Source organism: Paraburkholderia fungorum, from assembly GCF_003610895.1.
GTDB lineage: Bacteria > Pseudomonadota > Gammaproteobacteria > Burkholderiales > Burkholderiaceae > Paraburkholderia > Paraburkholderia fungorum_B.
Genome location: NZ_MCAS01000047.1, coordinates 1 through 41,909, shown reverse-complemented (window position 1 = coordinate 41,909; position 41,909 = coordinate 1). Strand labels below are relative to the sequence as shown.

The following is a 41,909-nucleotide window of genomic DNA, read 5'->3' as shown; positions in this document are numbered from 1 at the left end:
GCAACCTCGGCCCTTGGGTTGGTCGCCCTCGGCGCGCACGCTCAGAGCAGCGTGACGTTGTACGGCGTCGTCGATACGGGGATCGGCTATCAGAGCAGCCAGACGTCGCTGGGTTCGACGTCGGGGGGCCGTTCGGTGATCAAGATGGTGAACGGCATCTGGGCGGGCAGCCGCTTCGGCCTGAAGGGCGGTGAAGATCTGGGCGGCGGCACGAAGGCGATCTTCCAGTTGGAAGAGGGCTTCAACAGCGCAACCGGCGCGCAATCCGTTTCCGGTCTGGCGTTCAACCGTCAGGCGTACGTCGGCGTGACCAATGCCACCTACGGTTCGCTGACCGCAGGGCGCCAGTACACGTCGTACTACACGCTGCTGTCGCCCTATAGCCCGACTACGTGGCTGACGGGCGCTTACGGCGCACACCCGGGCGATATCGATTCGCTGGATACGCTGTACCGCGCGAATAACTCGCTGGTGTACACGTCGCCGAGCATGCATGGCCTGACGGTGAGCGGTTCGTACTCGCTGGGCGGCGTGGCGGGCAGCACCAATGCCGGTTCGACGTACAGCGCGGCGGTTCAGTACCTGAACGGCCCGTTCGGGATCGCGGCAGGCTACCAGCGCATCAATAACGCGGCGGTGGGCGGCGGTGCGTGGGATCCTAACTCCACGACCTCGAATGGCGGTGCGCAGACGGCGGTGTCGGGCATCAACAACGGCTATCAGACGGCGCAGGCGCAGCAGCGCGTTGCCGTGACGGGCGGCTATGCGTTCAGCTCGCAATGGGACATCTCGTTCTCGTATTCGAACGTGCAATACATCCCGGGCGTGAACTCGGCGTTCCACAACGAGGCGATCTTCAACACGGCTGGCGCAGTGCTGCACTACAAGCCGCTGACGGCACTGGATCTGGCTGCCGGCTACAGCTACACGCGTGCGACGCAGGCGAACGGCATTACGAGCGCGGCGAGCTATCAGCAGTTCAATCTCTCGCAGTACTACAGTCTGTCCAAGCGGACCGGCCTGTATGCGCTGGAGGCTTACCAGCGTGCGGGTGGCCAGACTCTCGCGCCGAACAAGGCCGGCACGGCCACGAGCATCATCAATGCAACGGCCGATATCGGCGACGGTCAGAACGGCGCGCCGTCTTCGTCACGCAGCCAGTTCGCGGCAGGCGTGGGCATTATTCACCGCTTCTAGGAGCATGGCGTGGCGGCGCAGCGTTGCTCCGCCACGGCAATATCTTCCGATACGTCTTGGTCCGACGGCAATGCGCGTTGCCGGGACATCGGATGAATGGGACATATCACGGCGCCGTACTCGAGCAAGGCTTCAACGCAAGGCCTGGTCGGACTGTCGCTATCGCAGTCGGTGGCGACACTTGGTAGTCTTAAAGAAACATGTCGAAATTGCCGTTAGACGCGCAGATAGTTATCAAATTGGGGCGTTCGCATGAAGTTGTCCACAAAGTTGCTGATCCTGGTTGCCGCCGCCTTGTTCGGCGTTGTACTCGTTGCCGCAACCGCTGTTCAGACCGTGCGCAGCTCGCTTGTGGACAGTCGGAGGGAGGAGATCGTCATTCTTCTGACGAAGGCCGAGCATCTTGTCGATCACTACCGCGATCTGCAGTCGCGTGGCGTGCTGACGCGCGACCAGGCTCAACAGGCAGCTAAAGACGCACTCTCCCAACTTAACGCGAACACGAAAAGCTATTACTGGGTCACCACGGCCGATGGCGTGAATCTGGTCCACCCGATTGCCCGGTTCATCGGCACGAGAGCCAAGGGCAATAAAACCACCACAGGATTGACCGACAGCGAGGCCTATCGTGCGGGCATGGCGGCCTCGCATTTTGCGCTTGTCGACGTGCTCGTAAAGCGCACTCCTGATGCAACCCCGGAGCCGAAGTTGCAAGGCGTGGTTGCGATACCCGATTGGGACTGGTGGATCGGTACCGGTTTCTTCTATGACGATATCAACGCAGCGTTCATGAAGCTCGTCATCGTTCTCGGTTCCATTGCAGCCGGCATCTTCGTTGCGATCGGCGCGATCGCATGGGCCGCGATACGCAGCGTGAACAGGGCGCTCGGCGGGGACCCGGCTTATGCGACCCATATCGCCACGCAAATTGCAGGCGGCAATCTGGCCATCGACGTCGAAGTGGGAAGGGCGCCGCCGGGCAGCCTGCTGTACGTGCTGAACGACATGAAGTCAAAGCTCGCGGCCATCGTGTCCGAGATCCAGTCAGTGAGTCATTCGATCGCAACGGGCTCAGGCGAAATCGCCCAAGGCAACCTGGATCTGTCCCAACGCACCGAGAAGCAGGCGGCGTCATTGCAGGAAACGGCCGCCAGCATGGAGCAGATTACGGCGAACGTTAAGCAGAATGCGGACAGCGCGCGACAGGCGAGTGGGCTTGCCAACGCGGCGACAGAGACCACGGCGCGCGGGGGTTCCGCGGTGCAGGAAGTAGTCGGGACGATGAAGCAGATCGAGAGCGAGTCGAAAAAAATCGCGGAGATCACCTCGGTTATCGAAGGGATTGCCTTCCAGACCAACATCCTTGCGCTCAATGCCGCTGTCGAGGCGGCGCGGGCGGGCGAGGAGGGGCGCGGTTTCGCTGTCGTAGCAGGCGAAGTTCGCGCCCTTGCACAACGCAGCGCCTCGGCTGCGAAAGACATCAAGAGCCTGATCCAGGCGTCAGTGGCTAATGTCAGCGGCGGCACCCGGCTGGTCGAGGTAGCCGGCAGTCGGATGGCCGAGATCGAACAGTCGATTCACCGGGTAACCGGCATCATGAGCGAGATTACCTCCGCGTCGGAGGAGCAGAGCACGGGCATTGACCAGGTCAGCCGTGCGGTGTCGCTGATGGATGAAGTGACGCAGCAGAATGCTGCACTGGTGGAGCAGGCGGCCGCAGCTGCGGCGTCGCTCGACGAACAGGTAGGGCGACTGCGTTCTGTGGTGGCGGTATTTCGGGTAGTCGCGACACCTCCCGCGCGGTCTTAGTCGGCGTTGACGTGCCCATGTTTCGTCGCGGGGCGCGCCCGGTTGTTGTTCAGCAATCGCCCGTCTCCTTCATCGGGATTGCACATAACCTCACGAGGAAATCAGGAAATCCTGATAGACGACGGCTGTCATCGTGGCCAAGCTACATTGCGCAGAAGTGAGCTCGCCCGCGTGATGCACATCTCGTGTGCAATACATCGGAGCGTTCCTATACCTGGCCTCAATATTGCCGAGAAAACGGCATGGGCATCACGCACAGCGCGGCTTCTTTGGACGGACAACATTTGGGTGGCGATCATCGGACGCACGGCACCGGTGCGACCGTCGTTCGCTGATCCGGTCTGCACAGGCAATCTGTGCTCGCGCTGGCCGTCTGGAGCGTCATGGATATGGAAGCGGTAAGAACTGCATTCGGGACGAGGCCATGGCGGCGTCCCTGAGGTCGAGCTTCGCGAGATCGGATTTTTCGTTCCCACGGCGAAGCGTAAACTTGAGTTCCAAATCGTTATTTCGTTATGCAAAACATGGTCACCTGCGTTGCTTGAAGAAAATCAGATTTCTTCCTAAAGCCTTCTATTGCACGAGCCGTTATTAAGGCTGCACGTCTTTTCTCCCAGTTACCTCGGCCGAAGAGCAAACGTTTGCGCCGGCACATCACCTCATACACTATTTGAACCGAAGGAGAGCATTTTTGGCCAATACCCAGAAGAGCGGACCAGGCGCCGGGCACGATGACGGGAGCACGGCCATTTCACGGCGTACGTTTCTGTACAGCCTCGGCGCGCTAGCGCTATCGGCATGCGGTGGAGAGGGTTCGATCGCTTCAGCAGGAGAGAGCACGGGCGCGGCGCGAGCCTTGGCCATGGCAGCGAACGACACGCTCGTTCGAACCGCGACTGGCGAGACCGCCGTCTCCACAAGCGCGGCCTTCGTGCATCCTGGCCTACTGCATCTGCAGTCGGACTTCGACCGGATGGCGGCCAAGGTCGGCGCGCAGGCTGCACCGTGGTACGACGGCTGGCAGGCGCTGACCACAAACGGGCATTCGAACACGAATCAGACACTCCTCGCACAGTCCGTGATCACGCGCACCGCGACGGGCGGCAGTTATCCGCATCTGATGCAGAACATCGCGGCCGCCTATGCCAATGCGGTGTACTGGAAGGTGACTGGCAGTAAGACACACGCTGACACAGCCGTGAAGATCATGAACGGATGGTCTTCGACGTTGCAGCAGGTCACGGGCGACACGAACCAGGATCTTGCCGCGGGCATCTACGGCTACGAGTTTGCGATCGTCGGCGAAATCATGCGAAGTTACTCCGGCCTGTCGGCAGCGGACCTCGCCGCATTCCAGTCGATGATGAAGAACGTCTTCTATCCGATCAACAACGACTTCCTGAATCGCCATAACGGGACAGACATCACGCATTACTGGGCCAACTGGGATCTTTGCAACATCGCTTCGATCATGGCAATCGGCGTGCTGTGCGACGACCATGCGCTGTTCGACCAGGCGGTCAATTACTTCCTCTACGGTCCCGGCAACGGCGCGATCAGACAGGCCGTCTATTACCTGCATCCGGGCTACCTTGGACAATGGCAGGAGACCGGCCGCGACCAGGGGCACACCACGCTTGGCATCGCGCTCGGCGGCGCGATCTGCGAGATGGCCTGGAACCAGGGCATCGATCTGTACGGCTACGACAACAATCGCTTCCTCGCCGGCGCGGAGTATGTCGCGAAGTCCAATCTGTATGAGCCGGACGGCACGACGATCTACACGGTTCCTTACCTGACCTACACCAACAAGGACGTCTCGCAGACACAGCTTTCGACGGCCTCGCAACCGACCCTTCGCTCGTGTTGGGCGCTCGTGTACAACCACTACGTCAATCGGAAAGGGTTGGCGGCGCCCTGGGCGCAGAAGATGGCTGCGCAAGTCCAGCCGGAAGGCGGCCCAACCGGTGGCGCGAGCGGGGCATTCGATCAGTTGGGGTACGGCACGTTGACTTTTACCCGCGACCCCGTTGCGCCGGCCGTCGCACCGAGCGGGCTGACCGCACGGCCGGGCGCGGGACAGGTTGTGCTGTCGTGGTGGGGCGTTGCCAACGGCACGAGCTACAACGTGAAGCGCGCGGCAAACTCCGGCGGCCCGTACGCGACGATCGCTCGCGGCGTCACCGATTCCCTGATGTACACCGACAGTCCGTCGCCGGGCACCTGGTACTACGTCGTGAGCGCTCAGACGCCGTCGGGCGAGAGCGCGAACTCGGCCGAAGCCATCGCTGTCAACGGGGTGCAGTTGCATACCTGGTTGAAGTTCGACGAAACCAGCGGCACCGCCGCCGATTCGAGTGGCAACGGTCATGCAGGCACACTCGTCGGTGGGGTCACGCATGCGGCCGGAAAATCCAATGGCGCAGTTTCGTTCGACGGTTCGAGCGGTTACGTGAGCTTGCCCAACGACCTCGTCGCTGATGTGGCGGATTTCACGGTCGCGGCATGGGTGTGCTGGAACGGCGGCGCAGCGTGGCAGCGCGTGTTCGATTTCGGCGCCGGCACGGGACGCTATTTATACTTGTCGCCCAAGGGCGGCCCGGATAATCGTGTGCGCTTTGCGATCACGACCAACGGGGCCTACGGCGAATATCGGCTCGACGGCACTGCGGCATTGCCGGCAGGCCAATGGACGCACGTGGCGGTTACGCTGTCAGGCACGACACTAACGCTCTACATAAACGGCGCGGCAGTGAACAGCTTGAGCAACGTTCCGTTTGCGCCGTGGCGCCTCGGTCCGACAGCGCAGAACTGGATCGGACGTTCGCAGTATTCAACGGATCCGTATTTCAACGGCCTCGTCGACGAGTTCCGGATCTATCGCGGCGCGCTTTCGGTCAGTCAGGTTACGGCACTTGCGCAGGGCATGTCTTCCGTTTGAACGGTTACGCTGACCGCACGGGCCGGGCGTCGCGCACGCCGCGCCCGGCCGGGCGTTGTCAGGTTGTGAAGTTGGCTGCGTAAGATGACGCGATGAAAGAATCGAAATCGCGCCGTCACGCTCATCGTTTCTCAGCCGGCGCCATCAGTTGCGCAGCTCGGCAGTATTTCCCCCAGTTGAGCTTGCGCGGCACCGAAGAGTTGTTCTTCGAGCGCGGCGCGATTCGGCGCGCCTCACAAAATCACCGAAGTCACCCGAACTCCATCCTGCGTTTTCTGAGGGACGACCTCTCCCGCGCCCTTTCAGCCTCCGTCTCGACAAGTTGACAACGCCCGCGCGAGCTTTCGGTTTGCTTGCGCAACATTCAACTGTTTGTAGGCTTCTTCATGAGGCGATTCAATTTATTCGCGAACCGTATCAAGACTGCATTTAGGGGTCTGCACAGCCAGGCCAGATCGGTTAAAGTCCGGGATCGCGTCATGAGGGGGCGAGGCGGAAGCTCTCTTCCTGCAATCCAGCTCGCAAGCGGCGATAAGACAGGATCTAATTTCACATAATATTCCGCTTTACTAACTATTTCATGGTATGACCGCGCCAAAAGCACACAAAAAAGAGCCGGGAATGGCCGCATCCGTTTCACATCGCCTTGTTGATCGTTGTCTGCGCGGATCAGGCGCGCTCATCGTGATGCTATGTCTGGCTGTACTGCCCCGGCAAGCGAGTGCTGTCGACAAGGCGTGCACGGTCGACGGAGGCCCGGCCAATCGGCAATCGATTGGCCTCGTGCTCTCGGGTGGCGGCGCGCGCGGCTACGCGCACCTGGGCGTGCTGAAGGTGCTCGAAGACAACCACATTCCGGTCGACTGTATCGCCGCCACGAGCATGGGTTCGGTGGTGGGTGGCCTGTACGCGAGCGGCATGACTGCGCAGGAAATGGAAACGCGTCTCGCGCAGATCAATCTGGCCGATATCGCCTTCGACGTGACCGAGCGCGCGGATCTGCCGCAATCGCAACGCGAAGACGAGCGGCTCTACGCCGGCAGCCTCTCGTTAGGCTTCGACCACAAGGGCTTCAAGCTGCCGGCAGGACTCGTGCAAGGTAACCGTTTGCAGGCCTTGCTGCAGGATTGGACCGCAGCGAGTTCAGGGATTGCCTCGTTCAACCAGTTGCCGATCCCGTTTCGGGCGATTGCCACGGACCTGCAGACCGGCCAGAAGGTCGTGCTCGAGAACGGCTCGTTGCCGCAAGCCATCCGCGCCAGTATCGCGCTGCCGGGTTTGTTCGCGCCCGCCGAGGTAGACGGCCGGACACTGGTCGACGGCGGCCTCGTCAGCAACCTGCCCATCGAAACCGCTCGTGACATGGGCGCGCAAGTGGTGATTGCGGTCGATATCGGTTCGCCGCTACGCCCGCTCGACGCACTCGCCTCTCCCGCGGACGTGCTGCAGCAGATGATCGGCATCCTGATTCACCAGAACGTTGCGCGCCAGCGTGAACAGCTCGATGCCAATGACGTGCTGATCGAACCGTCGCTTGGTTCGTTGAGCTTTACCGACTTCGCTAATGCCCCGCAGGCAATTGCGGCAGGGGAGGCCGCGGCGCGCGCAGCATTGCCCAGACTGCAGCATCTCGCGTTGTCGCCGGAACAGTACGCGGCATGGCGCGCCGCGCACACGACGCCTGCCGCCAAGCCCGTACGGGTTACCCGCATCGCGGTGAAGTCGCACGGCGCGGTGTCCGAGCGGCGCATCCTCGAAGCGCTGCACGTGCACCCGGGCGACGTCTACGATCCGAAGTCGCTCAACAAGGATCTGCTTGCGCTCACCACGGCAGGCGACTTCGAAAGCGTCACGCAGCAACTGGTCAACGACGGCGACAATCACACGCTCGTCGTCGATGCCCGCGACAAACCGTGGGGACCGAATTTCCTGCTGTTCGGTGTCGGCCTGTCGGCCAGTTCCTCGGACGAAGGGGGTTTCCGCCTGCATCTGGGCTATCGCCGGCCGTGGTTGACACCCTCCGGGCTCGAAGGGCTCGTGGATGCCACGGTGGGCAGCGACCTGTTGTTCTTTCATGGCGAATTACGCCAGCCGCTCTCGGATTCGTATGGCTACTACGTCGCGCCCTATCTGGAGTTCCGGCGCAGCTATGCGAATGTCTTCCAGGACGATCCGTATATCAAACTCACTCAATATCAGCAGCAGACCGAACGCGCCGGCCTGGATTTTGGTCTGCCGCTCTCCAACCTGGGTGACTTCCGGATAGGTGTTGCGTATGCGCATGGTTTCGCGTCGCCGCAATACAACTTTGAGAATACCGATGACAATGGCAACGACGCTGGCCTGTTCTTTCCCGACATCTACGGGCGCGAGTTCACGGCACGCGCACGCCTTGTCATTGACCAGCTGGACGATTCGCGCTTTGCACGCAAGGGCTACTACTTCGAAGCGCGCGCGGAACGCTCACTTTTCGCGCAGCCCCAGAACACCTTCACCGAGCTCTATGGCAAAGCGCTGGTGGCGGCGAGCTACGGGCGTCAAAGCATCAATGCCAGTATTGAAGCTGGCAAGGACTTCCAGAACACCAACCCGGTCGATCCATTCGGCTTCACGCTCGGCGGCTTCCAGCATCTGTCCGCCTATGCAGCCGATCAACTGGCGGGCAATTCGATGCTCTACGGCCAGGTGACGTACATGAACGAGCTGATGACGTTTGCCGCGTCGCCCTTCCATGCGCTTTTCGCCGGTCTGAGCCTCGAAGCCGGCAACGTGTGGGACGGTCCCGTTCAATACGGCGGCGGACCGCTCAAGCGCAGCATCACGTTCTTCACCAGTGTGACCAGTTCGTTCGGGCCGATCTATTTCGGTGTCGCGTTTGCGCCGGGCGGTCGCAGCAACCTCTACTTCCAGTTGGGACACACCTATTGAGCGATGGGTGGCTACGCCGGCTACACTTGCTCAACGTTGCCGCTCGCAGCCCGAGCTGAAACGCGAGCGCTTTCACTCTGCATAAAGATCGGGCTGCGATTCCCTTACGTGTGGTTCAACGTAGGCCTTCGCTTTATTGTTCAAACAGGTGGCGGATAGTTCCGCTCCGAGTTCGCGGAATGGTCGTGCGCATTCGTGGATGATTGAATGCTCGTTCGCAATGCCAACAATCAACACCTTCGGCTCCGCGAAAGTCAGGACAGAAAGCGTGTCCACGCTTAACTCTCCAACCGGTGCAGCGCGTGCCTCGCGATCATCAGCTCTTCGTTGGTCGGAATAACCCAGACGTCGACGGCGCTTTGCGGATCGCTGATGCGCGGTCCGTGCTGCGCATTCGCCTGCGTATCGAGTGAGACACCCAGCCATGCGGCCGCGCGACACACGCGTTCGCGCACGGGCGCCGCATATTCGCCGATACCGGCCGTGAAGACGATGGCGTCGATCCCGCCGAGTGCGGCGGCGAGCGAACCGAGTTCGCGCGAGATCCGGTAGCAGAGGAGGTCGATGGCTTCGGCGGCCGCGGGTGCGTCGCTGGTGAGCAGGGTGCGCATGTCGCTCGAAATACCGGAGACGCCCAGCAAGCCCGAGCGCTTGTAGAGCATGGTTTCTATCGCATGCGCATCCATGTGCGCCTCCTCCATCATCCACAGCACCACGCCGGGATCCAGGCTTCCCGAGCGTGTGCCCATGACCAGCCCTTCGACTGCGGTGAAGCCCATCGTACTGGCGATACTCCTGCCGTGATGCAGTGCCGTCATGCTTGCGCCGTTGCCGAGATGCAGCACGACTGTCTTGCCGTACGCAGCGCGTTCGTCGTATTGCGGCAGAACGCTCGCGATGTACTCATACGAGAGACCGTGAAACCCATAACGCCGCACGCCGCGCTGTGTGATTTCGGGCGGTAGCGCAAAGCGGGTCGCCACGGCGGGCTGGGTATGGTGGAACGCGGTGTCGAAGCAGGCGATTTGCGGCACCTGCGGATCACGCGCCGCGATCGAGCGGATCGCCGCCAGGTTGTGAGGCTGATGCAGCGGCGCAAGCGGAATGAGCGCCTCGAGTTCGGCGAGCACATTCGCGTCGATACGCACGGGCGCTGAGTAACGTTCGCCGCCATGCACGACGCGGTGGCCGACGGCGACGAGGCGCGCGTCGCCTGCGTGCGCGCGAAGCCATTCCAGCAGGAATGCGATCGCATTGTCATGGCCAAGACGTTCACCTGCTGGCCAGCGCTTGTCTTCGACGATCTCGCCGTCTTGCCGTTTGACCTGAAAGTGCGGGTTGGTGTAGATCTCTTCGATCTTGCCGCCGGCGATGGGGTCGAGTTTGCCGTCGCGTGCGGAGAACGCGTGAAACTTGATGCTGGAAGACCCCGCATTGATGACCAGAATGACGTCCATGCGTGAGCCCCTTTTCAGACGATGGCGGCGGCAGACTTCTCGCGCCGCGCGAGCGCGACGAGCGACGCGACTGCGCATGACGCAAGCCGTGTGATCACCGAATCGGCGCGGCTGGTGAGGATGATGGGCACCTTCGCGCCCAGCACGATGCCGGCGGCATCCGCACCGGCGAGAAACGACAGGCTCTTGGCGAGCAGATTGCCGGATTCGAGGTCCGGTACGACCAGCACGTTGGCATGGCCGGCCACAGGCGACGAGATGCCTTTGATTTTCGCGGCCTCTTCACTGATTGCGTTGTCGAGAGCGAGCGGGCCGTCGAGAATACCGCCCGTAATCTGCTGGCGGTCAGCCATTTTGCATAGCGCGGCGGCGTCGAGCGTCGACGGCACTTTGGAGTTCACGGTTTCCATCGCGGAGAGGATCGCCACTCTCGCGGCCGGAAAACGCAATGCGTGGGCGAGGTCGATCGCGTTCTGCACGATATCGCGTTTTTCGTCGAGTGTCGGCGAGATGTTCACCGCCGCGTCGGTGATGATCAGGGCATCCGCGCGGCCGGGCACGTCCATCACGAAGCAATGGCTGACGCGCCGCTCGGTGCGTAACCCTGTGCCTCGCGCGACCACCGCGGCCATCAGTTCGTCCGTGTGCAGCGAGCCTTTCATCAGCGCTTCTGCCTTGCCTTCATGCACGAGTTGCACGGCGATTTCTGCTGCCGCATGACTGTGCGGCACGTCGACGATGGGCAGATCGCCGAGGTCAAGCTTGCCTTCTCGCGCGGCCGCTTCGAGCTTGGCGCGCGGCGCCACGAGTATCGGCGCAATCAGACCAAGGCGGGCGGCTTCGATCACGGAGGACAAGGAATCGTGATCGCATGGGTGCGCGACGGCGGTTGGCAATGGCGGCAGCGTCGTGGCGAAAGCGACCAGCCGCTCGTATTTCTCGCGTTTATGTTCCATCTTCTGCGCCTCCGATTAGCTGGGTTGCGGGTGTTGACGGCGAAATGACATTGCGGCACAAGCATCTGGTGACCTCGCGCGGCAGAAAAATCATTGATTGAGCATTGTTATGCTCTGTGCCGCACTGCATCACCCCGGTGCAGTTTAGGCGGTGATGATGGGTCTGGCAATTGGAATCGGAATGAGCCCGGTCACGCAGCAACAATCGATGCTGTCGAGCCTGGCGCGCTATCTTGCACCACGCCAACAGGTGAAATTTTCTTTGCAATGAAGAGGTCAACGACATGAGGAGTACGATGCATATCGATGCCATCGTGGCATCGTCAGGTCGATATGACGCAAGCCTTGTTTCGCGTGCGACCTCATCGACACGTCGCCAGTAACGACAGCGAATTTCCCCGCGAGGTTTATGCCCCGGATCATGATCCGAATCCGCGAATGGCATCGCTCAGGTTATCCACAGAAAATGTTCATATCCTTGTGGACAAGTCCAGGCCAACGTCGCCAAGTGATTGAACGCAGGGTGATTTCTGCGGAATTGCGGCGAGCATGCCGATCAAGGCAAAACCAGGCAGAACCAGGCAAACTCAGGAAAACCGCTGCTCATTCCACCGGAGAGGCCAGCAGCGACACCGGTACGCCATGGCAACTCACTCTGGCCACGAGCGACGCGGCGAGGCCGGCGCTCGTTTTTGCGTGAGCATCGAATGACGACACTTCTTTGTCGACCCGCAGGATGTTGATCGGCCACGATGCCCGGGAGAGCCGCTCGTGCGCGAAAGCGCCGACCCACAGCGGAGCGCTCGACGCACCGTTATCCACGGTATAGCCGCTCGGCCAGAAGCGCAGGACGTCGCGCTCGTCGCGCGCGCTGCCAGGACGCATGAAGACCAGCGACGAGGGCACGCCATTGTTCAGCTTCGGCAAAACCGGCAGCGATACCGCCGCCACATTCGGCGAGGCGAGCGAGAGCAGGCTATGCGCGGACAGATCGGTGCCTTCGATCCATCCCTGCGCGCGCAGTTGTCCCCGGATTGAATCGAGGTTCGACACCCATTGCAACGTGAGCGGCTCCTTGCGATCGCCGCCCATATCGGAGCGATAGCAGGGTAATGTCTTCGAAACCGACTCGGTCCACTGCGCCTGCGTCACCATCACGGGCGGTGGGCGCAGCGCGTTGTCCGGCGGCGGCACGGGTGGATTCACGCTCAGTTGCACGCCCACGCTCACCAGCATCACCACCAGAACCAGGACCGGCATGAAGCCGCGTGAGGGCGGCACCTCCGGATGCCGCAACATGGCCGTGAGCGCGACGATGGCCACCCAGATGTATGCAAGCGCGGCGCCGCCGATCGCGTCGGAGAGCCAGTATCGGCCGAAGTAAAGTCCCGCCAGCGCGATCACGAACACGACGACCGTACTCGCGGTCGCCACGAACAAGCCTTCCAGCATGCCGACCCGCCGTGCGAGCAGGAATGCGAGGAACCCGTAGACGATCACCGTCGCGGCGACGTGGTTGCTCGGAAACACGTAGGCGTCGGACAGCAGTTCATTGGGCGGCGCGCGGTGCATGGCGAACTGCAAGGCGAGGATCAGTAGTTGTGAAAACACCACCGCGGCGAGCCAGTAACCGATAGTGCGCCAACGCCGTTCCACCAGCATCCACACCACCACCGTCGCGACCAGCGCAGTCAGCGTGAAGACGCTGCCGAGCGTGGCGAGCCCCGCAAGAACGGTGTCGCTCCAGGGCGTGCGCACCGACTGAAGGAAGTGATAGACGGAAAGATCGACGCCGACCAGCGGGTCGCCGCTGATGACGTCTTCGAGAACGCCGAAGAAGAGCGCGCCCGACACCAGCACGATCAGCGACGTCACGATGACGCTGCTGGCATCCGGCTGTTCGGGGTCCAGCAACCTCCGCGCGAGCCGGCCGAACGGGCCGGGATGGCGGCAGGCCCAGCTTCCCAGATAGCGGCCCGCCGCGCTCGACCACGCGCTGGCATGCGAGAGCAGGAACCCCATCGCGCGAAAACTCAGCCAGACGATGCCCACCAGCAACGCGATGACGACAACGAGGCGGAACGACACCGCGCCGGCGAGCAAAATCGAGGCGCCGAATACCACCCCCGGCAGGATATGTGCGGGCGCCCACAGCAGCGCCGACAGCACGTTCATCGCGTAGAAGCGCGCCGGCGTCATGCCCAGCATGCCCGCCACCACCGGCACGATCGCCCGCAATGGTCCGATGAAGCGGGCAAACACGACGCTTTTGGCGCCGTGTTTCTGAAAGTAGCGGTGACCGGCTTCGAGGACCTGGGGATGGGTGCGAAACGGCCAGAGCTGCACGATTCTGGCCTTATAGCGCGTGCCGATCCAGAAGCTCATGCCGTCCCCGGCGATGGCGCCGGCGATTGCCGACAGGAATACCCAGCCGAGGCTCAGCGAGCCGGTGCCGACCAGCGCACCCGCGAGAAACATGGCCGTGCTGCCCGGGACGAAGGTGCCGATGACAGCGATAGCTTCCAGGAAGGCCGCAAGGAAGATGACCGTGAGTGTCCACGCCGGATGACCGGCAAGCAGATGCAAAAGGTGGATGTAGGCGTGCTCCATCGTGCGCGATCAGCCGTTCTGGACTAACGGTTGATCATAACGCGCACGACGTTTCCCCACATTCTCGCAGACAGGCAGCCGGTGAAATACCGGCCGCGGACCTCACGAAGCCGTCAGCGAATCGCCGGATACGCGAACCCGCTCGCCGATCTGGACGTCCGGCTGAGTCGGGTAATTGAAGTTGCGATAGCTGCCGTCCTGCATGCGGACCTGGACCTGATAGCTGGTCTGCTTGCGCACGGCGTGCTCGATGCCGTTGCCGGCGAGGCCCCCGCCCACAACCCCCGCGATGGTGGTGAGAATCTTGCCGCGTCCGCCGCCGATCTGGTTGCCGACGAGCCCGCCCGCGACCGCGCCGCCCAGTGCGCCGAGGCCGGTGGTCGGCTCAGGCGCCTCAACCGTATTGATGGCGACGACTTCGCCCGCATAAGGGTCGGCGACCGGTCGTGCCGGCGCGGCTTGATACGGTGCCTGGTAGCCCTGATTGTTTGCGTACCTCGGCGCTTCCGCGGCGGGCGTGCTGTGCGGGTGATGGACGCGCGGACGTACGGGTGCGGCCTGCTGGACGGTTTGCTGAGCCGGTTGCTGAGACTGGGGCAATTGGGCCGGCGCAACCGGAGCACTCGCGACCTGCGCCGCGATCGCGCTGACTGGCTGCGCGGGCTCCGTTACGGCGTGCGAGGTGGGCAGAAGGCCGGTCATCGCCGCGATGCCGGTGGCGCTCGCAAGAATGACGGCCACGGCCGCGCCGGCGATCAGCGGGTGAATGCGATTGCGTTGCGGGTTGCTGGGTGTGAGGTTGGTGTTCATTGCGGGCTCCGCGGGTAGATGCCTGCAATAACGCCGCAGCAGCGCCGCCGGTGTACGCCGATCGCATGCTGCTTTGTAAGCATTTGTACAACTTGCCGACGACAATCGCTTCGCTCAGATCTCGTCGGTAAATTCGTCGAGGAAACGCTGCAGACGGTCATGGCGAATCTTGGCGAGGCGCGCGCCGGTCGTCGTCTGGAAACCGGATGCCAGTTTCAACAGCTTGGTGTGGAAATGGTCGAGCGTGTACGCCGTGTCGTCCAAAGGACGCGCTGTTGCGTGCGGGTCGGCTGGGTCGTACAGGGCACGTCCCATCCGGCCGGCCACGTAAAAGCAGCGCGCGACCCCCAGCATGCCGATCGCGTCGAGCCGGTCGGCATCCTGCAGCGTTTTTGCCTCCAGCGTGGTCGGCGCGACGCCCGCCGAAAAGCTATGCGCCTCGACCGCGTGAGCTGCAGCCTGAACTTTTGCGTCCGACCAGCCGAGCGACGCGAGGACGCGCGCCGCCTTTTCTGCTGACAGGCGCGAAGCCTGTGCGCGCAGCGGCGAATTCTTCTCTACCGCGACGCAATCGTGCAGCAGCGTCGAGGCGAACAGTACCTGTGCGTCGCCGCCTTCTTCTGACTGGATGGCCGCGGCGTTCTTCCAGACGCGCTGCAGATGCGAGGTGTCATGCGAGCCGTCGCCGTTATCGTCGTACGCATGGGGCAACAGGATCGAAGCCAATTCCTGGAAGGGGGCGAAGGCGGGTTTTGTCATGGTGTCGGCGAGAAAAAAGAGCCGTGGATTATCGCCGATCACCGGTCAATGCCTGCGTTTCGGCGATGAACAAACGTGCCCGGCGGCTGGTCTTACTGTTTGACCGGTTTCCTTTCCGAGCGTGGCTGGTCGGTGTGAGGCGTTCGGCCGGGCAATTCGACGGCATCACGGAGTGGACTATGAAAATCGCGACAAAGGGTGTTTTAACGACGGTGTTGGCGATGGGGCTGATGAGCGTGGCCTATGCCCAGTCGGCCAACCTCGGGGCCAATGGGGCGGGCGGTTTGCAGGCCGGGGGCGCCAATGGCGCGGGGCAGGCTATGAGTTCGGGGACCGGCACGCCAGGCACGAACCCAACGCCGGGTCTCGGTACGGTGGGCAGTTCACCTGCGCTTGGCGGGACCGGCAACGTGGGGTCGGGTCCGGTGCTCAACAACATGCGGGCGAACGGGACCAGCCTGAATATGAGCCCGGATCCGCGAGCGCCCAATGTGACGGGAAGAGCATTCGGACAGTAATCGTCACTCAGCTCGAACCAGTTGCAAAACGATACGCTTGGCCGACGCCAGATGTTCCACCGTCATCGATCGCGCAAGGCGGGCGTTACCGCTCTCGCATGCTTCGAGAATCCTGAGATGCTCGTCCTGGAAGGCCAGGGTGTCGGCAAGCAAGGTGCTTTGCAAACGTTCGTAGCGCTCCACTTGGGCGCGCAATTCACGGATCGCTTTCAACTGCCGGCCGTTGGGGCAGGGGCGGTACAGCAGCTCATGAAACTCGCGATTCAATTCGCCCTGTCGTTGCGCGGTATCGGCGTCTCCCAGAAGCCGGTGAACGAGTTCGGCGCGCGATAACGTCTCGCTGTCCATGCGTTTGACCGCGTGGAAGACGGCGTCCCCCTCGAGCAACATGCGCAGGCCGTAGATCTCGTCCAGGTCGGACTCTGTCAGGGTCCGCACGACGGCGCCGCGATTGCGCATCAACTCGACCAGACCTTCGCCTTCGAGTTTCTGTATGGCCTCCCTCATCGGTACCCGGCTCACCCCGAATCGATCGGCGAGTTCGCGCTCGACCAGCCGTGCGCCGTCCTCCAGTTCGCCGGTCGCGATGAGTTCGCGCAGCGAGACGGCGATGGCGTCGGCCGTCGAATCCAGTTTGTGTTCCATGTGCGGTGAGTCCTTGTCATTTGGAATAATGGTATACCAAATTGGATGTGCACATATAGAATGCCTGTGGTGCGAATTCAGTTTCGGGTCAACAACAAGGAGAGTGACATGGCGTACGGCGAGCACAAATACGCGGTATCGGTGCGGTGGACGGGCAACCGCGGCAGCGGCACCTCGGGATACCGTGAATATGGGCGGGACCACATCATCTCTGCGGGGAGCAAGCCTGACATTCCCGGATCATCAGACGCGGCGTTTCTCGGCGACGCGAAGCGGTGGAATCCGGAAGATCTGCTGGTCGCCTCGGCGTCTGCCTGCCACAAGCTCTGGTATCTGCATCTTTGCTCGGATGCGGGCATCGTCGTTCTGAGCTATCGCGACAATGCCGAAGGCACGATGCTCGATAGTCCGGAGCAGGGGCGTTTTTCGCAGATCGTTTTGCGCCCGCAGGTCGTTATTCAGGCAGGTGGCGATCTCGAACTCGCAGGGCATTTGCATCATGTGGCGCATGAGAAGTGCTATGTCGCGAACTCGGTCAACTTTCCGATTCTGTGTGAGCCGGAAATCACGAGAGATGAAGCGTGACCGACAGCGGAGTCGTGAGCGGCATCTGAAAGAGGGCGAGGGAGGCGCAACGCACTGATCGGCAAGGCAGTGCGGGGCGCGTACGAATTTGCGGGAGTCCACGCCCAGCGCATCGATACGCAACTAACGGTCAGGTCCGGTTCGCCACTCCGAATGACGCGATGGCCGCTTCGATGCAACTGAAGACCGCCATCGCTCGCGTACTACGCCGCAGCTACGCAGTGAATGGAGCAGCTATGCCACTCAGCGATTGCCGTCAAGCAGATCGCCGAGCAATTCGTCGAATGCGGCCTGGGCGTCTTCAAGTTCCTGCAATGCGGCGTCGAACGTTTGCAGCGCGAACTGCGAAGGCTGGCCGCTGCCGGCCGGCGGGAATTGCGATTGCAGCGACGCGAAGGCCGACTGCACCCGTTTGGTTGCGGTCAAGACGCGCTCCATCGCGGCAGTTTCTTCGGCTCTCGCCTTTTCGTGATCCATGAGAACTCCGTACTCGTCTGGTCGGCTCGCGCCGTATCAAATGCGTGACTATGCCATGTCCGCGTTCAGGACAGCGGCAACCCGCCGTTAGCCTTGACTTCCCGCAGCGACAAGGCCGATTCCACCGACGTCACGCCCGGCAGGCTGCGCATCTCGTCGCGCATGAAGGTGCCGTAGTCGTCGAGGTCGCGCGCCACCACCTGCAGAATGTAATCGGCGCTGCCCGACACGTTGTGGCAGGCCAGAATTCGCGGCATGGCCTGCACCTCGCGTTCGAAACGGGTAGCCACCGCGCGGTCGTGCACGGCAAAACGCACGTAGACGAACGCGACCACGCCGAGGCCGAGTGCGGAGCGCGACAGCATTGCGCGGTACTGGTCGATATAGCCTTCGTTTTCGAGGCGCTTGAGGCGGCGGGCGCAAGGCGTCTCGCTCAGGCCGACCATCTCGGCGAGCCGTGCATTCGACATGCGGCCGTCGTTCTGCAGCGCGGCGAGGATCGCGCGGTCCGTCTTGTCGAGGTCAGTTGTCATGGCTTTGGGACATTTACCGTGTGTTGGCGGAAAACCTGATGCGGGAGGGGAATATTAGCGTATTCCTCCAAAATTGAACCCCGTTCTCCTGTATTTCGCCAGCAAACCCTCCTTCGACGGTAGCAAGATAGAGCCCTTAAAAACAAGAGGCTTCCATGATTTCCGCACACCTTCTGATCGTCTATATCGCTGCGTTGTTTGTGGTCTACGCGGTGCCTGGGCCCGACATGGCACTGATTCTGCAGACCAGTATCGGACGTGGCGCGCGCAGCGGCTTCGCGGCGGCCGGTGGTCTCGGGTTGGCGAGGGCAACACACGTCACGCTGTCGGCATGCGGGGTAGCGGCGCTGTTACGCAGTGCGCCCTGGTTGTATGACGTGGTGCGCTACGGCGGCGCGGTTTATCTCGCGTGGGTCGGCGTCCAGATCTTCCGCTCACCCGTATTCGCGTTGCCTGAAGGCGGCACGGCCGGTGGCGAATCGCAGCCGCTGCGTGCCGCTTTCGTGAAGGGCCTGCTGACCAACCTGTTGAACCCGAAAGCGCTGCTGTTCTGCTCGGTGCTCCTGCCGCAGTTCGTGCGTCCCGAGGCCGGACCGGTGGCGCTGCAGATGATCGAGCTGGGTCTGGTGTTGCTCGCGATCGGCGCGTGTTTCGACGCCATGTACGCGATTGGCGCGGCGCGCATTGCCAGCTGGATGCGGGCTCATCCTCTCGCGCAAACACTGCAGCGCTGGACTTTCTCGGCAGCGTTGATCGGCTTTGCGTTGCGGCTTTCTCTGGATTGACTGCCGCACGTGCCAGACACCGGTACAGGGCGGCGCGAAGTTCATGACGGGTAGCGAATGGGGGCTTGATGCGGCGGCTGTGACACGTGCAATCCCGCATGCAAAGTGGTTGTGTTAATAAAACCGATAAACTGCCGCGCACAGTCTCGCGTCAACACAACTACTTGCTTCAACCTGTCGATGAAAACGTTTCTGCTTTATGCCGTGACCGCCATTGCCGAAATCGTCGGGTGCTATTTGCCCTGGCGCTGGCTGAAGGAGGGGAGCTCCATCTGGCTGCTGGTGCCCGGCGCGCTGAGTCTCGCCTTGTTCGCCTGGCTGCTGACGCTGCACGGCACCGCCGCAGGCCGCGTGTATGCGGCTTACGGCGGTGTGTACGTGGCGGTGGCGATCGCGTGGCTATGGTGCGTCGACAAGGTGCGCCCCACGCTGTGGGACGCGGCCGGTGTGGCATTCACACTGGCCGGCATGGCGATCATTGCATTCCAGCCGCGCGTTTGACGCGTTTCCTGCGAAGTTCACACCCGGGCATGTCGAGCCCACGTGTGTGCACGTGCTGCTTATGTGGCAATCGCGTGCCTGCACGTGTTATTTGATGCCGCCCAGATAATCGAGCTTGCCGAGTTCGACACCGTTGTGACGCAGAATGTCATACGCCGTCGTGACGTGAAAAAAGAAGTTCGGCAACACGAAACCGAGCAGATATGACAAGCCCGTGAACTCGATCGGGCCGCTGCGCATTTTCAGTGTGATCGGCCGTTCTTCCGATCCGTCGATCTGCTGCGCATTGAATTCCTTCAGGTAATCAATCGTCTTTTGAAGGCGGGCATCGAGTTCGTCGAACGTCTGCTCGACGTCGTCGTACTTCGGCGCTTCGACGCCGGCCAGACGGGCGGCGCAACCCTTCGCCGTGTCGCTGACGATATAGACCTGGCGCACCAGCGGCAGCATGTCCGGTGCGAGCCGTGCGCTCGTAAACACAGACGGGTCGATCTGTTTCTCGGCAGCGTGCGCCTCGGCTTTGCCGAGGATGACTTGCAGGTTGGTCATGCCGCGCACCAGCACGGGCAGTGACGCTTGATACATTGAAATTGACATGGGGTTCCTCTGATTCTTCGATCGTGCGCGCGGGTGGCGCGCGAGGCGTTGCGACGGCTGGATTGCCGCTTCAGCATCATAGCGCGGGTATTGCGCGATGCGCATTGATCCCCCCGGCGTTAGCCATTCGGACAACTGCCGCAGATACCGGAACTGTGTTCGAATGCATCGGTCGGATGGTTTGGCGAAGTTCTTGAAACATCAAGCCGCCGGGCGCGAGGCGGCGAGTTCGTGCAGGCGCGTGCCGTGCGTGGGGTCAACCCCGCGGCCCGTGCCGTCACGCTAACAGGAGAATCGACACCATGGTCAATAGACAACCGCTGCCGGGAAGCGAGCGAACGGCAGTGCAAGGTTCGACGGTCGTTGGGCAATGCGATCCGGCTGAACGGATCGAGGTTTTCGTGATACTGCGCCGTCAGCGGCAGGCGCAGTTCGACGCGCTGATGAGCAAGATCGAGGCAGGCGATCCAGGCGTCAAGCCTTTGTCGCGCGAGGCGTTTGCAAAAGAATACGGCGCCGCGCCGGAAGACATCGCGAAGGTCAAAGCCTTTGCCGTCGCACACGGCTTGACGGTGGTGCGGGAAGATCCGGCCGCGCGCCAGGTGCTGCTGGGCGGCACGATCGCGCAGTTCCAGACCGCGTTCGGCGTCAAACTCGAGCATTACCAGCATCACACGGCGGGTCAGTTCCGCGGCCGCACGGGCACGATCAGCGTGCCGGACGATCTGCACGGCATCGTGCAAGCCGTGCTCGGGCTCGATAACCGGCCGCAGGCGCGCCCGCACTTTCGCATCCGGCCGCCGTTTCAGCCGGCTAAAGGACATCAGGTTTCCTTCGCGCCACCGCAACTCGCTTCGCTGTATCAGTTTCCGCGGGGCGACGGCAGCGGCGAATGTGTCGGCATCATCGAGCTTGGGGGCGGCTACAACACGTCCGACCTCAAGACTTACTTTGCGAGCCTTGGCGTCGCTTCACCGAAAGTGACAGCGGTCGGCGTCGACGAGGGGAGCAATCAGCCGAGCGGCGACCCGAACGGGCCCGATGGCGAAGTCACGCTCGACATCGAAATCGTCGGCGCGATTGTGCCAGGCGCGACGATCGCGGTGTATTTCACGCAGAACAGCGACGCCGGTTTCATCGACGCGGTGAGCACCGCGGTGCATGACACGACCAACAAACCCACGGTCATCTCGATCAGTTGGGGCGGCCCGGAGTCGAACTGGACCAGCCAGTCGCTGCAGGCGTTCAACAACCTGCTGCAAACGGCGGCAGCCTTGGGTGTGACGGTTTGCGCGGCATCGGGCGACAGCGGTTCGAGCGACGGTTCGGGCAGTGATCAGGTCGATTTTCCGGCATCGAGTCCTTACGTGCTGGCATGCGGCGGCACGAGCCTGACGGCGTCGGGCACCTCGATCTCGCATGAGGTGGTGTGGAACGACGGCGCGCAAGGCGGCGCGAGCGGCGGCGGCGTGAGCCGGGCCTTTCCGGTTCCCGTGTGGCAACAAGGCTTGTCGGTTACGTCATCAAGCGGCGCAAAAAAGGCGCTCAGCGGGCGGGGCGTGCCGGACGTGGCCGGCGATGCATCGCCTGTTACCGGCTATAGCGTGTTGATCGACGGCACGCAGACGGTGGTCGGCGGCACCAGCGCGGTTGCGCCGCTGTGGGCGGCCTTGATTGCGCGGATCAACGCGGCGAAAGGGCAACCGGCTGGTTTTATCAATCCGAAACTGTATAAGGCGCCGGGCGCGTTTAACGACATTACCCAAGGCAACAACGGCAGCTTCGCCGCGTCGCCGGGCTGGGATGCGTGCACGGGGCTTGGCAGCCCCAATGGTCAGAAGGTGGCGGCCGCACTATAGTCTGAAGACTCGCGGATTGTTTCGGGTGGCGCCTCGCGCCTCGCGGATTGCCGGCCCAGGCGCCACCGGCTGTCCGCGTCGACCCCGCGGTGCGCCGCGTTCAGGTCGCGGGCGGTGCGGCGTGCGGTTTCAGGAGACGCTGGCAACGCAGGACACACAAGAGACATCAGGGTAACCAGGACGCATTGAGATACACCCAGGCACATCGAGACACACCAAGACAGATCAAGACGTTAACGAACCCATGGAGCGATCATGACGAACACCGAGTCAGCTTCCGTTAGTCCGCAGTCGTCACACAACACACATGCTTCGCCCGCCACGGCCGCCGGGGCGTCGCACAAAACAGGCGATCAGCCGTTCTTCGATCCGGTTGCTTATGGTAACGGGCCGGACGACTCCGTCACCGACACTACTGAAGCCGCTGCGATTACGCATCATTCGACTACGATCGGCGGCCAGAAAATCAATTACACGGCGACAGTGGGCCACCTCGTGATCGTCGATCCGAGCAGCTCGCAGCCTGAAGCCAAAATGTTCTACGTCGCGTTCACGCAGGACAACCAGAAGGAGGAAACGCGCCCGGTAACGTTCTTCTACAACGGCGGCCCGGGTTCGTCTTCGGTGTTCGTGCTGCTGGGCTCGTTCGCGCCGCGCCGTATCAAGACCTCGATGCCGGGCTTCACGCCGCCCGCACCGTACTCGATGGAAGACAACCCGGACAGTCTGCTCGACAAGAGCGACCTCGTTTTCATCAATCCGGTCGGCACGGGCTACTCGGCGGCCATTGCGCCGAAGACGAACCGCGCCTTCTGGGGTGTCGACCAGGACGCGGACTCGATCAAACAGTTCATCAAACGCTTTCTCACCAAGAACAATCGCTGGAATTCGCCGAAGTACCTGTATGGCGAGTCTTATGGCACGGCACGCAGTTGCGTGCTGGCGTACCGGCTGCATGAAGACGGCGTCGATCTGAACGGCATCACGCTGCAATCGTCGATTCTCGACTACACGCAGGCCGGCAACCCGGTCGGCGCGCTGCCCACGGCCTCAGCGGATGCGTGGTATCACAAGAAACTCGGCATCGCGCCGCGGCCCACCGACCTCGGCACGTTTGCCGAAGAGGTCGCGCAATTCGCGCGCACCGACTATCTGGCGGCGCTGCGCAAATTTCCGACGACGGATTCAGCCACTGTCGAAAAACTCAGCGAGTACACCGGGATCGACAAAACTACCTTGCTCGCCTGGAGCATCGACATCGCGTCGTACGACAGCCGCGGCAATTCGCTGTTCTTGACCACGCTGCTGAAAGCGCAGGGTCTCGCGCTTGGCGAGTACGACGGCCGCGTGACGGCGATCAACACTGGCATTGCGGGCAAGATCGACCCGAATTCGGGCGGCAACGATCCGACCATGACCGCGGTGACGGGCGTCTATACGACGATGTGGAACGTGTATCTGAATGAGCAGTTGAAGTACACGTCGAATTCGGCGTTCACGGACCTCAACGATCAGGCATTCCAGTATTGGGACTTCAGCCACATCGATCCGACCGGCGCGCAGAAGGGGCTCGACGCCAAGGGCAACGTCATTCTGTACACCGCCGGCGATCTTGCCGCCGTGATGGCGCTCAACCCCGACCTGAAGGTTTTGTCGGCGAACGGTTTCTTCGATTACGTCACGCCGTTCTATCAGACCGTGATCGATCTGCAGCAAATGCCGCTTGTTAGTCAGCAGGTCCGGCAGAATCTGTCGGCGCGTTTTTATCCGTCGGGACATATGGTGTATCTCGACGGCGGCTCGCGCACCGCGCTCAAAGCGGATCTGTCCAAGATGTATGACGCAACCGTGTCCAATACTCAGGCGCTCGGGCGTATTCGTGCCTTGCAGGCTCGGGTGGCGAAACCCGGTTGAGGTGGCCTGCCGCCGGCGCTTTGGGTGGCCGGCATGCAGGCAGCGGCGTTGTCTTTGCCCTGCGATCCGGCGCTGTCTTGCATCGCGCATTCACGCCGGGCAAGACAGCGCCGGCAACCCTTTGTGAGCGCATCGAGGTGCATCCTCGCCCGATTGCGCATGTACGCCTTTTCACACACGAATATTGAATGTGTTTTAATTGACCTGCGAATTGAACTATTGCGCGCCGTTACCGGCGCGCCGACGAATGAACGCAGGCATTGCAGACAGGCGTTGCATCACCCATTGCAGCGACGCAACCAGCAGGGCATATCAGGCAATCCAGTCGACGCTCACGCGCCGGTGCGGCGCCGCGCGTCCTGCGCGCAAGATGCGTTTCGCGATTCTGTTCGGCTGCACTGTCGTACTCGCATTGCGCGTCGGTCAAGTCTGGGCTCAGGATGCGGCGATGCTCGATGAGCGCGTCACGCAGGAGTCAATCGGCGAAACGATTTGCCGACCCGGCTATGCGGACACGGTCGCTCCACCGTTCGATCAACTGATGGCTCACAAGGACCGCATGCTGGCCGCGCGCGGCATCGATGCCGACAACGGTCCGGCTTTCGCACTGGACAGGCGCGTGCCCGTTGTACTCGGCGGCTCGCCAAACGCTGCCTCCAATCTCGATCTTCTGCCGTGGGCAGGCCCGCAGGGTGAGCGTCGCAAGGCGCGCGCCGCGGTCATGCTCAAACGCTGCGTTTGTGAAGGGAAGCTGAGCCTCGCTGAGGCGCAAGCGGCGATTGTCGGCAACTGGTCGGTGGTCTACTCGGGATTCAGCCAGGCGTCTTGCGATGTGAGCCGTCTCGACGTCGCGACTGGCGACAGCAACGGCCGGGGCGATGGTCGCGACAGCGCGCCATGAGGCCGCCTGCCTCCGCCCATGTTGGCCTGGTTGTTCATTCGCGTGTATTCAGTCGTGCCGCCAGCAGTGCGCTGCTTCAACTTACTCCCGGAGAATCACCATGACCCACTCACGCCTTGCCACACTGGCGCTTACTTGCGGCTGTCTGTTCGGCAGCGCCACAGTGCTTGCCGCCGAACCCGCGCGCTGCGGCAGCGCCGAGCCGCTGCTGATTCGCGGCGACGTGCCCGCGGCAATCAGTTTCGACGTGTACCGGCAACTGCGACCGCTGAGCGCGCAGCGCGTCGCGCTGTTCCAGGCGGCCGGCGAGGTGAAGCACCTGCCGGACGGCTTGCCGGTGTGTGAAATCGCCGACGATGGCGTCGACGATCCGTCCGCCGTACTGGTGCATGTCCCGCAGGGCAAGAATGCATGGTGGGTGAGCGCGGCCAACGTGCAAAAAGCGGACTGATCCGTGCGATCAGTCCGCCTTTTGCGTACGTCCCCCGCAGGATGCCGGCGACGATGCGTATCACGGCCCGGTTCGCGGCCCGGTTTTTGCGCCCAGCGTCCGCGTCTGGCGCGTGTGCCGTGACTGCGTCACTGAATGAACATGTGTTTTGCTGTTTTTACCGCTGCTTATTCAGGTACAGTGCGCAGGTACAGTGCATTAACGGAAGTTTTAAAGTCCGTCTTTTATGACATTGTGTCGCATCGCTTTTGTTGTCGATTGTGGCTATCCTGAAAACAGGACGAAATTCGAAGGGGAGATTTAAATGATTGCCTTCTATCTGTCATTGGCTGCTTTGGCTGCGGCCGGCGCTGCATTGATCCGCCAACTCGCGGCGGCTCAGGCGAAACAGCGCGCTGCGTTGCGCCCGGTGCGGGTGCATGCCGCGGATCGTAGCGGGCGTCGAGGGTAGGCGGCATGAACCTGATCGTGCGCAATATCGCGGAATCGTGCAGCGCGCAGGAAGTGCGGGAATTCCTCAAACGTGAGCTCGGGCATTATGCGAAAAACGTCGAGGTGGTCGACGCCGGCAAACCTGGCGCTTATGCCACCGTCGAACTGGACGCGAACGTGCCCTATGTGGGCGAAGTGATTGCGCGGCAGATTCAGGGCAAGCATTTAGGCGGTCTGGCGCTCGAGGCGAGCGCCGATCTGTTCAGCGACGACACGTCGCCGCCCGCGCACTGAGCGCCTCCCAATTCACCGCGTTTGCTGAACACTTAAGCTGGGAAGAATGCACTGCGTGCGGCGCATTTGTCATGCGCATCCTCCCCGCGCTTAAGGGTCTTTACAGCGTGTCTTTACGGCGTGTCTTTACATCGCTTCTTTCATGCCCCGCCTGTCTTCACCGGACAATCGAACGGCGTGTAGGGCAACGCCCGTTTGTGCCGCGTGACATCGTAGAAACGCAGGATCGTCTCGCGCGCGGCGGCGCTCACCGGCTTGCCTTCCAGAAAATCGTCGATGTCGTCGTACGGGATGCCGTATGCGTCCTCGTCCGGCCGCAGTGGGCGCAGCATTTCGAGGTCGGCGGTCGGCACCTTGTGCGCTAGCGCTTCGGGTGCGCCCAAGGCTTTGGATAGTGCACGCACACGACGCTTGTTCAGGCCGGTGAGCGGCAACACATCGGCGCCACCATCGCCGAATTTCGTGAAAAATCCCATCACCGACTCGGCCGCATGGTCTGTGCCGATCACCACGCCCGCGCGCGCGCCGGCTACCGCGTATTGCGCGATCATGCGCTGCCGCGCCTTGATATTGCCGTGGATGAAATCCTGCTGTGCGTCGTCGTTGAATCGCACGCCGCTATTACCCAGCGCGGCGAGCATTGCGTCGGCGGCGGGTTGGATGTCGATGGTGAGATTTTCGTCCGCGCGAATGAAGTTCAGGGCCTGCTGCGCGTCGGCCTCATCTTTTTGCACGCCGTACGGCAAACGGATCGCGACGAAACGCGCGTCGTAATGTTCGGCGCGCAGCCGTTCCACCGCGAGTTGTGCAAGCCGCCCGGCAGTAGTCGAATCGACGCCGCCGCTAATGCCGAGAACATAGGTTTTCAGGCCGCTAGCGCGCAGATAATTCGCCAGAAAAGCGACCCGCCGCTCGATTTCCTGTGCGGCGTCGAACTCGGCGGCGATGTGCATTTCCGCCACAATGCTTGCCTGGCGTGCGCTTGAGTCTTGTTGCGTCATGTTCCTCTTTTCTCCATATGCGGTGGCGCGAGTGTCGGCGATGAACGCTCACGCGGATGGCACGAGTGGCGCCCGCGAACGGCGTGGTTCCGCGGGCATGATGTGACAAATCGGTCTCGCGGTTTTATTGCAAATATCGACGTTAAATTTACTTTGAGCAGCTTTTAAACTGCTGCGCGGATTGCTGGATATTGACGGTCAATACAGTGATATGGGTGAACTGGCCGATTCTTCATCGACAGGGGCCAGTGTGCTTAGTAACATCCTGGTTCCAGGCGCCGCATGAGCCGGCGAGCAATCAATAATAATCAGGTTTGCTCAAATACGCGATGAACTACCTCAATTGGCCTCGCCAGGCTGCACCGGACCGTAGCACTTCCGCATCGGTAGATCGTCTAACTCAAATGGTGTGTATGTCGGATTTACTCTCTGTGTCGCGTTTCGCGCGCGCAGTTCATGCCGCGCGCTATCTGACGCGCGCGTCTGCGGCCGCTTTTTGTGCGCTGTCATGGAGCGTCGCGATTGCGGCGTCGGGCACGGCTCCAGCCTCGGGTACGCAGTCCGTGCGGGCCCCGGCATCCGTGGCGGCGAGGCGTGCGGCAGTTGCCGTCGACGCATCGGCCGTTGCCGCACCCGACGCGGCCGGCGTGGTTGATCCGCGTCGTGCGTTCCTGCTGCGGGATGTGTTCGCGCAAGACGTGACACGTCGGCTGAAAGTACCGGCCGCAGAGCAGCGCGCCTATGCCGATCGCCTGCAAACCGCATTGAACGAGCACATGCTCGGCAATCTGTCGGGTGAGTATGTCGTGATGGTGGACCGTAACGCCAACGTTCAGGCGCTGTTCATCTATTTCCGGGCAGTCCCTTCGGATAGCTGGCAGATGATCGGCGCGGCGCCGGTTTCAACGGGCCGGCCCGGCGAGTACGACCACTTCATCACGCCGCTCGGCGTGTTCGAACATACTCCATCTAACATGGATTTCCGCTCGGAAGGTACGCTGAACGAGAACCACATTCGCGGCTACGGCAAGCGCGACATGCGGATCTTCGATCTCGGCTGGGCTCAGGGCGAACGGGGTTGGGGCAAGGGCGGCATGTCGCAGATGCGTTTCCAGATGCACGCCACCGACCCGGACCGCCTCGAGCCGCTGCTCGGGATTCGCCATTCGAAGGGGTGCGTGCGGATTCCCGCGTCGCTGAATGCCTTTATCGACCATTACGGCATTCTCGACGCCGAATATGCCGCGCTCGTCGAATCCGGCAAATCGCTGTGGGTGTTGAAAAGCGACCGTCAGGTGACGCCATGGGCGGGGCGCTACATCGTCGTGGTGGATTCCGAGCGCAAGAGCCGGCCGGCCTGGGCTCCGGCCCCGGGCAGCAAGGTGCGCGCAAAAGTGCCGGCCGGCGCCGACACGGCGGATTGACCCGCGGGCGCGCCGATCAAACCATCACGAGCGCGCCAGCAGCACACCCACCAGCGCCACCCCGAATCCGGCGATCTGCACCGGCAGCAGCGTTTCGCCGAAGCCGACATAGCCTTCGAGCGCGGCGAGCGGCGGCGCGAGAAACATCAGCGCGGTGGCGCGTGCAGCATCGCCGCGCCTGACCATCCACACCAGCAAAGTGACGCTGATTCCCGACAGCATCACGATGCCCCATAGAAGCGCCCCCCACAAAGTGGCTGATGCAATCCAGCGATGCTCACCGAGCGCCAGTGCAAGAATCGCCGCAACCACTGCCGCGCCGAAATTCTGCACCGCGCTGGCACTGCGAATATCGGCTTTCGCCAGCGACGTTTTCTGAAACAGCGTGCCCGCAGTGATCGCGCCGACCGCGACGATCGAGATGAACACGACCAGCCACGGCGGCGCGTTACCGTGTTGGGCGGACGGCGCGGCCGCGGCGAGTTTCGGTTCGAGCACCAGCATGACGCCGGCGAGGCCGAGCGCCATGCCGGTCCAGCCGCGCTTCGACAGACGTTCGCCAAACAGTGGCGCTGCAACGGCTGCCGTTGCGAGCGGCTGCAGCGCGCCGAGCAGTGCCATCACCCCGGCGCTCAAGCCCTGCGCGACGGCCCAGTAGCCCGCGCCGAGGTAGACGCCCTGCAGCAGCGCGCCCGCGAGCAGGTGCTTGCCGAGATCGCGGCCGCTCGGCCACACGGCGCGTGCGGCGAATGCGGCAAGCGCGAATATCAGCGCGGTGCCGCCAAAGCGCGCGAGCAGGAACAGATTGGGATCGGCATAGGGCGTGATCGCCCGGGCGACCACGAAACCGGTCGACCACAACACGACGAAGACGGCGGCGATTGAGGAAACAAGCATCGGAGTGGGGTGACGTGAAAAGCCGCCATCTTGCCGGGCCACTTGAGGCGCGTCTTGTTCGAAGCTGCAATCACGGGCGCGGGCTCAATGGCAGATTGCACGAACCAGGCCTCGACGCGTTCACCACCGCTTGAATGTCACCACATGAATATCACCACATCAACAAGACCGTCCCCGCGCCGAGCAGGCCGCCGCATACCACGCAGGCCCACAGCAACCTGCGCGTGCGCCGATATTCACGGCTGATGTCCAGCAACAGCTGCGCATTCTGCTGCGGCGTGCGGGCACGATCGTGTTCATGTTGCAGGTAGCGCACAGCCAGTTGCGGCACGCGCGGCAGCATATGCGCCAGATGCGGCAACTCGCGCGAGATGCGCTTGATCCAGCCGCGGTGATCCATGTCGCGCCGCGCGATTCCCGCCAGCACATTGCGGGCGACGTTCCACGTATCGACGCCCGGATGCAGCGCGCGCGCCAGCATCTCGGCCTGCTGGAACGAGCGCTGGGCGGTGGCGAGCCGGCCGGGCACGGCGCCGTCGAACGGGTGCACCGCGTGCAACAGATGATGAAACAGCGAACCCGCCGACCGGTCTTCCGGCTCGGCTGCGAAGTGAGCTTCGGCGCGGGTGCGCAATTCGGCTTCGAGCATCTCCGCGCGCGTGTCGTGCGGCACGTGCCCGGCATCGCGATGCAGTTCGGCAAGCCGGCCGTAGTCCTGGTTGAAGAGCGCGGTTGCGCCGTGCACGAAGAATTCGCGCTCGCCGGTCGACAGGCTCGACATGATCGAGAACTCCGCCAGCACAAGGCGTCCCAGCGTGTCCGGTTCGACGCTCACGCGCACCCGGCGTGCATCGAGTGTCGCGTGAAAGAAGCCGTGCTCGAATGCCTGTTCAGTGACCACCTCCACGATATGCGCGGCCAGCGGCGCGAGCTTGATGTGATGCGCGTGCAGGCCGGGGAGGTCGCTGGCGGGCAAGGTGCTGATGCGCTGCATCGTCAGCGTGTGATTGGTGCACAAGTCCCAGATGACGTTCGGCACGACGATGCGCCTGTCGCCGTCGAAGTGATGGCCGGTCTGGCTCAGATTGGCGGCTTCGGCACGCAGATCGAAGCGGCGCAGGATGTCGTCGGTGAAGGTTTGCGCCAGCGCACGCACTTGCAGGCGGCGAGCCGAGCCGGACAGTTTCTCCAGCCAGCGCGCGACCCAGCGCAGAAGTGCGAGTTCGTCGCCGATCTGCTGCAACTGATCGGCCCGCACCAGTTTGATGGCCACTTCGCTATGGCCGTTGACCGGCACGATGAGCCGCGCGAAGTGCGTCTGTTCGGCAAACCCGCCGCGCACCGGCACCAGGTCGACCGCGCTGAAAATCGTGGCAAGCGGCCGGCCGAATGCGCGTGCCAGAGCCTGTTCGGATTCCTGGGGCGGCAGTGGGGTCTCGAGGTGGTCGATGGCGTCGATGGCGTCGTGCAGCGTGCCGGTCGCGAGTTCGGGCCGTTCAGCCAGGGTCTGCGCGAAGCGGCTCGCGAGCGGTCCGAGCGCCGGCAGTACGCCGTGCAGGCGTTCGCGGCCGCCCCCGGACGCATGCACGCGGCCGACCAGCTCGATCATCCAGTGCAGCTTGTGCTCGGCTGGGGCGGCCAGCCAGAGCAGGCGTGCGCCGTAACGCAACGCGTGGAACAGCAACAGTAAGCGGCGAAACAGTGGCGGCATCGGTCGTTCGGTTGACAGGCTACTTACGGTATCGACAGGTGTCGGCGCTCGGCGAGACCTGTCAGGTTAGCAGGTAAGCGCGCGAGGGGGAGCATCCCCACGCCGCGCGTAATACAATACGCCGGCCTTCCACCCGTGGCGAAACCCAAGCGTGCCGGCTTCCGGCCCTCAACAGATGCTCGCAGAACAACGTCACCAATACATCCTGGCGCAAGTCGCCAAAACCGGCGCGCTCTCGGTTGCTGAACTGGTGCGCGAACTGAACGTGTCGCGCGAGACGATCCGCCGCGATCTGAACGCGCTGGCCGGGCGCGGTCTGCTGGTCACGACCCACGGCGGCGCGCTCTCGAGCGACCGGCGCGAGCCCGATCTCGATACGCGCGAAGCCGCCAACGCCGGCGCCAAGCGGGCGATCGGCGAGCGCGCGGCCGAATTCGTGCCGGACGGCGCCTCGCTGATCATCGATTCCGGCAGCACGACCCAGGCCGTGGCCCGGGCATTGCTCGACCGCCATCGCCTTTCGGTCTATACGAACGACTGGCGTATCGCGCTGCTGCTCGGCCGCCGCAACGACAACCGCATCACGCTGCTCGGCGGCGAGCTGTCGGATATCGAAGACGCCACCTTCGGCCTCGACACGGTCCATCAGTTGACGCAGTACCACGCGGACTTTGCCTTTATCGGCGCGGGCGGCATTTCGCCGGACGGCTACCTGACCGACTACAGCCGCATGGCCGCCGAAGTGCGCAGCCGCATGATCGCCGCCGCCGACACGGTGGTGGTGGTCGCCGATCACTCAAAGTTTGGGCGCGTGACGCCGGTGCGCATCAACGGCATCGAATCGGCTCGCTATCTGGTCACCGAACTGGCGCCGGAGAAGGCGCTCGGCAAGGCGATCACGGCGCACGGGCCGGAAATCCTGATCGCCTGAGCAGCCTTGGCGGCCAGCACACCGGGTGCATGAGAGCGAAAGCCTCGTGCACCTCAGCCGCCATGGGGCGCTGCATGGCATGGCACGTCACTTCACGCGAATCCCCAGCTGTTGCAGCGTACGGCCGATCGCCGCCACCGCGTTGTGCAGCTCGTTCGCATCGATCGCGCCGATGCAACCCACGCGGAACGTTTCCACTTGCGTGAGCTTGCCCGGATACAGCACGTAGCCGGCTTCGCGCACCGCAGCGTAGAAGTCCGGAAAATTCCATGCAGGATCGCGCGGCACGTGAAACGTGACGATCACCGGCGCCTGCACTTCGGGCTTCAGAAACGGCTCGAAGCCGAGTGCTTTCATGTCGCTTACCAGCGCCGCGCAGTTCTGCTGGTAGCGCGCGCCGCGCGCCGGTTGTCCCCCTTGCGCGACGAATTGATCGAGTGCCTGCCGCAAAGCCGCGACCACGTGAGTGGGCGGCGTGAAGCGCCACTGTGTCGTCTTCTCCATATAGACGTATTGATCGTGCAGGTCCAGCGCGAGCGACGGCGAGCGCCCCTCGCTCTGTTCCAGCACGCTGCGCCGCACAATCACGAAACCCATCCCCGGCACGCCTTCCAGACATTTGCCGCTGGCCGAGATCAGCGCGTCGATGCCGCCGCGCCGCAGGTCGATCGGCAAGGCGCCGAACGAGCTCATGGCGTCGACGATCAGGCTTTTGCCGTGCCGCTGACATACCGCGGCGATATCGTCGAGCGGATTGAGCAAACCGGTACTCGTTTCCAGATGGACCTGCGCGACGTGACTGATACGCGAATTGCGATTGAAGGCATCTTCGATGGCGGATGCGCTGACCGGCTCGTCCTCGCGCAGCGCCAGTTCGTCGTAAGCGATTCCCATACGCTGCAATATCCGGATCAGACGGGCACAATACGCGCCGTTGTTCGGAACCAGCACACAGCCTTGACGCGGCACCAGCGTGCCGAGTGCGGCTTCGACCGCAAAGGTGCCGCTGCCTTGAAGCGGCACGCACACATAGTCGTTTTCGCCACGGACGATCGTCACGAGCTCGGCGCACACGCTATGGGTCATGCGGTTGAACGCGGCGTCCCACGAGCCCCAGTCGCGCAGCATGGCCTCGCGGGTTTGCGGCGAGGTGGAGAGCGGCCCCGGGGTCAGCAGGATTGGGTCGTTTCCAAGAATCACACTAGCCTCCATCAGCAGATGAATGTCCGTCGCCCGGCAGGGCAACGAGAAGTTTAGTTTGGATGTTATTGGCGAATTGTGTCAATTTTTGGAATTTGCCAGAATAGTCATGGCGTTGTCATGGAAACCTGTAATCCTTGCTGTGCCCGTTCAGGCAAGGCTGGCAGCGCGAGTGTCGTAGGTGAGCTGTAAGTCAGGCTGGAGAAGAAGCGGCAAAGTTGTCAGCAATCTGCAATCCGCGCGAAACTGCATGACAACTGGCTGCGGGCAACACGCAAGCGGCACGGCGCGCACCGCCGTTCAATCACAACAGGTATCGGGTTATCCCGACCGTCTGGTTTTTTGCCTTTCGGAGAGAGCGACATGACAAAGACGAATTCCCTTCATGCCACGGTTGGCTTCGCACGCAAACTATTGCCGGCGCTGATCGCCGCGGCAGCGTTCGGCGGCACGGCGATGCAGGCTCACGCGGCCGACGCGGTGGTGCTGTACACCGCCGACGGCCTCGAAAACCTCTACAAGGATGTGCTGCCGGCCTTCGAAAAGAAGGAAGGCGTGAAGGTCAACATCGTCACGGCAGGCAGCGGTGAAGTGGTGAACCGCGCCACCATCGAGAAGGATCAGCCGAAGGCCGACGTGCTCGTCACGTTGCCGCCGTTTATCCAGCAAGCCGACCAGTCCGGCCTGCTGCAGGCTTATCAGAGCGCCAACTACAAGAACGTGCCGGCGATTGCCAAGGCGCCGAACGGTGCATGGGCGACCTTCGTGAACAATTACTTCTCGTTCGCGATCAACCCGGACGTCACGAAGAACCAGCCGAAGACGTTCGCCGATCTGCTGCACCCGGACTACACGGGCAAGGTCGCCTACTCGAACCCGGCCACGGCTGGCGACGGCATGGCCGTGATCATCCTGACCACGTCGCTGATGGGTGAAGACAAGGCGTTCGACTACCTGAAGAAGCTCGAAGAAAGCGCCAAGTTCCACACCAAGGGCACCGGCTACCTCGACGTGCTGCTCTCGCGCAACGAAATCGCCTTCGCCAACGGCGACCTGCAGATGGATCTGGACGACGCGGCCAATGGCGGCCTGTCGCTCAAGCCGATCTTCCTCGCAGCCAGCGCCGGCGGCAAGCCGACCACCTTCCAGCTGCCGTACGCGATCGGCCTGATCAAGAACGGTCCGAACCAGGCTGCGGGCAAGAAGCTGATCGACTACCTGATGTCGACCGACGTGCAAGCCAAGGTGCCGGACATCTTCGGTATTCCGGGCCGCACCGACGTGCCGCTCGCCGGCAAGAACGGCGAAGCAGTCAAGCAGGCGATCGCTGGCGTGACGCTGATTCCGGTGGACTGGACGCAGGTGATGGCGAAGAAGGCTGACTGGACGGCACGCTGGAAGAGCGACGTGATCGGTTCGTCGGGCAAGCAACTCGAAGTCGTCAAGCCGAAGTAAGCAGGACGGTTGGTCATTGAGTCAGGCGGCGCTTCCGGCATCCGTGCGGGGCGCCGTATCAGCATTAATCTAGTTGGAGGATGAACCCGGTGAATACGGCCAGTCTTGCTCACCCCGGCGCGCTCGGCGCCTCACCGGACGCGCTCGACGCCGCGCGTTCGAACACGCCGGGCGGCGTGCAGATCGACCATCTGAGCGTGCGCTTCGGAACGCGCACCGTGCTCGACGATCTGTCTCTGACCATTCAACGCGGCGAATTACTCACCGTGCTCGGCCGCAGCGGTTGCGGCAAGACCACGCTGTTGCGCTTCATTGCCGGGTTCATTGAAGCGGACGGACTGTCGGGCACCTTGACCGTTGCCGGTCACGACCTGACGCATGTGCCGCCGCATAAGCGCAATCTCGGCCTGCTGTTTCAGAGCTACGCGCTGTTCCCGCATCTGTCGGTGTTCGACAATGTGGCCTTCGGATTGCGCGCGCGCCGCACGGCGTCGAAAGATATCGCTCGACGGGTTGCCGATGCGTTGAAGCTCGTGCAACTGGGCGACGCCGGTCATCACATGCCCGCGCAATTGTCGGGAGGCATGCAGCAGCGTGTGGCTCTCGCGCGTGCGCTCGTGATCGAGCCCGACGTGCTGCTGCTCGACGAGCCGCTTTCCGCGCTCGACGCCAATCTGCGCGCTTCGGTGCGCTCCGAACTGAAGGCCTTGCACGAGCGCCTGCCGAATCTGACGATCGTCTGCGTGACGCACGATCAGGACGACGCGCTGGTGCTGTCCGACCGCACCCTGCTGATGCGCGAAGGCCGCATCGCGCAACTCGGCACGCCGCAGCAGTTGTACGACACGCCGAACGACGGTTTCGTCGCGCGCTATCTGGGCGCAGCCAATCTGCTGCCGCCGCAAGTCGCATTCGCCATGGACGACGTGCGCTACAACGAACGCGAACGGGTGGCCTGCCTGCGTCCGGAAGCGCTGCGGATCGTCCCGCTCGGTGAGGGACAGTTGCACGGCGCGATTACGTCGGTCGAATGGTATGGCGCGGTGTTGTCGGTGTCGGTCGTTCTGGACGCGATGCCCAACGAGCCCGTGCTCGTCACCATGCAGCGCGGCCAAGGCATGATGCCGGAGAAGGGCGCGCGTGTTTCCCTGCGTTATGAGGCTGACGATGTCGTCCTTATCAACCCCTGATACCCCCAATCCGCTCAACGCGGCCGCCGACGCCCGCCGCAGCGCGAGCGCGGCCTCGCACACGGCGGCGGTGAAGCGCCGCGAACGCGCGGCCCAATGGCACCTGCTGTTCCTCGCCGTCGTCGTGCTGGGGCCGCTGGTGATTTATCCGCTCGTGCGTCTGGTGCTGCTGAGTTTCACCGGGCCGCACGGGTTGAGCCTGCAGGCCTACTCGACGTTCTTCAGTAATCCGGAAACGAGCGGTGTGGTCGGCACGACGCTATGGATCCTGTTCGTGAGTGCCGGGCTTGCATCGTTGCTCGGCATTGGCCTTGCGGCGCTCCTGTTCTTCAAGCCGTTTCCCGGCGCCCGCATGGTCACCCGTTTCCTGGAACTGTTCGTCGCGTTCCCGTCGTTTCTGGTCGCCTTCACGCTGATCTTTCTGTATGGCTCGCAAGGCTCGGTCAGCATCGCCTTGCAGCAGCTGTTTCATCTCCAGGCGCCGCCGCTCAACTTCCTGTTCGGCGTGGGCGGCGTGATTCTCGCGGAAGTGGTCTTCTATGCGCCGTTCGTCGTGCGTCCGACGCTCGCTTCGTTCGCCACGCTCGACATGCGCCTGATCGAAGCCGCCCGCAGTCTTGGAGCCGGCGGCTGGATGGTCGCGCTCAAGGTGATTCTGCCGCTCGCGTGGCCGGGCATCGCCGCGGGCACGATCCTGTGTTTTCTGCTGACGCTAAACGAGTTCGGCATTCTGCTCGTGCTCGGCAGCGCGCATCTGATCACGCTGCCGGTCGCGATCTACAGTTCCGCGACCGTCGATCTCGATCTGCCGACCGCCGCCGCCGGCGCGGTGGTGATGCTGATCATGTCTTTGTCTCTGTACGCGTTGTACCGCCAGGTCAACCGTCGCAAGGTGAAAGGAGCGGGCCATGGCCGTTGAACTCGACCCGACTGTTTTGCCGGTCATGCACAAGAAGGCGCGGCCGGTGCGCCGCAGTCTGCCGGTGCGCGTGCTCGGCGGTCTGTTTCTCGGTTTTGCCGCGTTGCTGTGTTTCTGGCTGTTTGTCCTGCCGGTGCTGGTGGTCGCGCTCTCGAGCGTGGCCGGACACTGGTCGGGCACCATCTTTCCGGACAGCCTCAGCATGCGCTGGTTCGAGCGGCTTGGCTCCAGCGACTTCGACGCGCTGACAACCAGCCTCGAAGTCGGCATGGGCGTCGCCGTACTCGGCACGATTCTCGGACTGTGGTTGGCTCTGGCGCTCGAAGGCCGCGACCGGCGCGGTCTCGGCGCATTGGTCGACACCATCGCGATGATGCCCAACGGCGTGCCGAGCGTGGTGCTTGGGCTCGCCGTGTTGATCGCGTACCACAAGCGTCCGCTCGATCTGTCGAGCTCGGCGGCCATCGTCGTGTTCGTGCAGCTCGCGCTGGTGCTGCCGTTCTGCTACCGCTGCGCGGCCGCGGCGTTGCGCCCGGAACTGACCATTCTGCGCGAGGCGGCAGCGAGTCTGGGGGCGCCGCCCTCGATGGTGCTGCGCCGTGTCGTGCTGCCGCAACTGGTGCCGGCGATCCGCGCGAGCCTCGCACTCGGCTTCGCGCTCTCGCTCGGCGAACTCGGCGCCACGCTCACCGTGTACCCGCCGGGCTTCGCGACGGTGCCGATCGTCGTGGTCGGGCAGGTGGAGCGCGGTTACTACCTGCCGGCCTCCGCGTTGTCGCTGATTCTGCTGCTGGTCTCGCTTGCCGCGCTGTTGCTGATTGCGGCACGTGTGCCGCGTCGTCGAGTGGATTGACGGGCACTCTTTGATCGTTGTGTTTGTGTGCGCTTGCCGAGCGGCGGCGCGCAAACACATATCGATGTGGCGAAATTTGTCAAAATGACCGAAAATATGCAAACTGCTTCCGTCGACCCGATCGACGTTGTGCGTAGGCATTCGCTGACGACGTTGGTCCGTGACGAAATCGAACGGCACATCATCGAAGGAGCGCTCGCACCCGGCGACAAACTCAACGAAGCCGATTGGGCCACGCGTTTGCAGGTGTCGCGCGGGCCGGTGCGTGAGGCGTTTCGCGCGCTGGAACAGGCGGGCCTTGTGCGCACCGAGAAAAATCGCGGTGTGTTCGTGCGAACGGTGTCGCTGGCGGAGGCGGACGAGATTTATGCCGTGCGCGCGGTGCTCGAGGAGGCGGCGTGCCGGATGCTGGCTTCGCGTATCGATGCACGCAAGCTTGCCGGGCTGCGCGAGTGGCTGGACACGATGCGCGCGGCGCTCGACGCCCAGGATCACGATGCCTACGCGCGCGCCAATGTGGCGTTTCACGACGCGATCGTGGCGGCCTCGGGCAACGGCAAGCTGTATGAGACGTATCGAAGGCTGGTGGGCGAACTGAGCCTGTTTCGCCGTGCCGCGCTGGTGGTGCACGCCGACGCGATGGAGCGTTCGCTCGCCGAGCATCGCGCGATTCTGACCGCGCTGGCCTCGCGCGACGCGGAGCAGGCTGCGGCGTTGATGCACGCGCACGTGAATGGCGGCCTGCAGCGTGCGCATGAGGCGTGCGAGACGGCGCAAGTGCTGGGCGCGATGCAGGTGTCGGCGGTGTCGGGTGATTGAGGCTGGCCGCAACGGATTGATTGGAGCACACGTGCTCTCAACGCATGGAAGGTAATGATGGCAAATGCAAGCGAACGTACGATCGAAGTCAATGGCCGCGGCTACCGGCTGCCTGTGCAACCGACCGTCGTGGTGTGCGTCGACGGCTGTGAATACGATTACCTCGAAGCCGCCGCCGCAGCGGGCGTCGCGCCTTTCATCGGCAAGATGCTCGAAGGCGGCGCGGCCTTCAAGGGCGATTGCGTGATTCCGTCGTTCACCAACCCGAACAATCTCTCGATCGTCTGCGGCGTGCCGCCCTCGGTGCACGGGATTTGCGGCAACTACTTCTGGGACCCGGACGCGAACGGCGGCGAAGGCGCGGAAGTGATGATGAACGACCCCGCCTACCTGCGCGCGGGGACCTTGCTGGCCGCCGCGGCGCAAGCCGGCGCCGCGGTCGCCGTGGTCACCGCGAAAGACAAGCTGCGCCGGCTGCTCGGCTGGCAATTGAAGGGCATCTGCTTCTCGGCGGAGAAAGCCGACAAGGTGACTAGTGAAGAAAACGGCATCGACGAAGTACTCGACCTGGTCGGCTTGCCGGTGCCGGATGTGTATAGCGCGGGGTTGTCCGAATTCGTGTTTGCCGCCGGCGTGCGGCTGGCTGAAACCCGCAAGCTTGACCTGATGTATCTGTCGACCACCGATTACATCCAGCACAAATGGGCGCCCGGCACCGAAGGCGCGAACGCCTTCTACGCGATGATGGACCGTTACCTCGCCAGGCTCGACGCGCTCGGCTGGGTGATCGGCCTGACCGCCGACCACGGCATGAACGCCAAGCACGACCCGAAGACCGGCGAGCCGAACGTGATCTATCTGCAGGATGTGCTGGACGATTGGCTGGGTGGCCGCCGCGCCCGTGTCATTTTGCCGATTACCGATCCCTATGTCGTGCATCACGGCGCGCTCGGTTCGTTCGCGACGATTTACCTGCCGCACGACGTGAGCGTTGCACAGGTGATCGGGCGGATCAGCGTTTTGCCGGGGATCGAAGTGGTGCTCGACAATCGCGCCGCATGCGAGCGCTTCGAGCTGCCGAACGACCGCGTGGGCGATATCGTCGTAGTCAGCACCCGGCACGTGGTGCTCGGCACGTGTCGCGATGAGCACGATCTGTCCGGGCTGACCGTGCCGCTGCGTTCGCACGGCGGGATCTCCGAGCAGGAAGTGCCGCTGCTGTTCAATCGCCGCGTCGAAGCGTTGCCCGCCGGTAAGGACGGCAAGCGGCTGCGCAACTTCGATATCTTCGACGTTGCATTGAATCACGTGTCGGCATCATGAACGCCGTGCTGCGGGATCATCCGGCATTCCGGGCCGAGGCGTTGCGGCTCAAGGGCGAGCGCGCGAGCCGCCCGCGCACGCTCGACGTGCTCGATCCTTTTAGTGGGACGCGGGTGGGCACGGTCCCGCTGGCGAGCGTCGACGACGTGCGCGCCGCGTTCGAATACGCCGCCGCGTATCAGGCGAAACTCACACGCTACGAGCGTTCGCAGATTCTCGAGCGCGCGGCGGCATTGCTGCGCGAGCGGACCGAGGAAGCCTCGGACCTGATTTCGCTCGAGTCGGGTTTGTCGAAGCAGGATTCGCGCTACGAGATCGGCCGCGTCGCCGACGTGTTCAAGTTCGCCTCGATCGAGGCCTTGCGCGACGACGGGCAGAGTTTTTCCTGCGATCTCACGCCGCATGGCAAGCCGCGCCGTGTGTTTTCGCAGCGTGAGCCGCTGGCGGGCGTGATCGTGGCGATCACGCCGTTTAACCACCCGATGAACCAGGTCGCGCACAAGATTGCGCCGGCGGTCGCGACGAATAATCGGGTGCTGCTCAAGCCGTCGGAGAAGGTGCCTTTGTCGGCGTTCTATCTGGCGGACATTCTTTATGAAGCGGGTTTGCCGGCGCCGATGCTGCAGGTGCTCACCGGCGATCCGCGCGAAATCGCCGACGAACTGATCACGCATCCTCTGGCGGAACTCGTGACGTTCACGGGCGGCGTGGCGATTGGCAAATATATCGCGGCGAAGGCGGCCTATCGGCGCGTCGTGCTGGAGCTGGGCGGCAACGATCCGCTGATCGTGCTCGAAGACGCCGATCTCGAGCGTGCGGCGACGCTTGCCGTACAGGGCTCGTATAAGAACTCCGGGCAGCGGTGTACGGCAGTCAAGCGGATGCTGGTGCAAAAGAGCATCGCGGCTGACTTCACCGATCTGGTCGTGGAGAAGACGCGCGCCTGGACCTACGGCGATCCGTTCGACGCAAGCAATCAGATGGGCACCGTGATCGACGCCGCCGCCGCGCAGCTATTCGAAGCGCGTGTGAACGAGGCGGTAGCGGCCGGCGCGCGCCTGCGAATCGGCAACCAGCGTGACGGCGCGCTTTACTCGCCGACGGTGCTGGATGGTGTCGACCCGTCCATGACGCTGGTGCGCGAGGAAACGTTCGGCCCGGTGTCGCCGATCATCACCTTCGATACGCTCGACGACGCTATCCGTATCAGTAACGGCACGCCGTTCGGGTTGTCATCCGGGGTGTGTACGAACCGGCAGGATGCGATCACACGTTTCATCAACGAATTGCGGGTTGGGACAGTCAACGTGTGGGAAGTGCCGGGTTACCGGATCGAGCTGACGCCGTTTGGCGGCATCAAGGATTCCGGGCTCGGCTATAAGGAAGGTGTTCAGGAGGCGATGAAGAGCTTCACCAACCTGAAGACCTTTTCATTACCGTGGGAGTAACAGCGTGGCATTGAGTCTGAACGACATCCGTTCGTTGTTTGAGCAATATGGCAGCCTCGCCTATAGCGGCGAGCCGGTGACGCAGCTTGAGCATGCGTTGCAAAGCGGCGCGTTGGCGGAAGAGGCGGGGGCCCACGAAGAGCTCGTTGCCGCAGCGTTTCTGCATGACCTTGGCCATCTGCTCAATCTGCAAGGCGAGACGCCGACGGAGCGGGGCATCGACGATCTGCATCAGTATTTCGCGCTGCCGTTCTTGCGGCCGGTGTTGTCGGACGCGGTGTTGGAGCCGATCCGGCTGCACGTCGACGCCAAACGCTGCCTCTGTGCGATCGACTCTACGTACTTCGGCCAGCTTTCCGCCGATTCGGTGCGCAGCCTGGAATTGCAAGGCGGCATCTTCAGCAAGGAGGAGGCTGAGACGTTCCTGCAGAAGCCCTACGCGGAAGACGCATTGCGTCTGCGCAGGTGGGACGATCGAGCGAAAGAAGAGAACCGTGCAACGCCGAGCCTCGATCATTATCTGGGCGTCGTCGAGCGTGTGATGATGCAAAAGCGCGTGGCCGCGTGAATGAGGTAGTTCCCAGTCGATCCTGCGGGTGAGCCTGCTGCGGCACTTGTTGTGCCGCTCATTCATTTCAGATCATTTCAGTTTTTGCGCCCAATTTTTGCACCAGTCCCGGCGCAATCCATAGGTATCAAAATAACGCTTGCAAGGCCCGGTCTGGCTCGCTAGAATCTCGCTCTTTCGTGCTCCGGACGCCGGGGCACGGGAAGCGGGA

38 protein-coding genes are annotated in these 41,909 nt (G+C 62.8%); 24 read left to right on the top strand and 14 right to left on the bottom strand.

The window, feature by feature from the left end:
• From BCY88_RS33060 to BCY88_RS33045, 4 genes are all read left to right on the top strand, one after another.
• Positions 1-1,197 (top strand): porin (locus BCY88_RS33060; protein WP_259461515.1); only part of this gene is annotated, 1,197 nt, incomplete at its 5' end.
• Between the two features lie 252 nt (positions 1,198-1,449).
• The gene (locus BCY88_RS33055; protein WP_120348318.1) at positions 1,450-3,006 is read left to right on the top strand and encodes a methyl-accepting chemotaxis protein; all 1,557 of its coding nucleotides are present in this window, start codon (positions 1,450-1,452) and stop codon (positions 3,004-3,006) included.
• An 862-nt stretch (positions 3,007-3,868) separates the two neighbouring features.
• Complete coding sequence (locus BCY88_RS33050; protein WP_404935755.1) at positions 3,869-5,947, top strand: LamG-like jellyroll fold domain-containing protein; 2,079 nt, start codon at positions 3,869-3,871, stop codon at positions 5,945-5,947.
• A 621-nt stretch (positions 5,948-6,568) separates the two neighbouring features.
• Positions 6,569-8,875: a patatin-like phospholipase family protein gene (locus BCY88_RS33045; protein WP_259461593.1), complete on the top strand. Its 2,307-nt coding sequence runs from the start codon at positions 6,569-6,571 to the stop codon at positions 8,873-8,875.
• Between the two features lie 72 nt (positions 8,876-8,947).
• On the opposite strand, the gene BCY88_RS33040 is transcribed toward BCY88_RS33045, so the two are convergent.
• The 6 genes from BCY88_RS33040 to BCY88_RS33015 form a co-directional block, all read right to left on the bottom strand.
• Positions 8,948-9,151: a Rossmann-fold NAD(P)-binding domain-containing protein gene (locus BCY88_RS33040; protein WP_259461592.1), complete on the bottom strand. Its 204-nt coding sequence runs from the start codon at positions 9,149-9,151 to the stop codon at positions 8,948-8,950.
• Positions 9,152-9,153: 2 nt separating this feature from the next.
• The gene (locus BCY88_RS33035; protein WP_120348316.1) at positions 9,154-10,332 is read right to left on the bottom strand and encodes an acetate/propionate family kinase; all 1,179 of its coding nucleotides are present in this window, start codon (positions 10,330-10,332) and stop codon (positions 9,154-9,156) included.
• Positions 10,333-10,346: 14 nt separating this feature from the next.
• Positions 10,347-11,288, bottom strand: coding sequence for a phosphate acetyltransferase (locus tag BCY88_RS33030; protein WP_120348315.1), 942 nt, complete (start codon positions 11,286-11,288; stop codon positions 10,347-10,349).
• 603 nt (positions 11,289-11,891) lie between these two features.
• Positions 11,892-13,898, bottom strand: coding sequence for a bifunctional DedA family/phosphatase PAP2 family protein (locus BCY88_RS33025; RefSeq protein ID WP_120348314.1), 2,007 nt, complete (start codon positions 13,896-13,898; stop codon positions 11,892-11,894).
• Between the two features lie 102 nt (positions 13,899-14,000).
• A complete protein-coding gene (locus BCY88_RS33020) occupies positions 14,001-14,708 on the bottom strand; it encodes a glycine zipper 2TM domain-containing protein (protein ID WP_120348313.1) in 708 nt (235 codons plus the stop codon).
• Between the two features lie 114 nt (positions 14,709-14,822).
• On the bottom strand, positions 14,823-15,467 hold the full coding sequence (locus tag BCY88_RS33015) for an HD domain-containing protein (RefSeq protein WP_120348325.1): 645 nt from the start codon (positions 15,465-15,467) through the stop codon (positions 14,823-14,825).
• A 179-nt stretch (positions 15,468-15,646) separates the two neighbouring features.
• On the opposite strand from BCY88_RS33015, the gene BCY88_RS33010 reads away from it, so the two are divergent.
• The gene (locus tag BCY88_RS33010) at positions 15,647-15,985 is read left to right on the top strand and encodes a hypothetical protein (protein ID WP_120348324.1); all 339 of its coding nucleotides are present in this window, start codon (positions 15,647-15,649) and stop codon (positions 15,983-15,985) included.
• A 3-nt stretch (positions 15,986-15,988) separates the two neighbouring features.
• Here BCY88_RS33010 and BCY88_RS33005 read toward each other — a convergent pair whose 3' ends face one another.
• On the bottom strand, positions 15,989-16,630 hold the full coding sequence (locus BCY88_RS33005) for a GntR family transcriptional regulator (RefSeq protein WP_120348312.1): 642 nt from the start codon (positions 16,628-16,630) through the stop codon (positions 15,989-15,991).
• 108 nt (positions 16,631-16,738) lie between these two features.
• Between BCY88_RS33005 and BCY88_RS33000 the strand changes: the two genes are divergently transcribed.
• The gene (locus BCY88_RS33000) at positions 16,739-17,215 is read left to right on the top strand and encodes an OsmC family protein (RefSeq protein WP_120348311.1); all 477 of its coding nucleotides are present in this window, start codon (positions 16,739-16,741) and stop codon (positions 17,213-17,215) included.
• Positions 17,216-17,458: 243 nt separating this feature from the next.
• On the opposite strand, the gene BCY88_RS32995 is transcribed toward BCY88_RS33000, so the two are convergent.
• Complete coding sequence (locus BCY88_RS32995) at positions 17,459-17,692, bottom strand: hypothetical protein (protein WP_120348310.1); 234 nt, start codon at positions 17,690-17,692, stop codon at positions 17,459-17,461.
• A 65-nt stretch (positions 17,693-17,757) separates the two neighbouring features.
• On the bottom strand, positions 17,758-18,225 hold the full coding sequence (locus BCY88_RS32990; protein WP_120348309.1) for an Lrp/AsnC family transcriptional regulator: 468 nt from the start codon (positions 18,223-18,225) through the stop codon (positions 17,758-17,760).
• Between the two features lie 155 nt (positions 18,226-18,380).
• On the opposite strand from BCY88_RS32990, the gene BCY88_RS32985 reads away from it, so the two are divergent.
• Positions 18,381-19,010 carry a LysE family translocator gene (locus tag BCY88_RS32985; protein WP_120348308.1) on the top strand — a complete coding sequence of 210 codons (630 nt, stop codon included), beginning with the start codon at positions 18,381-18,383 and terminating at the stop codon, positions 19,008-19,010.
• A gap of 180 nt (positions 19,011-19,190) precedes the next feature.
• Complete coding sequence (locus BCY88_RS32980) at positions 19,191-19,511, top strand: YnfA family protein (RefSeq protein ID WP_120348307.1); 321 nt, start codon at positions 19,191-19,193, stop codon at positions 19,509-19,511.
• 87 nt (positions 19,512-19,598) lie between these two features.
• Here BCY88_RS32980 and BCY88_RS32975 read toward each other — a convergent pair whose 3' ends face one another.
• On the bottom strand, positions 19,599-20,108 hold the full coding sequence (locus BCY88_RS32975; RefSeq protein ID WP_120348323.1) for a DUF1993 domain-containing protein: 510 nt from the start codon (positions 20,106-20,108) through the stop codon (positions 19,599-19,601).
• Between the two features lie 302 nt (positions 20,109-20,410).
• Here BCY88_RS32975 and BCY88_RS32970 point away from each other — a divergent pair, with 302 nt between their 5' ends.
• The 6 genes from BCY88_RS32970 to BCY88_RS32950 all read left to right on the top strand — a co-directional run bounded on the left by BCY88_RS32970 (position 20,411) and on the right by BCY88_RS32950 (position 25,959).
• Positions 20,411-21,967 (top strand): S53 family peptidase, encoded by a 1,557-nt coding sequence (locus tag BCY88_RS32970; protein ID WP_120348306.1) that lies wholly within the window; start codon positions 20,411-20,413, stop codon positions 21,965-21,967.
• A gap of 255 nt (positions 21,968-22,222) precedes the next feature.
• Positions 22,223-23,881: a S10 family peptidase gene (locus BCY88_RS32965; protein ID WP_120348305.1), complete on the top strand. Its 1,659-nt coding sequence runs from the start codon at positions 22,223-22,225 to the stop codon at positions 23,879-23,881.
• A gap of 247 nt (positions 23,882-24,128) precedes the next feature.
• Positions 24,129-24,782 (top strand): hypothetical protein, encoded by a 654-nt coding sequence (locus tag BCY88_RS32960; protein ID WP_120348304.1) that lies wholly within the window; start codon positions 24,129-24,131, stop codon positions 24,780-24,782.
• Positions 24,783-24,882: 100 nt separating this feature from the next.
• Positions 24,883-25,233: a hypothetical protein gene (locus tag BCY88_RS32955; protein WP_120348303.1), complete on the top strand. Its 351-nt coding sequence runs from the start codon at positions 24,883-24,885 to the stop codon at positions 25,231-25,233.
• A gap of 304 nt (positions 25,234-25,537) precedes the next feature.
• Complete coding sequence (locus BCY88_RS39990) at positions 25,538-25,684, top strand: hypothetical protein (protein ID WP_183081508.1); 147 nt, start codon at positions 25,538-25,540, stop codon at positions 25,682-25,684.
• A gap of 5 nt (positions 25,685-25,689) precedes the next feature.
• The gene (locus tag BCY88_RS32950; protein ID WP_120348302.1) at positions 25,690-25,959 is read left to right on the top strand and encodes an RNA-binding protein; all 270 of its coding nucleotides are present in this window, start codon (positions 25,690-25,692) and stop codon (positions 25,957-25,959) included.
• Positions 25,960-26,099: 140 nt separating this feature from the next.
• Here BCY88_RS32950 and nadE read toward each other — a convergent pair whose 3' ends face one another.
• Complete coding sequence (nadE, locus tag BCY88_RS32945) at positions 26,100-26,960, bottom strand: ammonia-dependent NAD(+) synthetase (RefSeq protein WP_120348301.1); 861 nt, start codon at positions 26,958-26,960, stop codon at positions 26,100-26,102.
• Positions 26,961-27,373: 413 nt separating this feature from the next.
• Between nadE and BCY88_RS32940 the strand changes: the two genes are divergently transcribed.
• A complete protein-coding gene (locus tag BCY88_RS32940; RefSeq protein ID WP_259461591.1) occupies positions 27,374-28,384 on the top strand; it encodes a L,D-transpeptidase in 1,011 nt (336 codons plus the stop codon).
• A gap of 24 nt (positions 28,385-28,408) precedes the next feature.
• Here the strand turns inward: BCY88_RS32940 and BCY88_RS32935 are convergent, their stop codons facing one another.
• A complete protein-coding gene (locus tag BCY88_RS32935) occupies positions 28,409-29,281 on the bottom strand; it encodes a DMT family transporter (RefSeq protein ID WP_120348300.1) in 873 nt (290 codons plus the stop codon).
• 151 nt (positions 29,282-29,432) lie between these two features.
• On the bottom strand, positions 29,433-30,992 hold the full coding sequence (locus BCY88_RS32930) for an ABC1 kinase family protein (RefSeq protein ID WP_120348299.1): 1,560 nt from the start codon (positions 30,990-30,992) through the stop codon (positions 29,433-29,435).
• Positions 30,993-31,167: 175 nt separating this feature from the next.
• Here BCY88_RS32930 and BCY88_RS32925 point away from each other — a divergent pair, with 175 nt between their 5' ends.
• Entirely contained in the window at positions 31,168-31,923 is a 756-nt protein-coding gene (locus BCY88_RS32925) for a DeoR/GlpR family DNA-binding transcription regulator (protein WP_120348298.1), read from the top strand.
• An 87-nt stretch (positions 31,924-32,010) separates the two neighbouring features.
• Here the strand turns inward: BCY88_RS32925 and BCY88_RS32920 are convergent, their stop codons facing one another.
• A complete protein-coding gene (locus tag BCY88_RS32920; RefSeq protein WP_120348297.1) occupies positions 32,011-33,135 on the bottom strand; it encodes a 2-aminoethylphosphonate--pyruvate transaminase in 1,125 nt (374 codons plus the stop codon).
• A gap of 351 nt (positions 33,136-33,486) precedes the next feature.
• On the opposite strand from BCY88_RS32920, the gene phnS reads away from it, so the two are divergent.
• From phnS to BCY88_RS32880, 8 genes are all read left to right on the top strand, one after another.
• The gene (gene phnS / locus BCY88_RS32915) at positions 33,487-34,578 is read left to right on the top strand and encodes a 2-aminoethylphosphonate ABC transporter substrate-binding protein (RefSeq protein ID WP_120348296.1); all 1,092 of its coding nucleotides are present in this window, start codon (positions 33,487-33,489) and stop codon (positions 34,576-34,578) included.
• An 89-nt stretch (positions 34,579-34,667) separates the two neighbouring features.
• A complete protein-coding gene (gene phnT / locus BCY88_RS32910) occupies positions 34,668-35,768 on the top strand; it encodes a 2-aminoethylphosphonate ABC transport system ATP-binding subunit PhnT (RefSeq protein ID WP_120348321.1) in 1,101 nt (366 codons plus the stop codon).
• Positions 35,746-36,687 carry a 2-aminoethylphosphonate ABC transporter permease subunit gene (locus tag BCY88_RS32905; protein WP_120348295.1) on the top strand — a complete coding sequence of 314 codons (942 nt, stop codon included), beginning with the start codon at positions 35,746-35,748 and terminating at the stop codon, positions 36,685-36,687. The genes phnT and BCY88_RS32905 overlap by 23 nt, the downstream gene beginning before the upstream one ends.
• A complete protein-coding gene (gene phnV / locus BCY88_RS32900; RefSeq protein ID WP_120348294.1) occupies positions 36,677-37,540 on the top strand; it encodes a 2-aminoethylphosphonate ABC transport system, membrane component PhnV in 864 nt (287 codons plus the stop codon). The genes BCY88_RS32905 and phnV overlap by 11 nt, the downstream gene beginning before the upstream one ends.
• A gap of 84 nt (positions 37,541-37,624) precedes the next feature.
• On the top strand, positions 37,625-38,359 hold the full coding sequence (locus BCY88_RS32895; protein WP_120348320.1) for a phosphonate utilization associated transcriptional regulator: 735 nt from the start codon (positions 37,625-37,627) through the stop codon (positions 38,357-38,359).
• A gap of 57 nt (positions 38,360-38,416) precedes the next feature.
• Entirely contained in the window at positions 38,417-39,682 is a 1,266-nt protein-coding gene (gene phnA, locus BCY88_RS32890) for a phosphonoacetate hydrolase (RefSeq protein WP_120348319.1), read from the top strand.
• On the top strand, positions 39,679-41,130 hold the full coding sequence (phnY, locus tag BCY88_RS32885; RefSeq protein WP_120348293.1) for a phosphonoacetaldehyde dehydrogenase: 1,452 nt from the start codon (positions 39,679-39,681) through the stop codon (positions 41,128-41,130). The genes phnA and phnY overlap by 4 nt, the downstream gene beginning before the upstream one ends.
• Positions 41,131-41,134: 4 nt before the next feature.
• Positions 41,135-41,698, top strand: a complete 564-nt coding sequence (locus BCY88_RS32880; protein ID WP_120348292.1) for a phosphonate degradation HD-domain oxygenase — start codon at positions 41,135-41,137, stop codon at positions 41,696-41,698.
• Positions 41,699-41,909: the final 211 nt, after the last annotated feature.

Excerpts from the sequence above, each read along its gene's own strand:
- BCY88_RS32895 (WP_120348320.1), top strand. The coding sequence starts at position 37,625 with ATGACCGAAAATATGCAAACTGCTTCCGTCGACCCGATCGACGTTGTG.
- BCY88_RS32930 (WP_120348299.1), bottom strand. The coding sequence starts at position 30,992 with ATGCCGCCACTGTTTCGCCGCTTACTGTTGCTGTTCCACGCGTTGCGT.
- BCY88_RS33050 (WP_404935755.1), top strand. The coding sequence starts at position 3,869 with ATGGCAGCGAACGACACGCTCGTTCGAACCGCGACTGGCGAGACCGCC.
- BCY88_RS32975 (WP_120348323.1), bottom strand. The coding sequence starts at position 20,108 with ATGTCAATTTCAATGTATCAAGCGTCACTGCCCGTGCTGGTGCGCGGC.
- BCY88_RS33020 (WP_120348313.1), bottom strand. The coding sequence starts at position 14,708 with ATGAACACCAACCTCACACCCAGCAACCCGCAACGCAATCGCATTCAC.
- BCY88_RS32970 (WP_120348306.1), top strand. The coding sequence starts at position 20,411 with ATGGTCAATAGACAACCGCTGCCGGGAAGCGAGCGAACGGCAGTGCAA.
- BCY88_RS33030 (WP_120348315.1), bottom strand. The coding sequence starts at position 11,288 with ATGGAACATAAACGCGAGAAATACGAGCGGCTGGTCGCTTTCGCCACG.
- BCY88_RS33010 (WP_120348324.1), top strand. The coding sequence starts at position 15,647 with ATGAAAATCGCGACAAAGGGTGTTTTAACGACGGTGTTGGCGATGGGG.
- phnY (WP_120348293.1), top strand. The coding sequence starts at position 39,679 with ATGAACGCCGTGCTGCGGGATCATCCGGCATTCCGGGCCGAGGCGTTG.
- BCY88_RS32960 (WP_120348304.1), top strand. The coding sequence starts at position 24,129 with ATGAACGCAGGCATTGCAGACAGGCGTTGCATCACCCATTGCAGCGAC.
- BCY88_RS32995 (WP_120348310.1), bottom strand. The coding sequence starts at position 17,692 with ATGGATCACGAAAAGGCGAGAGCCGAAGAAACTGCCGCGATGGAGCGC.
- BCY88_RS33015 (WP_120348325.1), bottom strand. The coding sequence starts at position 15,467 with ATGACAAAACCCGCCTTCGCCCCCTTCCAGGAATTGGCTTCGATCCTG.
- BCY88_RS32925 (WP_120348298.1), top strand. The coding sequence starts at position 31,168 with ATGCTCGCAGAACAACGTCACCAATACATCCTGGCGCAAGTCGCCAAA.
- phnV (WP_120348294.1), top strand. The coding sequence starts at position 36,677 with ATGGCCGTTGAACTCGACCCGACTGTTTTGCCGGTCATGCACAAGAAG.
- BCY88_RS33055 (WP_120348318.1), top strand. The coding sequence starts at position 1,450 with ATGAAGTTGTCCACAAAGTTGCTGATCCTGGTTGCCGCCGCCTTGTTC.
- phnA (WP_120348319.1), top strand. The coding sequence starts at position 38,417 with ATGGCAAATGCAAGCGAACGTACGATCGAAGTCAATGGCCGCGGCTAC.
- BCY88_RS39990 (WP_183081508.1), top strand. The coding sequence starts at position 25,538 with ATGATTGCCTTCTATCTGTCATTGGCTGCTTTGGCTGCGGCCGGCGCT.
- BCY88_RS32935 (WP_120348300.1), bottom strand. The coding sequence starts at position 29,281 with ATGCTTGTTTCCTCAATCGCCGCCGTCTTCGTCGTGTTGTGGTCGACC.
- BCY88_RS33035 (WP_120348316.1), bottom strand. The coding sequence starts at position 10,332 with ATGGACGTCATTCTGGTCATCAATGCGGGGTCTTCCAGCATCAAGTTT.
- nadE (WP_120348301.1), bottom strand. The coding sequence starts at position 26,960 with ATGACGCAACAAGACTCAAGCGCACGCCAGGCAAGCATTGTGGCGGAA.
- BCY88_RS32955 (WP_120348303.1), top strand. The coding sequence starts at position 24,883 with ATGACCCACTCACGCCTTGCCACACTGGCGCTTACTTGCGGCTGTCTG.
- BCY88_RS33045 (WP_259461593.1), top strand. The coding sequence starts at position 6,569 with ATGGCCGCATCCGTTTCACATCGCCTTGTTGATCGTTGTCTGCGCGGA.
- BCY88_RS32905 (WP_120348295.1), top strand. The coding sequence starts at position 35,746 with ATGTCGTCCTTATCAACCCCTGATACCCCCAATCCGCTCAACGCGGCC.
- BCY88_RS32965 (WP_120348305.1), top strand. The coding sequence starts at position 22,223 with ATGACGAACACCGAGTCAGCTTCCGTTAGTCCGCAGTCGTCACACAAC.
- BCY88_RS33005 (WP_120348312.1), bottom strand. The coding sequence starts at position 16,630 with ATGGAACACAAACTGGATTCGACGGCCGACGCCATCGCCGTCTCGCTG.
- BCY88_RS33000 (WP_120348311.1), top strand. The coding sequence starts at position 16,739 with ATGGCGTACGGCGAGCACAAATACGCGGTATCGGTGCGGTGGACGGGC.
- BCY88_RS33025 (WP_120348314.1), bottom strand. The coding sequence starts at position 13,898 with ATGGAGCACGCCTACATCCACCTTTTGCATCTGCTTGCCGGTCATCCG.
- BCY88_RS32950 (WP_120348302.1), top strand. The coding sequence starts at position 25,690 with ATGAACCTGATCGTGCGCAATATCGCGGAATCGTGCAGCGCGCAGGAA.
- BCY88_RS32990 (WP_120348309.1), bottom strand. The coding sequence starts at position 18,225 with ATGACAACTGACCTCGACAAGACGGACCGCGCGATCCTCGCCGCGCTG.
- BCY88_RS32920 (WP_120348297.1), bottom strand. The coding sequence starts at position 33,135 with ATGGAGGCTAGTGTGATTCTTGGAAACGACCCAATCCTGCTGACCCCG.
- BCY88_RS32980 (WP_120348307.1), top strand. The coding sequence starts at position 19,191 with ATGAAAACGTTTCTGCTTTATGCCGTGACCGCCATTGCCGAAATCGTC.
- phnS (WP_120348296.1), top strand. The coding sequence starts at position 33,487 with ATGACAAAGACGAATTCCCTTCATGCCACGGTTGGCTTCGCACGCAAA.
- BCY88_RS32985 (WP_120348308.1), top strand. The coding sequence starts at position 18,381 with ATGATTTCCGCACACCTTCTGATCGTCTATATCGCTGCGTTGTTTGTG.
- BCY88_RS32940 (WP_259461591.1), top strand. The coding sequence starts at position 27,374 with ATGTCGGATTTACTCTCTGTGTCGCGTTTCGCGCGCGCAGTTCATGCC.